This is a genomic window from Flavobacterium algoris (assembly GCF_048158525.1).
Taxonomy (GTDB): domain Bacteria; phylum Bacteroidota; class Bacteroidia; order Flavobacteriales; family Flavobacteriaceae; genus Flavobacterium; species Flavobacterium algoris.
This window is the reverse complement of sequence record NZ_JBLNKT010000028.1, coordinates 1-48,706: the sequence shown is the minus strand read 5'-3', so window position 1 is coordinate 48,706 and position 48,706 is coordinate 1. Positions and strand designations below refer to the sequence as shown.

The following is a 48,706-nucleotide window of genomic DNA, read 5'->3' as shown; positions in this document are numbered from 1 at the left end:
TTCTACCAACATCCGATTTATATTCTAATTCACAATTCAAAGAACTTATAACTTCTAAAACTCTAAAATAATTTTTTACTATATTTGACATAGATATTGGTTGTTTGGCGACTTCAATATACTGAATTTCAGTATCTTGACCAATATCTAATCAATTTATTTTGCTTTAAATAATTACACCCAACGGGTTAATTAAATATTTTCTTTATAAAGCATACTTGCAGCTCCCAGCAAGGCCGCTATTTCATTATCCGTAGAAACAAAAACAGTAACTTCACTACCTGCATTTTTTATTTTTTCTTTAAAAGCTGACAAGAAATAAGCACTTGCATTTGCAATTTTACCTCCAATTATGAAACTATCCGCTTCAAATTTTTTAAACCACGGAATTACAATCTCCGCTAAATTCTCTCCCATTTCCTCGAATACTTTTATAGCCATAACATCTCCTGTATTAGCCAGATTAAAAAGCTCAAGTCCATTCTTAATATTCATTCCGCTTACATCATGATAACGATATAAAAGTCCTCGCACCGAGACATAATCTTCAGCAATACCTTCTTTAAATGGAACATTGTATAACTCGCCATCTGCAGGCACTTGAGTTCCTGAATCTATTGCTCTGCCATTATCTATAAAAGAAGCGCCAAGGCCAGTACCAAGGGTCACCCCCATTAGTCTTTTTGAACTATTCTTTGCATTTTTAAAAAATTCTCCTTTACCAAAACAATTGGCATCATTATCGAAAAGAATAGGTAAATCATCAGACAAATTAAGTCTTTCTCGAATTAATTCACGAATGTTTAAACTATAAAAGTGTTCGTATTTAGCTTGTCCTTTTATCCAACAAATACCATTTGTATAATCAAATGGGCCCGGCATACATATCGCTAATCCTTCTAACTTTTCTACTCTTGAATTCTTCCATGAAGTACGAATGGCTTTCTCCCAAATATCCAAAACCCCAACCGCAGGCAAATTAGAATCAAAAGACTCTTTATGTACTGAAAAATCAATTACTTTCATCTCATTAATAGCTATAACTGCCGCAGTAATGTGAGTTCCTCCAACATCTAACCCTAATGCATATTCTTTATTCATTTATTTTTTTCTTGTGTTTACTATTTGTTTAAAAAGTTACGCAGCCCTTTTTAATACATTACCTCTGACCTATTCTACTATAATTTCATCTGCAAATAACCATCCTGACTTTCCCGCACCACTATGCCCTGGAGGACAGAGATTATTTTTAGCGGTTACTCTTATGTATTTTACTTTTTGTTGCATAAATGTTGCGTTAAAATCATATAACGCTGTTTTCTGATTAATGTCTATTGGATTGCTCACCGTTTTTATTTCAGTGAAAACAGTTCCATCATTTGACACTTCAAATTTCACGGATTGAGGCAGAAAAATCCAACTACCGTAATTTTGCAGACAGCCCAATGAAATACTTTTAATTATTTTTGGTTCACCCAAATCAACTGTTGCAATCATATCTTTTCCACTGAATCCATGCCAATATTTACTGGGAGCATTTCCTCCTCTAACTCCATCAGTCAAAGAATTTGGGCCATCCGCTAAATAATATTCACTTACAGGGTAGGTATATTGTACTGCACTTCCAACGGCTTTGTGCATCACAAAATTTTGTTTTACAGCTTGAACTCCTTTTATCTGACCATCTACAACAGTAGATGCTTTTAGTACAAAAGAAGATTTTACAGCAATAGGTTGTTCGTATTTTTCGCTTTGCAAAGTAGGTTCTGAACCATCAGTCGTATACCGAATTTCTCCGTTCAGCGCTTCCGAATAGAGATTCACAAGCAATTGCCCGTTTTGAGAAGAAGGTTTAATATTTACCGTAAAATTCCCTGGAGAATAATGCAGCCCTTTTTGTCCGTATCCTTTAAAGTGATATTGCAATCGTTCGTTAAAGTTATCCCAGTTTTTATTTTCTTTTGGAGACCATAAAACTTCTGCCAAAGCTGCCATACGAGGCAATACCATGTATTCCAGATGCTCTGTAGTAGTGATAAATTCCGTCCAGACGTTACCCTGAGCACCTAACACATATTGCTCTTCCTCCGTATTTAACTCTTTTGGAATAGGCTCATAATCGTATACTTTTTTTACCGTATTGAAACCGCCAATAGCAAAAGGTTCTCCCTCTGGCCCTGACTGATAATGGTCAAAATAACATGGAGAACCCGGAGTCATCACTACATTATGTTTCATTTTGGCAGCTTCGATTCCACCGGCTTCACCACGCCAGCTCATCACAGCTGCCTCAGGAGCAAGTCCACCTTCTAATATTTCATCCCAACCAATCATTTTTCTTTGTTTGCTGATGATAAATTTTTCCATTCTTTTCATGAAATAACTCTGCAACTCATTTTCATCTTTCAGTCCTTCCGCTTTCATTCTTGCCTGACAACGGGGACATTTTTTCCAAGGTGCTTTGTCAACCTCATCACCACCTAAATGAATATAAGTAGAAGGAAAAAGTGCTATAACTTCAGTTAATACATCCTGCAAGAAAGAGAATACTTCATCATTACCGGCACAATAATTAGATGACATATTGGTATAATCCCCACCTGTTAAGGGTAGTTGTGGTTGTTGCGTACAACTCAATTGCGGATAAGAAGCAATAGCAGAAGCTACATGACCCGGCATTTCGATTTCAGGTACAATCGTTATGTTTCGTTCTGAGGCGTATTTTACAATGTCTTTAATCTGTTCTTGTGTATAAAATCCGCCGTAAGTTGGCTTTTCTCCTTCTTTAGCCTGAGGTCTTTCCCTCCAGTTCAAATTGGTATGATCCACTCTCCAAGCACCAATTTCAGTAAGTTTTGGATATTTTTTTATTTCAATTCTCCAGCCTTGGTCATCAACAAGATGCCAGTGAAACACATTCATTTTATAAGAGGCCATAAGATCAATATATTCCTTTATTACATCAGGACCAAAGAAATGACGGCTCACATCCAGATGCATTCCTCTCCATTTAAAACGAGGATAATCATTCACTTGCATAACCGGCACTTCCAAAGCTGCATTAGTACGTATAGCCGGCAGGGTTTGGAATACCGATTGCATACCGTAAAAAACACCTTTCGGACTGCTTGCTTTAATTACAATAGCAGTTGGCGATACATTTAACTGATATCCTTCATCTAGAATGTCTTTATCAATTACAAGCTCAATTTTTTTTGCTGCCGCTTTATTTAATTTTAAAGAAAATCCTGAAATCTTTTTGATATAGGAAACAAAAAAATGAGCAGTTGATTTAAGCTCTTTTTGTGATTTTTTGTATTTAATAGCCGTATTTCCATCAATTGTAAAGTAGCCATTCCCCATTTTAAGATCAACAGGTTTTGGAATAATGGAAGGCTGTTGTTGTGCATTTATTGCAACTGAAATTACTAAAAGAATTAGTAAAACTATTTTTTTAAACACCATAATATTTCTTATTTTAAGAGTGAATACTACTTTTATAGATTAAAATTTAGCAGTTTTTATTTGGTATATCGCATCTAACATGCCATTGCGGGAAGTATCTAAAACCAGTTCCCAAAACATAATACCGCCCAGTTTCTTTTGTATTGCATAGTCCGTTTTTGCCTTAACTGAAGAAACATCATCGCCAGTAGCAAATAATTTTTCTTTTTCATTATACCAGTAAGACGCTTTTGCTTTTTTGTCCCAAAAATAGCTCCATCCTTTAGCTTCTGTAAATGAGGTAGAATATTCTCTAAAATTCACCCCATTAGTTGGTATCCCAGATTGATATAAACCATTATTAACAGCTGATACTTCTTTCCAAACACGGGTATAAAAAGCTGCTCCAATGACTAGTTTCCTGGCTGGTATTCCTAATTTTAATAAGTAGCTTACCGCTTTATCTGTAGATTCTTCATCCTTTTTCGTACTAAACAATGGCGTATGATGTCCTGTGACTTTTGAATAACCGTTGACTAAATCATAACTCATAATGTTTACTCGATCCACCAATGGCATTATTTTTTTCCACTCCACGGATTGGTCCAAATATTTTTGGAATCCTCCAGCCGCAAAGCTCAATTCATTCTTATTTCCTAAAGTTTGACGAAGAATTTTTATAAGTTCCGTAAAATTATTTTTGTCGGCTTCTTGGTACAAATGACCCGGATATCCTTCAATAGTAGGGTATTCCCAATCCAAATCTAATCCATCACATTTAAAATAAGTATTGACTTCCTTTACCGATTTTGCAAAAACTGCTCTTCCTTTTTCAGTTGAAAAAACATCCGAACAAGGAGCGCAACCTCCCCAACCTCCTAAAGACAGCATAATTTTGAGTTGTGGATTTTTAGCTTTTAAGGATACCAAATATTTAATGGTGATAGAATCCTTAGCGGTGTCGACATTTAATTTACCATCCTTCAAATGACAAAAACTATAGATGATATGCGTCAGTTTATTGACCTCAAATTCATTTATTAGTTTATCATCACCCGTATAATAAGCAATTACAGCTAATTTTTCATTGCTTTGAGCAGTTATACCGTTAGTAATAAGAAGTAACAAAAAAAGGAATTTTATACTTTTCATTTTTACATTATTTATTGATTTCGAACATACATTATTGATTTTCAAATTGTAATTGCTATTGATATGTCTATATCTGCATAAAAAATAGACCCGCAGATTTTAAAGTAAAAATATGGAGATATACTTTTCAAATTATTTATTTTAAAAGCTAATGCCATTACAATTGATATGCTTAAATATTTTTATCTTTTAAAATTTGAGGATATTTGATACTTGTATGAACAATCAATTCGCCAAACAATGTATTCGCCCAGGCAAACCATTTACGCGTAAATTTTGTGACATCGTCTTTATGAAAAGACTCATGCATAAACCCCGTATCTGCATTTGTTTTTATCAAATTGCTAATACACTTTCTTATTTCGTTTTCATCTACACTGGTAATTGCTCTTAAAATTATACTCATCGGCCAGATGGTATCAGCGCCAGTGTGGGGACCTCCAACACCTTCTCCAGCTTTTCCTTTATAGAAAAACGGATTGTTTTCTGAAAGCACTACTTTTCGAGTATTAAGATATAAAGCATTATTAGGTTGAATGGCTCCTAAATAAGGTAATGACAATAAGGAAGGAACATTAGCATCATCCATCATGTGAAAACTTCCATATCCATTTACTTCAAAAGCGATGATTTTTCCAAATTTTGGATGCTCAATAATTCCGTTTTCTTTTAATCCTTTCTGAACCTGTTCCTGTAATTCTTTTGCTTTAGCGACCAAATCAATATCTTTAATTTCTGGCAAAGAGAAAATCTCCATTAAATAACCCAGTACTTCAATGGCAAACATATTACTTGGAATTAAATATCCAAACAAAGTACTGTCATCACTTGGTCTGAAAGTAGAAACGATTAATCCGCAAGGTTTTACCGGATATCCATAACCACTTAAAGGAACTCCGTCAGTTGCCCAAGCTGTTTCGCGCTGAAAACTGTAAGGCCCTTTATCATGCATTCGTTGTTGTTCTTTGAACGTTTGCAATACTAAAAGCATCGCTTCTTTCCATTTTTTATCAAACAAGCTAGTATCTCCAGTTTGTTTCCAATACCCATGCGCCAATCGTATTGGATAACACAAACTGTCTATCTCCCATTTGCGTTCATGAATTCCGGGTTTCATTTTGGTCAAGTCATTTTTCCACTCACTTACTTTCGTAAAATCTTTATAAAAAGCATTCGCATACGGATCGAGCAAAATACATTTCGTTTGGCGGTTGATTACTCCTTTTACCAACTCTCCAAGTTTAGCGTCTTCTTTTACAAAAGGAAGATAAGGCCAAATTTGGGCGGTACTATCCCGTAACCACATTGCATCAATATCTCCAGTAATTACATACGTATCCGGTTTACCATTGATGATTTCAAAATCGACTGTAGTGTCCAATGTATTAGGAAAACAGTTTTCGAACAACCAAGCCAGTTCAGGGTTTGCTATTTGTTTCTTGATGCGTACAATAGCGGCTTCTACTGCTGTACTGGTGAATTTTCTCTCGGCCAATGGAGGACGTTTGCTAACAAAATCCTTCATTGGAAAATTAAAAATATTGGACTCAGAAGCAAAAACTTTCGATTGAAGTGCTAATAATCCTGCGGATAAAATTCCTGTGTTTTTTATAAATTTTCTACGTGTTTGCATCGTATTATTTTGAAGTTGAATAAGAATATGGATAACTACTCACTGAAGTTCCTCTTTCTACGTTCGGTGTACTAATCATGTCAAAATTCAACTCGGCACCTTTCAACATATCAAAATGATTGATATAGTTCTTTGTGTAGGTTTCATTATTCCATTTTAACTCCTGAACATATTTATTGTCACCCGAATTATTTGGTGCATTTATAATTAACTGCTTGCCATTTTCTAATTCTAAAGTTGTTTTTTTGAACAAAGGTGCTCCAAGAACATATTCCTCTGTAGCAGGACAAACGGGATAAAAACCCAAAGCTGAGAAAATATACCAAGCCGAAGTTTGTCCGTTATCTTCATCACCACAATAACCATCTGCCGTTGGTTTATACAAACGATTCATTACTTCTCTAGACCAATATTGTGTTTTCCAAGGCTGACCAGCATAATTATACAAATAAATCATATGTTGAATAGGCTGATTCCCATGTGCATATTGTCCCATATTCATAATTTGCATTTCCCGAATTTCATGAATAACCGAACCATAATAACTGTCGTCAAAAACGGGAGGCATGGTAAAAATAGCGTCCAATTTAGTAGTGAATGCTTTTTCGCCGCCCATTAAATCAACCAAGCCTTGCACATCATGAAACACACTCCAGCTGTAATGCCAACTATTTCCCTCAGTAAAAGCATCACCCCATTTAAAAGGATTGAAATCCGCAGGAAAACTGCCGTCTTTATTTCTTCCGCTCATCAACTTGATGGAAGGATTAAAAACGTTTTTATAATTCATCATTCTTTTTTCGAACAAATTAATTTCTGCTTTTGGACGATTTAAGGCTTTTGCCAATTTCCAAATAGCAAAATCATCATACGCATATTCTAATGTTCGTGCTGCATTTTCATTAATCTTTACATCATAAGGAACATAACCCAACGTATTGTAATACTTCACTCCTATTCTTCCTACTGCATCCATCGGTCCTTCATTATTGGCTCCGTGTACTAATGCTTCGTACAACTTATTAATATCATATCCTCGCAATCCTTTTATATAAGCATCAGAAACTACGGAAGCCGAATTATTCCCCACCATCACATTTCTAAATCCAGGACTGGACCATTCCGGTAAAAAGCCACCCTCTTTATAATCATTAATCAAACCTTCCTGCATTTCTTTATTTATGGAAGGATAAACTAAATTAAGTAATGGATACAACGCTCGAAAAGTATCCCAAAAACCAGTTCCAGCGTACATATAACCTGGCACTATTTTTCCATTATAAGGGCTGTAATGAACAATTTTACCTTTCGAATCTATTTCATATTGCTTTTGGGGAAAACAGGCCGTGCGGTACAAACAAGAATAAAAAGTTTTGAATTGTTCGTCACTTCCGCCTTCCACTTTTACTTTATCTAAAACTTTATTCCATTCTTCTTTTGATTCTGCAACAGTTTTTTCAAAAGAAGCATTCCCTAATTCCGTTTTCAAATTCAACTCAGCTTGTTCTACACTTATAAATGAAGAAGCAACTCTGACATTGATTTTCTCCCCTTTTTTAGTTTTAAAAGTCACCACAGCACCGGCATGATTCGCTGAACTTTCCAATTTATCTTTTTCCAAAACAGTGTCTTTCCAAGTATAATTCGATGAAAAAGACTTATCGAATAGTAGCACAAAATAGTTTTTGAAATTAGCCGGAACGCCACCGCTATTACGAGTTGTGTATCCAATAATTTTATTTTCGGAAGGGATAATTTTAATATAAGAACCTTTATCGAAAGCATCAATTACGATGGAAGATTGCTCATTTTCCGGGAATGTAATTTGAAAGTGCGCTGCTCTTTCGGTTGTTGTTATTTCAGTCGTCACATTATAATCGGCGAGATATACGCTGTAATAATATGGTTTCACGGTTTCGGCTTTATGACTGAACCAACTAGCTCTTTCGTCTTCTTTAAAAACTAATTTACCTGTAACAGGCATAATGGAAAACTGCCCGTAATCATTCATCCAAGGCGAAGGCTGATGGGTTTGTTTAAATCCTCGAATCTTATCGGCAGTATACGTATACGCCCATCCATCACCCATTTTACCAGTTTGTGGCGTCCAAAAATTCATTCCCCAAGGTCTGCAAATTGCGGGATAGGTATTCCCATTAGAAAGATTGGATGAAGATTGTGTTCCCATTAAAGGGTTTACATATTCTACTGGATCTAAAGTTTTAACCTGCGCATTTGCAACAACACTAAGTAACATTAAACCAAAAATCAAACTCTTTATTTTCATAATTTTAAATATAAAATGATTCTTAAAAACCTCAGCCATTATCTACTATAACTGATCATTAAAAACTGACTACTGAACATTCCTACATTGGTCTGTCTTCTTTTTTTACACCCCAAGTAGTTGACGGTTTACTTCCCATATACAATTTTAATTCTCCTCCTTTTGTAATCATTTCGTGAGTGATATAGGATTTGGTATAGGGCTTTCCATTGTATTCTGCTTTTTGAATATACATATTGGTACGGCTATTATCTATTGCTGTTAATTTGAAAGAAATACCGCCCTTATAATTTATTGTAGCATTATTTACCAAAGGACTTCCCAAAACATAAACCCCATTAGCTGGATTATCGGAGTAAAACCCCATTGCGGAGAAAACATACCAAGCTGACATTTGTCCTAAATCTTCGTTCCCACATAATCCATCGGGTTTTGTGGAATAAAATTTATCATCAATTTCCCGAATCAATTTTGCCGTTTTCCAAGGTTGTCCTGCATAGGCATACAAATAGGGAATATGATGATTGGGTTCATTCCCTTGTGCATATTGTCCAATCAAACCACTGATATCCGGAGAAGCTTCTTCGCCTTCTACTTTGTCAGTTATTAAAAACAGAGCATCTAACTTGGCTAAAAATTTATCTTCATTTCCAAACAAATCTATTAAACCATGAGGATCTTGAGGCACTAACCAAGTGTATTGCCAAGCATTTCCTTCTACATAATCGTCCTTGCGATGTGCAGATGAAAGTGGATTGAAAGGCGTTCTCCAATTACCATTGGCTAATTTCCCTCTCATGAACGTGGTTTCTTTATCAAAATAAAATTTATACAAATTGGCTCTCTTTGAAAAATAAGCAAAATCCTCCGTCTTGTTCAAAGCTTTTGCCATTTGCGCCACACACCAATCATCTATGGCATATTCCAAAGCATTCCCAACGGTTTCTAACATCGTATCGGCAGGAATGTATTGCAGTTTTTGAACGTAATCCATTCCGTCACGGGTTTGCATCGCCGTTTTCTTGATTGCTTCGTAGGCAAGAGCGGTATCATAATCTCGATATCCTTTTAGATAAGCATCGACAATAACAGCAATCGAATGATTTCCATTCATGGTATTGGTTTCGTTACCCATCAAATGCCAAACCGGTAATCTCCCTTGTTGTTGATAAATTGCCAAGAATGATTTCACAATATCATTAATTTTATCAGGTTGTGTAATCGTGTACAAAGGATGCAAAGCACGATACGTATCCCAAAGTGAAAAAGTGGTATAATTAGTGAAATTTACTTTTTCATATACCTTTTTGTCTGTTCCTCTGTAATCGCCATTGGCATCATTAAAAATAGAAGGCGCAAACATTGTATGATACAATGAAGTGTAAAAAACTTTCATCGTTTTTTCATTGGCCTTGATCTGAATTTTATTGAGCGCTGCATTCCATTTTGAATTGGCTTGTTTCACCGTTTTTGCAAAATCCCAATTTGGAATCTCCGCTTTTATATTTGCGGAAGCATTCTCATAACTTACCGGAGAAAGACCCACTTTGACTAAAACCTGTTTGTTTTTTAAAGTTGCAAAATCAATAACTGCTTTCATTCGAACACCTTCTCCCTCATTCCCTTTTACAATAGCAATGCTATCATATAGAGATATATTTGCAATAGGTTGCGAGAATTCAATAGCGAAATATACCCGTTGATCGGTAGCCCATCCTGCAGAATTTCGGTAACCCACAATGGTGGTTTTATTTATTTTTTTGATAAAAGTCTTCACAGGTTTGTCCCATCCAATACCATCGGCAAGGTCTAAAAGAACATGAGAATTATTCGCAGCATTAAAAGTATATTTATGAAACCCAACTCTTTCAGTAGCGGTTAATTCTGCTTTTATTTTGTATTTATCCAGCAAAACACTGTAATATCCTGGCTTGCTTATTTCATTTTTATGCAAAAAATAAGAGCCATAACCGGTAACCATATCTTCTTTTGTTCCTTTGGTAAGTGGCACTTTACCCGATACTGGCAATAACAGAATATCGTTTAAATCTCCAATTCCTGTACCGCTCAAATGGGTATGTGTAAATCCTAATATTGTATTACTCGCATAATTATAACCGCTACACCAATCCCAGCCTTCAAAAACATTTACCGGCCCTAACTGAACGGCTCCAAAAGGAACATTGGCTCCCACAAAAACATGTCCATGTCCAGCTGATCCTATGAATGGATTAACATATTGCGTGTAATCTAAATGCTGCTTTCCAGTTTTTACTTGTGAAACTGCCGGCTCTGTAAATAATATATTGAACGCAACTATACCTGAAAAGGCTATTTTACTAAATTTTGCAAACATTATTCTTTATTTTATTAATTGACTTCGTTAAAATTAACTCATTTCTAACGGATAAAAGTTCCTCCGCTACAATTCTATTTGTTTTTATTTATATCGATTAATTACATCATATAATGATGTAACTGTTATAATTGGCTTTGTTATTTTTCCTTCAAACGAAATTTTCATTTCTTCTCCAGCTTTCAAATCCATATAATTAGTGCTTAGTTTTCCTTTGTATCCCTTAATCTCTACATAGACATATTTGGCTGGTTTCAGGGCTTTAATGATTATTTCATTTCCTTTAATTCTCCAACTGATTTTAGGATTTTCCAATTTCAAATCTATAGGTCGAGTCAGGTCAATCTCAGGGGTCTTGTCATCCCGATACGCTTCCCGCATGGCATACCAAGCTGCTTTGGGTTGTCGGTTATAATAATCGGTGACACTCCAACTCGCCACAGGCCAACAATCATTCAATTGCCAAACTACAGTTCCCATATTATAAGGCGCTTTGGAACGATGAATCCCAATAATATTCTTTAGCGAATAATATTGCAAACACTGGGTGAGATAGGTATAATCGGCCACTTTCATGTTTTTCACTTTGGTGGAATCAATAAAATAGCGATTCAAATAGGAGTTTAACTTCGTAAACCCTTTTCCTGCTTTTTGATGCGCTTTTAATACATCCGAAAATAAATAACGGTCTTCAGGTGACGTAAATTTTTCTATTGAAGAATAATTCGGCATGGCTTGCATTCCGTATTCACTAACAAATCGTCCTGTTTTATTTTTAACCACCTCAATATCTTCCAATCCCCACCAAGTTCCCCAATAATGGCTGTCCCCTTCTGTAATACTTTGTTTTTTACCCCAACCAAATAATGGTGAACTGCTGATATACGGTCTTTTATTATCTACCTCTTTTACCCATTTTGGAATACTGTCCTGAAACAATCGAACATAATCTTTCCACAAACGAATAGAATCCTGCTTCGGCATATTCATCGCCTTTTGCCATCCCCAGTTTTTAAATGCCTCATCAGATTCGTTATTACCGCACCATAAAACAATACTTGGATGATGACGCAAACGCTTCACTTGGTATTGCACTTCTTCTTTTACATTATCAAAAAAAGCTTTATCTCCAGGAACCATCGTTCCAGCAAACATGAAATCCTGCCAAACGTTGATTCCATATTTATCACATAAATCATAAAAATAATCGTCTTCATAAATTCCGCCACCCCAAACACGAAGCATATTCATATTGGCATCTTTTGCCATTGAAATTACTTTTTCATATTCTTTTTTGGTAACTCTCGAAAGAAAAGCATCCGATGGAATATAATTGGCTCCTTTCATATAAACCGGCTTGCCATCAATTTTAAAATAAAATGATTTTCCAAGACTGTCGGGTTGTTGTACCAATTCTATTTTACGGTTTAGAACATAAGGCTTCTCTGGTGTTTTTTCATCGTAAGTTTCCAATCGCACTGCTTTCCAAATGCCACATGTAGTAAATTTAGGTCCCCAATCCCATCCAAAATGATATTGGGCTTTACGAACATACGCACGAGGATTGTCCGGAATTACAAAAGGCAAATCTTTTTTGGCAAGGGAATCAACAACGTTTTGTGCCGATTGAAATACAACTACCAAATCATTATTACCTGATTTTATTATTTTTTTCACGTCTACCCGCCATTGACGAAACATATTATCAGCTTTTAAGATTAATTGTTTATTCAAATAAACCGTTGCATACGTATCTAGTCCATCAAAAACCAGTTCTGCATTTTTTTTATTTAACGTTGCTGAATTTACCTGAAATGAAGTTTTATACTCCCATTTCTTTTTTTCAATCCATTGCAGTTTTTTTTCATTATCACGATAAAAAGGATCTGGAATGAGTTTGTTATTTAGCAAATCAGTATGCACTTCTCCCGGAACTGTAGCGGCATTCCATTTTACCGTTTTCTCCTGACGAAATTGCCAGCCATTTTTTAGAACTATGGAACTATTTTGAGCATTCGCCACAAAGAACAGATTTGTAAAACAAAAAATTACAAACCAACAAAAGTCTTTTTTACATTTCATTATGGCTGATTATTTGGTTATTGTGTTGCTTTTTATCTTTCATAAAAGTAAAATTTCTGTTATTTGATTCCAATATTTTTATGACAATGTATTTCCCAATTTGCTCCCCTTGCAAAACTCCATTATCAATAGCGTCCCTAAAATGAATACCTCCGTACAACCTTGAAATAGCTGCTTCTTGTGATGCCTGTAAAAAGGATTTAAATTTTCTTTCAGGCAAACCAAATTCTGTTTCAGTTGCATCTGTAAAGGAAAAATTATCTCCGAAGATTTTAGTAAGCACCGTTGCCGCCGCCGTAGATATTACACTATGTCCTGATGTATATTCCGGAAAAGGTGGTGTTTGTAACAATGGTTTCCATTTATTGTCAATCCATTTATTAATTGCCGTTTCTGGTCTTACCCTATTCGTTTTGTATTTTCCATCCCAACAGGAAATAAATGCATCGGTTAATGTAATAGCGACAGTTGCATGAATAAAAATAGTTTGTTCTAAACTTGTTTCCTTTTTTAAACAGGCATTCCCCGTAATACCAATCCAATGTCCGCCTGGAGATATTTTTTTTAACCCAAATTCTACATGTCCAATCTGTTGTAAAGCAAAAGGATTACAATCCCAAAAACTGGCTATTGCTTTTTGTTTTTTGGTCAATTTGTTTACAATGGAATAAACCTCATCCATTTGTTTATAGAAAGGAGATGTTTTCACAGTATCGAATACAATGGGAGCTATGGGTTTAAATTGTTGGGCAGAATCCAATAAAAAAGGTCGTATTTGGTTCCAGTTTGGTTCCTGTGCTTGCATATATCCCGGTCCGGTTGGCTGCCAATGTCCGTCACCACTTAATGGCGTATATTTTTTAAAGCTGCTTAATTTTCGAAAATTATCAGTTCTTATATACGGTGTGATTTGAGCTATTGTAAGTTGCACCAGCTGTGAAGTACGCTCCGTTTGTTCTTTAGAAATTCCTTTTTTTATAGCTACCCGCATTAAAGAATCCCCTTCGGTTGAAAACTTATATCCCGATGGTAACAGTTTTTCTGCCATTTTATAAACGGCATACACGGATGCCAAAGAAGCGTCACTTTTTGTGATAAGTGTATCGGCAACCTGTACTTTTGGGAAACCATTGAGCAATTTCGAAAAAGATTGCTCCGGCATTTGAAATAACGACATTACTTCATTCGACGCAAGCGTTACATAAGCATAGTATCTGGCTGCTGCCACTGGTGATGTAACATCATTAACCATGACATCGGTTACTTTTTTTAAAGCTGAAACATAATCCTTTGAAGAAAATATTTCAGAATTCTGGGAAAAACAGGTAGTTCCCAGAAAAAGTACAAACGCGATAAAAATATATTTTCTCATATTGGATATATTAATATTTGTAAACCGCAGGAAGCTGATTGTTGATAGAAAATAAGACCTTTTTTTCACCCTTAGATTCTATAGAAATAATATCCTTTACGCAGCCCTTCACATTCAACCCAGAACTTAGTTGAGGCATATAAGTAAAATTTCCTTTTCCGTCTCCTGTCAATAAAACACCATAATTAGCATCTATTTTTCCAATTTTTATTCTCGTTTTCTCTATATTTCCCCCTAATAGAATGTCATTTTTACCGTCATGATTATAATCTGCGATGGCAATAGCATAAACAGGAGCATAATTTGCCTGCATGGGTAAACTGTGTGGAATGAAAGTACCATTCTTATTTTCGAACCAACTTGTTTCAAAAGAATCCGCTTTCAGAACTTTTGCCCATTGCAATTGCTCTGGTGATAAAACTTCATTGATAGTTGCTTCTGAATAGGAATCATAAGTAGGAAAGCGTTGTCGGAGGCTCACCATCTGATCTGTCAATTCATCTCTACTCGCCACAGGAAAAGATTTGCCCTGAATGTATTGACATAAAAAGGGATCTATAGAACCATTTTTATCAAAATCACCATAATAAAGTGTTGCAGGTTCCGTATTGCTAACCTTGATTTGACTGTTGGTACCCCAATTTGCAGCGACCAAATCTAAATCGCCATCACCATCTAAATCGGCTGAAGCCAATCGGTTCCACCAACCAGATAAAGCAGTGGGGAAATATTTTTGAGTGGCATCGATAAGCTGACCATTTTTGTTTTCGAAACAAGATATTTTCATCCATTCCCCACAAACAACCAAGTCCGGTTTTCCATCTTTATTTACATCCATCCATATGGCATCAGTAATCATCCCTAACCGTTGCAATCCAGGTGCTACTGTTGCAATAGCATTCGTAAACTTCCCTTTTCCATCATTCAATAATAAAAAACTCTCGGGTGCTTCAGGATATTTTCCCGAAATAATACGGCTACCTATAAATAAGTCAGGATCGCCATCACCATCTACATCCGCTAGTTTCACACAAGAACCATTACTTGTTTCTATTGGTAAAGCGCCCTGACTTTTTACAAAAGTACCGTTGTCATTTATATAAATTCGGTCTTGTAAAGCCGCGTCATTTTCATCAAATGCATAACCACCGCTTACGACATACAAATCCATATCTCCATCCATATCGGCATCAAAAAATAATGCATCTACATCCTCAGAAAGGCTGTCTCCTTCAAATGCCTTTTGGGGGGAACGAATAAAACTTCCATTTTGCTGTTGCAATAATAACTGCCCTGCCTGATTTTTAGCTCCGCCAATGAAAATATCTTCCAGCCCGTCTTTGTTCACATCTGCTTTGGCAATATGTGGTCCGCTATACGAAAGCATATTGGTCATTAAAGGCTGTGTTTTAAAATCATTCGTTTCCTCTTCAGTATGTCTGTAAGGAACAGAAACATCTGCTAAAGAAAATACAGTTGAAGTACTAGTTGGAGCAGAATAAATACGATTTGGATTAGTATATGTAACATGTATCGTTTGATTTACGGTGTTATTTTTAAGCGTCTCCAATTTGCCATTCGGCCAATAAACAGCAATCGAATCAATTGTCGCAGAAGGCAAACCAATATGCAAGGGTTCTAGCATTGCACTTTGAAAACCATGTATCGGATAATTTTCCTGTGTTACGATTCCTTTTGGGGTATACACTTTTACTTTTGCTCCCAAAGCATTTCTATTTTGCCCCGGCATTTGTAATGCTACGTTAATATAATTCCCCGTATTATTCATTTCAACAGCATTATTGCGATAAATTGCTGCCACATCATTCATCCGATTTATTACCAAATCAAGATCTCCGTCATTATCAAGATCCGCGTAAACTGATCCCTGAGAAAAATTTTCATTTTCGAGTCCCCAATCCATGGAGCAATCTTTAAACTGAAGATTTCCTTTGTTTTCAAAAATATAATTGTGAAGTGGTGTAGACTGGATTCCTTTCAGCATTTGAAACATTCTTTCTCCAGATTCTCCGCGTAAATATTTCAATCGTTCATTCGCATAAAATTTTGCAAAATCGCGATTTATCATGTCTCTTCCATATCCATTGGAAACAAAAAGATCTTTATTACCATCATTATTAAAATCAGCAAACAAAGCTGACCAACTCCAATCCGTATTAGAAATTCCGCTTAATTGTCCCGTTTCGCTAAAAGTGTTATTCCCATTATTTACCTGTAACATATTACGCATTAACTGGTGGTAAAACCCATTTTGTAAGGTGTTGTTATAAAGCTCATAATTATCTGGAGCGTATAATAATTTCTGCCTTTTATTATCTGCCGGCAACATGTCCAGCGTATAAATATCTGGCCATCCATCATTATTAATGTCCGCAATATCTGCTCCCATAGAAAAATTAGAAATATGTCCCATTTGCTCTTTTAAACGATCCGTAAAAGTTCCATCTCCATTATTGATATAGAGATAATCTTCTTCCACATAATCATTGGACACATATAAATCTGGCCATCCATCATTATTAATATCACTGACAATAACTGAAAGCCCATATCCCAGTGGATTGGAAATAATACCAGCTTCTAGAGTTACATCTGTGAAATGATTGTTATCATTCCGATAAAGTCGATCACCTGCATCAGGGTCTACCATCTTTTTGACAAAAGCAGCATCAAAATTCCGTAATTCTTTAATATTGTGATTTAGTACAAAAAGATCCAAATCACCATCACGGTCATAATCAAAAAAAGCAGCTTGGGTAGAATAGCCGGAATCAGCAACTCCCATTTCTACAGCTTTATCTGTAAATGTAATTTCACCGTTGACAGAGGGAGAAGGCCCATTATTGATAAACAACTGGTTCCTTCTCTTTTCAGGTTCGGTATCGCCGGAATAACTAACATACAAGTCCAGCCAACCATCCCCATTAACATCTGCCACACTTACACCTGTTTTCCATCCTTTATGCCCGTCTACTCCAGCACTTTTTGTATTATCTTCAAATTTAAAGTCTCCTTTATTCAAATATAATTTGTTGGGCTGGGTATTAGCGGTAAAATACAGATCTATTAATCCATCATTATTAAAATCGCCGGCAGCTATACCACCGCCATTGTAAAAATATTCATAGGTTATAATGTTAAGTTCCGGTGTTTCTTTTAAAAGGTTATTGAACGTAATTCCAGTTTTTTCAGCAGGGAGCAAAGAAAACAATTTTGTCTGCTGCGAAAAAACAGGTAAAAAGAACAGTAAACCAATCCCAATAGGTAACAAAAACTTTTTCATACTTTCTTGTTGTTATTAATACCGATAGCTTAATTTAAAATAAGTCGGGTAGGTTTTACTACCCGACTCAGATTAAGTTTTATCTAAACTATTCCTTTAAAATCAAGGCTTATCCCACCAAACTCTAGTAGTGAATTCATCCGTACCTTGTTGTGTAATAGCAGTATTATAATTAGCAGTATTATTAACACGTTCCGTTTCATCATAAATTAAGCGTCTTGGCATTGTTCCTCCAGTTAAATTACCTGGAAAATTTACAGGTGTTATAATTGGATAACCTGTTCTTCTAATCTCGGCAAATGCTTCTAATCCATTGAAGAATAATGCAATCCATTTTTGTGTTCCTATCTGATTTAATTTAGCGGCAGTTGTACCCAAAGTCATAAAAGGATTTGCAACTAAATAAGCAGTAACTTCAATATTACTTACAGGAGCGACGGCATTTCCATATACAGTAAGCATTTGCATGGCAGCAGTTACTCCATTGTTGTAATAGGTTTGTGCATTTCCTGAATCCCATCCTCTTACAGCTGCTTCAGCTAATAAAAATTGTACTTCGGCATAGCTCATAATAATATCTGGGGCATCTTGACGCAATATAGTCAAGGTATTAGGATCAGAATACGCTTTAATTCCTGCCGCAGTCCAGCTTGGATGCGTAGTGATTGTTCCTGAAGTATAGCCATTAGGTAATCCTTTTTGACTAGCAGGTGTATTATCACTCGTGCTTTCTATACGAGCATAGATACGCAAACGCGGATCACTGGTGTTTTGCAATTGATCAATAAATGTCTTACCAAGTTTTGTACTACCATTTCCTTCTTGTAAATCTTCACGTAAAAAAGGAGTTGTATAAGGATTTCTGTTTACGCCGTCAGGTCCAGTAGCATGATTTAAAATTACATTATCAGCATTGGATTGAAAAACGCCCCCAGCTATTGCTTTACCAACCCAAAGTTGTGCTTTTGCAGGATCTACTTTAGAAAGACGCATTCCCAATCTAAGCATTAGAGAGTAAGAAAACTTTTTCCATTTAGCAACATCTCCCGAATAAAACAAATCTGAAGAAGTAAAAAAGGGTTTGCTTGCATCTAAAGCTTGAGCTGATTCATCTAATTCTTTTAAAAGATCGTTATAAATATCTTGTTGCTTATCGTATTTAGGTTTCAGAATTACATTAGTATATCCTTTACCTGCATCAAAATAAGGAACATCTCCGTACAAATCAGTCAAACGATGAAATAAATATGCTTTAATGATTCTAACAGCACTTCTCTTATTCGCATTTTCTGGAGTATCCGGAATGGTTGCTAATAATTGTGATGTTTCTTTTATTCCGTTGCTATAAGTTGATCCAAAAAAAGCTCCAGACCACTCGGTTGAATAGGAATATTTATCACCAGAATAGGCAAATGAACCTAAATGTTGAACCATAGCACTCGCATAAATCAAGTTTGCTCTATGATTTTCATAATCTTGTCCATTCATGTACACTTCTGATAAAGAAAAAACGGAATTTACATCAGGGGTTACATAGGCATTAGGGTTTTTATTTAAATCTTCAAACCCATTGTCGCAGGAAGTAAGCACTAGAATACATCCTAAACCAGCGCTTAAATACTTTATTAAATTATTTTTCATCTTCGTATGTTTTTTTATTAAAACTTAACATTCAGGTTTAACCCAAAGCTTCTGGTTACAGGCACTCCACCTCTTTCAAGTCCTTGTTCATTACCATTTTGATAATTTGATTCAGGATCAACATTAGGAACCTTACTATAAAGACTAAGTAAGTTACGAGCTACGAAAGAAATATTTACCCCTTCGATATGTGATTTTCCAAGGAAACTTTTTGGAAAGTCATAACCTAGCGATACCGATCTCAACTTGATAAAATCAGAAGAATAAACAAAATTAGCTGTTTGTCCACGTGCCCATGCTCTCCAGTAATCCTGTGCATTTGCAGTTACATTTACCGGAGCTCCATTTACATCTACACCATTAACCGGAATTCCATCTTCTCTTCCTTCCAATGTTCCTTTGTGCAATCCTAAACGATATCCTAAGTAGTTACTGGATGAAAATACATCACCACCAAATTTAGCGTCAATCAATACTGATAATCTGAAATTTTTATAAGAGAAATCATTGGTAAAGCCCATACTATATGGAGCTACACCTTTACCTGCAGTTACTAATTCACCTCTGCGTAAAGTACCATCAGCATTGTATACCAAAGCTCCACTTGCATTTCTTTCATAATTATATGCTTTTATAATCCCAAACGGTTGCCCTTCTTCTAAAACAATAAAAGCATTACCATCTCTATTATCAGCCAAAGTTTTAGACTTAAGTTCATCCGAAAGTTTTACTACTTTACTTTGGTTATACCCCATATTAAAACCAGTATTCCATGTAAAATGCTCTGTTTTAAAAGGGATTCCGCTTATTTGTAGTTCTACCCCTTTATTAGAAATTTCACCTACATTTATTTTTGTTGAATTATAACCTGATGAAATAGAAACGTTTGCATCAGCAATATCATTAGTGGTTGTTTTGCTATAGTAAGTCACATCTAAGCTCAATCTGTTTTTAAAGAAAGAGTTTTCTGTACCAAATTCTATAGTTCTTACATTATATGGTTGTAAATTTCCATTAGGTATAGTATTTCCATTTGTTCCAACCAATGGTTGTCCAAAATAACCTTGCCCTACTGGATTGTATGTTAAAACTAAAGCATAGGCATCTGGCAAAGCACCTCCTACATTACCCCAACCACCTCTGAATTTACCGTAGCTCCACCAATCTGGCAATTTGACAGCATCCGAATAAATAAAACTGGTACTAACCGAAGGATAAAAGGTGTGATTGTTTTTTGGACTCAAAGTAGAAAACCAATCTTCACGTCCAGTAAAGCTTACAAAAAACAAGTTTTTATAACTCAAATCGGCAGAACCAAACAAGGAGTTCACTTCACTTTCTGCAAAATTTTCATTAGAAGATTTATTTTTCAGGTTGCCATAAAAATATTGAAAAGGCACAATAAATTCACTACCGCTAAGGTTGATTCCTTTGCTGCGATTATGCTGACGGTTTGCTCCCACAAAAGCATTGACTTCAAATTTATCCAAAAAGGTATTTTTATATCCAAGGATTCCCTCAGCATTATACTCATATCTGGTTTGTTGAATAACATTCATTCCTCCATTTGGATTATAAGCTATACCTGTAGGCTCGATATCAGTATATTCATAATTAATATGGTCAATCCCTAATTTACCCTTTGCATAAAGATTTTGATTGAAGTTGTAAGTAATACTGGAAGAACCAATAAATCGGTTTCTACGATCAAAATTCTTAACATAATTTGTAGCGAAATATGGCGTTTGAGAATAAATATTACCCCCAAAATGATTCGCTTCAAATCCATTTGCATCTACCCCTGGTTGCAACCATCTAACATCTGTATTGGTCGCCAATTGATAAACGGATAGATTCGCATTCTTTGGTGAATCCGAAAGAAAAGGTCTGTTATTTGCTCCTTCAATAACATATTGCGCATTGGTCTCCAAAGTAATTTTGTCATTTGGAGTTGCATTCAACGATAAAGTGAAATTTTTTCTATTGAAACCTGCACTAGGCAAAATGGCTTTATTCTCAACATTTCCTAATGAAAATCGATAATTGATTTTATCATCTCCACCAGTTAATGCAATAGTATTCGAATTAGTCGTACCATTGTTATAGAAGTTTTTCATGTTATCCTTTTGAGCACTATAAGGATGCATCAAACCATCGATAGAAAGCACCTGAGAACCATCTAATTTTGCTCCCCAAGAATAATTATATAAATCCTGAGCATCGGCTAAATTAGCTGGTTTTTGCCCTCTGTCTCCTGAACCATATACATATTGCCAATCGGTAGTTTTAAATACTTTTTCAAAAGTGTAGTTTGAGGTATATTCTACTCCTATTCCGTGTCCTGATTTCCCTCTTTTAGTGGTAATTAGGATAACCCCATTCGATCCTCTATATCCGTATAATGCAGAAGCAGCACTTCCTTTCATAACAGATACTGAAGCAATATCATCTGGGTTAAAAGAAGATAAACCATCTCCTTTGTCAGCTCCACCCCAACGTCCAGCGTTACCTTGTTGCGTATTGTCTATTGGAATTCCATCCACAACATACAAAGGTTGATTAGAACCGGATGCTGATGTAGCACCACGAATTACTACTCTACTGGAACCTGCTGGTCCTGTCGCAGTTCCGGAAACGTTTACTCCAGCCACTCGACCTTGCAAAGCATTTCCTAAATTGATTTCTTTTGCTTTAGATAAATCATCCCCTTTTACCTGACCAACGGCATAACCTAGTACTCGTTTTTGTTTTTTTACTCCTAAGGAAGTAACAACTACTTCTCCAAGCTCTTGTGTGCTTAAAGCCAGTATAACAGTAATATTGTTTTCATTTTCAGTAACATCTACTGATTTAGAACTAAATCCTATAGAAGATACAGTCAGAGTAGTTTTACCTGAAGGCACCATGACCGCAAAGTGCCCGTCAGAATCTGTTATTGTACTAATGGATTTCCCTTTTACCTTTACGGTTGCAGAAACAATACCCTTGTTTCCTGCATCTGCGACTACGCCTGTTATGGATCGATTTTGTGCTATTGCGCCAAAGCAGCTGAGCATAACCAATCCTAACACTGCTAAAATTCGTTTCATAAGCAATTTGTTTTAGTTTGTTTTTGGTTTTGTTTTAAAAAATTAATAAAAAAATAAGAACTCAATTTCAAAATAAGACTGAAATAAATTCTCCAATCCTACTCTAATTTCCTGCACTTTAAATACTATAAATCGATGGTTTAAATCGATTCAATAATTAGAAGAAAAAACATTTGTTATATTTTCAATATTTCAAAATAGCTTCCTATTCTTATTAAACAAGGATCGAATCGAGTAACTATATCGATTTCGTAAATAAAAAAAGCGTGCAGATTCACTGCCTTTTAAAACTATCCTGTCTTTTAATCAAAAGCGAATAGAGCAATTATCGACTTTATGATTAAAAAACATACTGAATTCACAACTACTATTCTTTCCTCTTTATCATTCAAAAACCGAATAGAGCAATTATCGATTTTATAATTAACAAAAAAATGTAGCATTTTAAACTCCTAAATAATTATTCCAATTCCTTATAAAATTGCTTGAAACAACTATTCCAACTTAATAATTAAAATGAAAATCAGCTACATTTTCATTTTCTAAATCACTTACCCTTCGAGTAAAGTTTTAATTAATTTTGCTAAATCGATTTAGCAAAATGATAAAAAAAAACGAACTTTTCATTTTTTGCAATAAAATGAATAGCCCTAATCTAAATTATACAGATTCCCTTATGAGAAGCTTCCCTTTTTGAAGTACCTTCTCTATTACAAAATCCCTACCGTCTATCATTTGATCCATAAGCAATTCTACAGCTTTTACAGCTATAGCATCAATAGGTTGCTCAATAACAGATATTGATGGTGTATGTAATCTAAAACTATAATGATCATCAAAACTAATAACAGATAAATCCTTTGGTATTTCTAAATCCATTTTACGAAAAGCCTGTAATCCGGCAAGTCCCATATAGTTAGCTGAAAAAAGAACAGCATCAATTCCAGTATTTTTTTCAAAAAAATGAACTATAGCTGCAATTTTAGCATCTTCATTACTATGATATTCTAAATGAAGAATAAGGGATTCTTGGTAGAGTCCTGCCTCTTTCATCGCATCAACATAGCCCTTTTCCCTCAATTGCATCTGAATCATTCCTGATGTGTTATTTACAAAAGCAATACTACGACGCCCTTTCTTTATAAGAAATTGTGTAGCGGAATAAGATTCTTCATAATTATCCATAACAACATGACTAACATTTTGCCCTGGAAAATACCTGTCAATCAATACCACAGGCTTTTTTAATTTAATCAGGTGATCGATACTTTTTTCCAATTTTTCCGTTGGAGTAATAATAAAACCATCCACATTAGCCTGAAGAAGGCTTTGTATCAGCTCATCAGAACGATCATCATCATTACCGGTACTGCAATAAAAAACTCTATAACCCAGTTTTTTTGCCTCATCCTCAATTACCCTTGCCAAATCAGAAAAAAATTGATTCGAAATATCCTCCACAATAAGACCAATCGATCTTGTCTTTCCTGTACGAAGACTACTCGCAATCATATTAGGCCTGTAATGCAACTTTTCAGCAACTTCCTGTACTTTTTTAATAACAGCCTTGCTAATGTTCATTTTCTCACCCTTATCGTTAAGGACAAAAGATACGGTAGAGATGGAAACCTTAGCTTCCAGGGCAATATCTTTAATGGTGATTTTTTTCATTTAGCGTGTTAATTTTATATCAAACTGTTATTAATTATGTGACAAATATATATAAAAATAGTTACAAAATCGTTTTAGTAAATATTTTTATAAAAGAATTATTTTTATAAAGTTAATAAACCAGTAAATACGCAGTATTTAAGGATATCTACAGAGATATCCCTATATCTGAATAATAAATAAATTTGCATTAAAATTAGACTCACAACAAATTTCAATCTGATAAAAAACAACTTCACTCAATAAGAATAACTACTTATGAAATAAATACCTCTAAAAGGGAAGCTTTTCCTTGGAGAACAAATGCATTCATAGCAGCTGGAATTAAAACTGTATCCCCTCTTTTATATTGCAATTTTGAATTGTTATATTCAATTTCAAATGTTCCTTCCACACACATATATACCGTAAAGCTTTTCCCAGATTTAGAAACGGTAATTGCCCCATCTAACGGAATGAAATTAGTTGTGAAATAAGGACAGTCTACAACAGTATTGGATTCGTTTACCTTTTTAGTATATTCTTTTTGAGTCTCTACCACATTGTAGTTAATCGCATCCAAAGCCAAATCAACATGTAGTTCCCTAGTATTACCACTAGCATCAATTCGCTCAAAATCATACAATCGATACGTAATATCAGAAGTTTGCTGAATTTCGGCAACAACTAATCCCGCACCAATAGCGTGAACCGTTCCTGTTTCCAAAAAGAAAACATCAACAGACTTTACTTTTACATCATCCAGAATAGAAAGTACCGTTTTATTTTTTAGATTTTCTAAATAATCGCTGGCATTCGATTTTTCTTTAAAGCCAACAATTATTCGAGCATCATCATCAGCTTGCATAATGTACCACATCTCCGTTTTTCCAAAAGAATTGTGACGCTTTTTGGCCAACTCATCATTAGGATGAACTTGTATGGACAAATCTTCACGGGCATCCAAATATTTAAAAAGCAACGGAAACTGCTTTCCAAACTGAGCATGAACCTCTGTTCCTAAAATCTCATTAGGACATTCATTGATAATATCAGTCAACGATTTCCCTTTCCAATCTCCATTAGCAATGACACTCACATCACCTTCTACAGTGGATAACTCCCAGCTTTCACCCGTTATTTTTGATTTAATTGGCTTATGAAGTACCGTTTTCAGTTTTTCACCGCCCCAAATTCTTTCTTTTAAAATAGGATAAAATTGTAATGGATAAAATTTCATTTTGCTTTTTTATATGATTATCATTTTATAATTCTAGTTAAATCAATTTTGCTAAATCGATTTAGCAAATATATAAAAATAGTTGTAAATCAAAGAAACTGAATTCGAAATTAAACATCATCAAAAAATAAATCATTTTAAGACTCCATTTATTTCTTAAGAATTCACAATAACAAAAAAACCCAAAGTAGCTACTTCGGGTTTTCTTCTATTAAAATAATACGTTTATAATCGGTAAATAAATGATTCATTACCATTTAATAATAGCGCTTCCCCAAGTAAATCCGCTACCAAAAGCAGCCAAAACTACTGTATCTCCTGATTTTATTTTTCCTTTTTCCCAAGCTTCTGTCAAAGCAATTGGAATAGAAGCGGCAGTTGTATTACCGTATTTTTGAATATTATTATACACTTGTTCATCCGTAAGATTGAATTTCTTTTGGATAAATTGGGAAATTCTCAAATTCGCCTGATGCGGAATTAACATATCAATATCTGAAACCTGCAAGTTATTTGCTTGCAAACCTTCATTTATTACTTCGCTGAAACGAACAACTGCATTTTTAAACACAAATTGCCCATTCATATAAGGAAAATAACTTTCATCATCCGGATCATTATCGGCTAAAATATCAGTAACCCAGCGTCCTCCCATTCCTGGTGCTTTCACAATTAGCTCTTCGGCGTGTTGCCCCTCTGAATGCAAATGCGTGGATAAAATTCCTTTAGTCAAATCTTCTTCTCTGCTCAAAACAGCTGCTCCTGCTCCATCTCCAAAAATTACAGAAACACCTCTGCCTCGAGTCGTCATATCCAATCCGGTTGAATGGACTTCAGAACCAATTACCAAAACATTTTTATACATTCCCGTTTTGATGTATTGATCAGCAACTGACAACGCATAAATAAAACCGGAACATTGATTTCTAACATCCAATGCACCTACAGTTCTAAGACCTAAATCACGTTGAACTAAAACTCCTGGTCCAGGAAAATAGTAATCAGGACTTAATGTGGCAAAAACTATAAAATCAATAGCTGACTTTGCAACACCGGAACGCTCAATCGCAATTTCAGCCGCTTTCACTCCCATCGAAGTCGTCGTATCTTCCCCACGTATAATGTGTCTTCTTTCCTGAATACCCGTACGCTCCTGAATCCATTCATCATTCGTATCTATAATTTTAGATAAATCATCATTGGTAACTATATTGGAAGGAACGTAAAATCCTAATCCTGCTATTTTCGAATGGTACATATGTTTTGTTATTTTATTAAAATCAAGGCTGTAAATTTAAATATACTCTAAAATATTAGACCACAAATTACTACTTTTTTGGTAATATGCAATTATTTTTTCAGGAGCTATTTCCTGCTATACGCTGTATCTTTTATTCTCGTAAAAAAACGAGAATAAAAGGATGCCGCTTCCATCAGGGCTAGGGCATTTTATTAAAAAGTTACGTTTTTTTAAAATGTAACAATTCGGAGAAAATTTAGACAAATAATTATACTTTGAAATCAATTAAAACCATCTTTATACATGAAATTAAAAATAACCTTATTATTTCTGGGTCTTAGTTTAGCCGGTTTCGCACAAGAAAATCTAACCTATCAAAAACCATCCAAATCAATTTTGGATTTAGCCGATTATCAAAGAGCACCCTCTGTATCTATGGATACCAAAAAAGAATACATGCTTTTGTCCTATAGAAATACCTATAAAACGTTAGACGATTTAAACCAGGAAGAATTGCGTTTAGGCGGTTTAAGAATCAATCCCATAACCAATATTTCAAGTACAGTTACTTACATTACCAATCTAAAATTGCGTAAAATACAAGGTCAAAATGAAATACAGGTTACTGGTTTACCAACAAATCCTCGCATCAGTAATATATCATGGTCACCTAACGACAAGAAGATTTTATTCTCCAATACAATTAATACAGGTGTTGAACTTTGGCTTTTGGATGTAGCTTCCGCTAAAGCAACAAAATTAACCGAAGCAACTGTAAATGCTAATCTTGGAAATCCATTTAGCTGGTTCAGTGATAACGAAACCATTTTGGTAAAAATGCTACCAAAAAACAGAGCTGCACTTTTGGACTCCAAAAAAGACTTACCAACAGGCCCAATTATTTCTAATGCTGACGGTTCAAAATCACAAAACAGAACCTATCCGGATATGTTGAAAAACAAAAATGACGAAATCAATTTTGAAAACATAATCACTTCTGAATTGTACAAAGTAAACCTCAATGGTACAACGACTTTATTCAAAAATGCTGATATGTATGGCGGAGAAAGTTTCTCTCCAGATGGTAATTATCTAATGCTAACTACCATTCAAAAACCATTTTCATACATTGTTCCGCTAGGTCGTTTCCCATTGAAAACAGTTGTTTATGATAAAAATGGTGTTCCGGTAAAAACGGTAAATGAAGTGCCATTAAATGAAATCATGCCAAAAGGTTTCATGGCGGTTCGAAAAGGAAAAAGAGAAATGGCTTGGAGAAATGACAAACCAGCAACATTATCATATATTGTAGCACTGGACGAAGGGGATCAGGCTAACAAATTGGCGTTCAGAGACGAAGTATTCCTTTGGGAAGCACCTTTTAGTACTGAAGCGACTTCTTTAATAAAAACACCTCAACGCTATAGTAATATAATTTGGGGTAATGATACAGTTGCCATCGTTTCAGATGAATGGTACGATACTCGCAACACAAAAACCTACTTAATAAATCCATCTGATTTAAATCAAAAACCAATAGTAATTTCGGATAGAAACTCTCAAGACATTTATGCCGATCCAGGAACCTTTGAAACTAAGAAAAACCAATACAATAAATATGTTTTAGCTATAGAAAACGGGAATGCTTTCCGCATAGGTGATGGCTATACTAAAGAGGGACAGTTTCCATTTATCGATGAATTTAATCTAAAAACATTACAATCAAAACGATTGTATACTTCGCTTTACAAAGACAAAAAAGAAGATTTACTGGAGATTGAAGATTTCAAAAAAGGAAAAGTTTTGGTTCAGATTCAGTCTAAAAGTGTATATCCAAATTATTACTTTAGAAACATCAAACAAAAAAATAGCCTGACTCCAATTACCGCTTTCAAAAACCCATTTGAAAGCATTAAAAATGTAAGTAAAGAAGTCATCAAATACAAACGAAAAGATGGTGTGGAATTATCTGGTACTTTATATTTACCCGCAGGATATGATAAAGTAAAAAAAGAGAAATTACCTTTATTGATTTGGGCTTATCCAGCTGAATTCAAGGACAAAAGCAGTGCGGGACAAAGCAATCAAAACCCAAATGAATTTACATTCCCTTATTATGGTTCCTTTGTATATTGGGTAACCAAAGGATATGTTGTACTCGATGATGCTTCGTTTCCTATTATTGGAGAAGGAACCACAGAACCCAATGACAATTTCATTCCGCAATTAGTTGATGATGCCGAAGCAGCAATCAACGCAGTAGATGCTTTGGGTTATATCAACAAGAAAAAAGTGGCTATTGGAGGACATTCGTATGGTGCTTTCATGGTAGCTAATTTACTGACCCATTCTAATCTTTTTGCCTGTGGAATTGCCCGAAGCGGTGCATACAACAGAACATTAACTCCGTTTGGTTTTCAAAGTGAGCAACGCAATTATTGGGAAGTTCCTGAAGTGTACAACACAATGTCTCCTTTTATGAATGCCGAAAAAATGAAAACACCAATACTTTTAGTTCATGGTGAAGCAGATAACAATCCTGGGACTTTTACATTGCAAACCGAGCGTTATTTTCAGGCTTTAAAGGGATTAGGAGCACCGGCAAGAATGGTAATTTTACCAAAAGAAGCACATAGTTATGTAGCAAAAGAAAATATTTTGCATTTGCTTTGGGAACAAGACCAGTTTTTAGAAAAATATTTAAAAAATTAATTTTGATCCTAAAATAAAAAAACCGTCTCGATGTATTGAGACGGTTTTTTTAACCTTGAATTAAATTTAATATTGCCTTTTTTTTAATAAAAACAAAAAACCATCTAAAAGTATTAGATGGTTTTATTAAAGAGCCGGCGGAGGGACTCGAACCCACGACCTGCTGATTACAAATCAGCTGCTCTAGCCAACTGAGCTACGCTGGCGACTCATTACGGGTGCAAATATAAGTCTGAATTTCTATTTTCCAAAACAAATTCAAACTTTTTTTTGCTTTTTTTTCACTACAATTCGTTGATTTTAGCAATCAATTGATTAGCAGTTTGTTCCAATTCAACATTGATTTGTTTGAAGTGAGCTTTTTTATCTTCTACCTTTTTTGCGTTCACTTTAGTGATTAATGCGTCAAAAGCAGCGATAGCTTCGTCAATTAAATCATTAGTTTCTGTTGTTGGTTTTCCTGTTGTAGAAATTTCGAACAAGTAAACTGCTTCAATAATATCTCCTAAAACGTAGTTGATGTCTTTCTTTAAATTCTTAACGTTTGCCATTTTTATTTTTTTAAAATTTGAATTTTAATTTGCGTCTGCAAAAGTACACATAATCTTTCTATTACCGACTATGAAATGTAAATTTCTAAAATTGAAGCTTTTCCATTGAGAATGAATGTATTCATCATAACAGGAATCAAAATAGTATCTCCTTTTTTATATTGTAATTTTGAATTGTCATACTCAATTTCAAATGTTCCTTCCACACACATATCTACAGTAAACGTTTTTCCGGATTTAGATACAGTAATTTCATCTAGCGGAATAAAATTAGTCGTAAAATAAGGACAGCCATAAAATAGAAAAACGTTTGTAATACAATTTTGCAATCTATGATACTAATCTTTTAATGGTTTCAAGTGCTTTAAGCATGTGCCTAGTAGCCAATACACTATCAAAAACCATTTGAATAATTCCATTTTTATCAACTACATAGGTCACTCTTCCAGGAAGTAACCCAAACATTCGAGAGTGAACACCAAAAAGTTTTTTGATTTTTTTATCAGGGTCTGACAAAAGAAGAAAAGGCAATTTATAATGTTTGGTAAATTCTTGATGGGAAACTACACTATCGTTGCTGACACCGATTACTTCAGCTCCCAAATTCTTGAAATCTTCGTATTGATCTCTAAAGCTACAGGCTTGGGCAGTACAGCCCGGGGTATTATCTTTTGGATAAAAGTATATGACAAGAGGCTTTAATCCAACTACTTTTTTGCTATCAAAATCTTTGCCGTTGGTATCTTTTGCTTCAAAATTTGGGATTTTATCTCCCACTTTTAAGTCCATTATTCCCCTTTATAGGTTACAAAATTACGAGGTGTTTCATAAAGAACAACTTCCAATTCAAATTCTGGTTTGATTTTTTTTCTGATTTTATTCCAAATAACTACTACAATATTTTCGGCAGTAGGATTTAAATCTTGAAACTCTGCAACATCAAGATTAAGATTTTTATGATCAAACTGATCTTCAACTTCTTCTTTAATGATTTCGCTCAAGAATTTCACATCAATGACAAATCCAGTTTCAGGATCAATTTTTCCGGTTACACTAACAGTCAATTCATAATTGTGTCCGTGATAATTAGGGTTATTACATTTGCCAAAAACTGCATTATTTTGTTCGAAAGTCCAGTCTTTTCTATACAATCTATGTGCTGCATTAAAATGGGCTTTTCGTGAAATAGTAACTTTCATATTAGTTTAGGGTATTTATCTTCAGCTACGCTCAGAATTACAATTAAATTTTAATCTATTTCAGATACCGTAATCTGAAATTTTACAACTGCAAGCTTATACTTTATGTTCTTCCAGAAAGTGATAAAACTCGTCGAAAATTATTTTAAACCAAACGGTATATAGTTCAGGATTAATTTCCATGTCAACTCTTACATCTTCAATAGTCATCCATTTCCAATCTTCAACTTCCTCTCTATTTATTTCTGGATTATCATTATAATATCCTATCATAACATGATCTAATTCATGCTCGGTCAATCCATTGTCAAAAGGGGCTTTGTATATAAAATGAAAAAGCTCTTTGAGTTCTGTTTTAAAACCCATTTCTTCAAATAATCTGCGACTTCCAGCTTTAATATTGGACTCTCCTTCTCGTTGATGACTGCAGCAGGTATTCGTCCATAACAAAGGAGAATGGTATTTTTGATAGGCACGCTGCTGTAACATCAATTCGTTTTTATTGTTTAAAATAAAAACAGAAAACGCACGATGTAAAACTGCTTTTTCATGTGCTTCTAACTTAGGCATCAGCCCTATTTGCTCATCATTTTCGTTAACTAATATTACGTTTTCTTCTTTCATGGGTATTTTTAGCATTACAAAAATACAAAAAAGAAAATTATCGAATAGGGCTTTAACGTTCTGTTTCGATTTGTTGAAGCGGAATTACTTTGGAGTAATCCAAATAAAACACAAAGTCATCGATTTAAATATTCTTTTGTATTTTTATATTCAAATACAAATATCATAATGCACAACATCACAATCCGAAAAGCACATCCTAACGATTTAAAGAAACTTCTTGAATTTGAACAAGGAATTATTACTGCCGAACGTCCTTTTGACCCCACTTTAAAAAAAGGAAAAATCCATTATTATGATATTGAGAAAATGATTTCGGCATCTCATATTGAAGTATTGGTAGCCGAAAGCGATTCGGAAATAATTGGTTCCGGATATGCACGATTAGAAGCCGCGAAGCCTTATTTGAATCATGAAACCTATGCCTATTTAGGATTCATGTACACGGATCCCAATCACAGAGGGAAAGGGGTGAATTCCAGAATTATCGAAGCACTCAAAGATTGGTGTCGTTCTAAGGATATATTCGAACTCCAATTAGACGTATACAATGATAATGCTCCAGCAATTAAAGCCTATGAAAAAGTAGGATTCAAAAAACACTTGATAAATATGAGAATGGGTTTGTAGCATTACACTTTTATTAATTACAAATCCAAAAGTGATTTTTTTTCGTAAATAACAATAGTTAAAACTTACTTAAATCGCTATTAATTTGTAAAGTAGGCGACATATAATGATTCGAAACCGCTTTACATTTGTAGTATAAAAATAAAATATATGAAATCGCCATGATTCAAAAATCACAATTAATAACGGAGAATGGCGATACCATATTCCTATAAAAAACAAATATTATCTACATATGAAAACAACAACCCGTTTTTTAAGCGCAATATTTTTACTGCCACTATTCATGTTTACAGCCTGTGGACAAAATACAAACAAACAAAACAATAGTAAAAAAGCTACTAGTATGGAAAATCCTATCAACAAACCCGGAAATCCGTATTATTCAAATACCGATACAACAAAACTAAACCTTACGGATGCCGAATGGAAAAAGGTATTACCCGAAGATGTTTATGAAGTAATGCGACATGCCGATACCGAAAGACCGTTTACAGGAAAATACTGGAATACGGATGAAAAAGGAACCTATTATTGTGCTGCTTGTGGCAATAAATTATTTCGTTCCGGCGCAAAATTTGCCAGCAGTTGTGGTTGGCCCAGTTTTTTTGAACAAGACAATAAAAACAGTGTCGTTTATAAAACCGACAATTCCCTTGGAATGGAAAGAATTGAAGCCCTTTGTGGCAGATGTGGTGGTCATTTAGGGCATCTTTTTGATGATGGACCTGCACCAACCGGAAAAAGATACTGCATGAATTCAATAGCACTTGACTTTATCCCTGATACTAAATAATATGAAATCGCCATGATTCAAAATCACAAACAATAGTCAAGAATGGCGATACCATATTCCATTAAAAAACAAATAATATCTACGTATGAAAAATCTATTTTTGATTTGTTTACTGACATCATTAAGCATGTTGGGACAAAATAACAGTACCGGAAAAGCCCCAAAACAATCCAATTTCGAAACCATCACTTTAGCGGGTGGTTGTTACTGGTGTGTAGAAGCCGTTTATGAGAATCTGAACGGAGTAAAATCAGCAATATCTGGGTTTGCAGGCGGTAAGATGATGAATCCGTCATATGAAGATGTTTCTACCGGAAGAACAGGCTATGCCGAAGCGGTACAAATTACCTACGATAAAAACGTAACAAATTTGGACGAAATTTTCAAAGTCTTTTTTACCGTTCATGACCCTACTACCTTAAACCGTCAAGGCGCTGATGCCGGAACACAATACCGTTCTGCTATTTTCTATAAAAATGAAGAACAAAAAACAGCGGCACAAGCGATTATTAATGCCTTGAAAAAAGCTAAAGTATATGACAGCCCTATAGTAACAACATTGGAACCGCTGACCAAGTTTTACAAAGCTGAAGATTACCATCAAAATTATTATGCAAATAATAAAAGTCAACCATATTGTCAAATGGTGATTCAACCCAAAATAGAAAAATTTGAAAAGCTATTTAAAGATCGATTGAAAAAGAAAAAATAGAAATTATGACAAAACCGTCTCTTTATGAAGAGGCGGTTTTTTTTAACACGCTATCTCGTCCTGAAACAGATTGGCAAAAAAAACAGCGGAAATTGAATTAATTAGATTGATTTTTAACAAAGTGACAGAATGAGATTTCAAATTAATTGTTTAGTCTTCATAAAGAGGATAAAGTATAATCATATAGCTATGCTAAAAAAATTATAATTCACGTTCTTTACATACATTAATGAGCACATAAAACTTAAAAAATGAAAGCACTTACTTTTTCAACATTTGGTAATTCAGATGTTTTAGAATATATTGAAATCCCAACTCCAATATTAAAAGAAGAGGAAATATTGGTCGAAATGCGTGCCATCGGTTTAAATTTTGCTGATGTGTACAGACGAAAAGGAAATTATCATCTAAAAGGAAACCCTCCTTTTATTGCAGGCTATGAAGGTTCGGGAGTGGTTGTAGATACAAACAATAACCCTGATTTTAAAATTGGAGACCGAATTGCATTTGCCGATGTACCTTTTGCAAATGCTGAGTTTGTGGCTGTTCCCGTTTCGAACGTGATACCATTACCAGAATCCATTTCTTTTGAAACAGCTGCGACAATATTGTTACAAGGATTAACAGCACATTATTTAGCCACAGACAGTCACAAAACTAAAATTGGAGAAACGGTACTTATCCATGCTTCGGCTGGAGGAGTTGGACAATTTTTGACACAAATCAGTAAATTACTAGGAGCCAAAGTAATTGGTTTGACCTCATCAAAAGAAAAAGCGGAGATTGCGCTACAAAATGGTGCTGATAAAGTATTCTTATATTCCGAAGATTGGAAATCACAGGTTTTATCTTTTTGTCCAAACGGAGTAGATGTAGTTTATGACAGTATCGGCAGTACTCTAAGTGATAGTTTTGAAGTGACTAAAAATTGTGGACAAGTAGTCTTTTTTGGTATGGCAGGCGGTGATCCAGATTTTATCAATCCAAGAATGCTAATGGACACATCCAAAACACTTACTGGTGGTGATCTATGGAGTTATTTAACTTCTAAAGAAGAGCGCATCAAAAGAGCGCATCAATTATTTGATTGGATTAATAGCAATCAAATTACTATTGCCGAACCAACTGTTTTCAAACTTTCAGAAGGAAAGCAAGCACATGATTATCTGGAAAGTAGAAAAAGTACGGGGAAGATTATATTGATTCCTTAACACATTTTCTCAAGTCAAGCGCAGTTGAAACCCAATTCTTAATCGCAACTGGAATCAATAAAACGCCTTTACTATCTTTTTAGAAAGAAAAAAATACTTATAAAACCCCGATCCATTCGGGGTTTTTATTTGTTCAAAATTGCCCCAATCATCAACGCACATTTCTCGCCATCAATTGCTGCAGAAATAATTCCGCCGGCATAACCCGCTCCTTCTCCACAAGGATACAACCCTTTTATTTGCACATGTTCATAAGTCAATGGGTCTCTAGGAATACGCACTGGTGATGAAGTACGGCTTTCTGGCGCATGAAGTACGGCTTCATTAGTCAAATAACCGCGCATGGATTTCCCAAATTCAGAGAACCCTTCTCGCAATATCTGTGTTAAAAATCCAGGAAAAACCTGCCCCATTTCTATTGAAGTCGTTCCGGGAACATAAGACGTTTTCGGAATATCCGATGAAACTTTATTTTGGGTAAAATCAATCATGCGTTGTGCAGGAACTTTTTGGGTTCCCCCCGCCAAATGCCAAGCTTTTTGTTCAATGCTTTTTTGAAATTCCATTCCGGCCAAAGGACCAAATTTAGCAAAAGGTTTGAAATCTTCGAGTTTTAATTCGATTACAATTCCAGAATTAGCAGTAGCCTGATCACGTTTAGACGGAGACCAACCATTCGTAACCACTTCACCCGGACTCGTCGCACAAGGCGCAATCACACCACCGGGACACATACAAAACGAATACATTCCCCTACCTCCTACTTGTTTTACAATAGAATAAGGTGCTGGAGGTAAATGTTCGCCACGATAATCGCAACTGTATTGAATGCTATCAATTAAGGATTGTGGATGCTCAGCTCTTACGCCCAAGGCAAAAGATTTGGCTTCAATAAAAATTTCCTTTCTGTCTAATAATTCAAAAATATCACGGGCAGAATGCCCTGTGGCCAAAATGAGTTTATTGGCAAGAATCGTATCTCCTTTTTGGGTAACGATACCTTGCACTTCATTGTTTTTTACTAAAATATCGGTCAATCGGGTTTCAAACAAAACCTGTCCACCGCATTCGATGATTTTGTCCCGAATATCTTGAATAATTTGAGGTAATTTATTGGTTCCAATATGCGGATGCGCTTCAATCAAAATATCTTCCGAAGCTCCAAAAGCGACAAATAACTCCAGAATTCTCGTTACATCACCACGTTTTTTAGAACGCGTGTATAATTTCCCATCTGAATAGGTTCCTGCACCACCTTCGCCAAAACAATAATTAGAATCTTCATTGACAAGATGATCTAGATTGATGGCTTTCAAATCCCTACGTCTGCCACGTACATCTTTTCCTCGCTCAATAACTATGGGTTTTAAACCCAACTCTATCAATTGCAATGCGGCAAAAAGTCCAGCGGGTCCGGCACCAACAACAAGTACTTCGGGAGCTGAAGAAATATTTTTATAATCGGGAAGTTGGATTTTATGCTCTTGAAAAGGTTCTCCTTTCAAATAAATAGCCACTTTTAAATTGATTTTTATCGTTTTTTGACGCGCATCAATCGAACGTTTTAAAATAGAAACATGCTGAATTTCATTTGCAGAAACTTTAATTTGTTTCGACAAATGGTCTTTTAGCAACGATTCATTCGCAGCGATTTCCGGTGTTACTTGTAATAATAGTTCTTGAGGCATTTTATCTTATTTAATCATTGTTTTGTTGATTCGTTTATTCGAAAAACAAAAACAAAGTACAAAAATAGTATTTTGAAGTGGAATTAGTGATTCAATAAAGAATCCATTTTCAATTTTTCAAATTAGCTCATTTTCAAATTAGACTTTGTAACTTTGCCGCTTCACAAGAATTGAGCTGCTAACTGATTAAACTGTTAACCCGTTAAACAAGTAACCCCGACAAAATGTCTAGAAAAATAAAACTGATTTGGGATTTCCGTGGACCTGCTGCTGCAAAAACGGCGGAGCATCACGAAATTCATTTGAAAGAATATATCGCTATTGAAAAATTTGACTTAAATATCACCGGTTTTGAGATTCATGGCGAAATGCAAGCCATTGCTTTTATGGTAGTAACCGATGAAAACATGATTCAGGTAAGAGATGCTTTGAAACCGCATCGAGGAGAACTTTTTTAGTTTGCAGTGATCAGTATTCGGATAGCAGAAATTACTGATTACTGATTACTGCAAACTGATTACTTTCTAATTTGCTACTTCGCTGATAAACTTAATCCGCATCAGTCGCAATTCATCAATATCATAATCGCCTTCAAATTCTTTGAGTGCGGCTTCAATATTATCGGATTCGGATTCCATAAAATAATCATGAATTTCTTCTTGTTGATCATCATCAAGCATATCATCAATCCAATATTTTATGTTTAGCTTGGTTCCAGAATAAACAATTTGTTCCATTTCTTTGATTAAATCATCCATCTTTAACCCTTTTGCGGAAGCAATGTCATCAAGAGATAATTTTCTGTCGATATTTTGAATGATATAGAGTTTATTTACTGAATTGACTCCAGTGGATTTAACCACTAAATCTTCTGGACGAATAATATCGTTATCTTCTACATATCTACTAATTAACTCGAGAAATGCCGCACCGTATTTCTTGGCTTTTCCTTCTCCAACACCGTGAATATTAATCAATTCTTCTTGGGAAACCGGATATTTCAAAGCCATATCTTCGAGCGATGGATCTTGAAAAACCACAAAGGGAGGGACACCTAATTTCTTGGCAACTTTTTTACGTAAATCCCGTAACATGCCCATCAATAATTCATCGGCAGTTCCTGTAGATTTTGCCGCTGTCACAATAGCTTCATCTTCAGATTCATTATATTCATGATCTTCAGACATCATAAAGGATTCGCGGTTTTTAATAAAATGCAATCCTTTCTCGGTAATTTTTACGATTCCGTAGGTTTCTATATCTTTAGACAAAAGCCCGGCAACTAAAACTTGCCGCAATAAGGCCATCCAATATTTCTCATCATGATCTGAACCACATCCAAAAAAAGACTGTGTATCCGTTCGATGTGCTTTGATAACAGCATTCACGCGGCCAATTAACGTAAAAACAACTTCTTTTGATTTGTACAAATGTTTCGTATCACGCACCACTTCCAAAAGCTTCACCACTTGATCTATGGCTTCCACTTTTGTTTTCGGATTTCTGACATTATCATCCATATCAGCACCTTCACCATTAACATCATCAAATTCCTCTCCGAAATAATGAAGCAGAAATTTCCTTCTGGACATCGAAGTTTCAGCATAAGCCACCACTTCTTGTAATAACGCAAAACCTATTTCCTGTTCAGCAACAGGTTTGCCCGACATGAATTTCTCTAATTTTTCAACATCTTTATAGGAATAATAGGCCAGACAATGACCTTCGCCACCGTCACGACCTGCGCGACCCGTTTCCTGATAGTAGCTTTCCAATGATTTAGGGATATCGTGGTGAATAACAAAACGAACATCCGGCTTGTCTATTCCCATTCCAAAAGCAATTGTAGCCACCACTACATCAACATCTTCCATAAGAAACATATCCTGATGTTTCGCTCGGGTTTTAGCATCCAATCCGGCATGATAAGGAACGGCACTTATTCCGTTTACTTGTAAAACTTCGGCTATAGCCTCCACTTTTTTACGGCTTAAGCAATAAATAATTCCTGATTTGCCTTTATGCTGTTTGATAAATCGGATAATATCCGATTCAATATTTTTAGTTTTGGTACGTACTTCATAATATAAATTAGGTCTGTTGAACGATGCTTTAAAAGTGGTAGCATCTGTCATATCTAAATTTTTCAGAATATCTTCCTGTACTTTTGGCGTAGCCGTAGCGGTCAACCCAATGATAGGCATATCGCCTAATTGCTTAATAATGTGTTTTAAGTTTCTGTATTCAGGTCTAAAATCGTGTCCCCACTCGGAGATGCAATGCGCTTCATCAATAGCCACAAATGAAATGGGTACCGTTTGAAGAAACGCGACATATTCTTCTTTTGTCAAGGATTCCGGGGCAACATATAATAATTTAGTTAAACCGGAAGTAATATCCTTTTTAACTTGAGCAATTTCTGTTTTGGTAAGAGAAGAGTTTAAAACGTGGGCAACCCCATTTTCAGAAGATAAACTTCGAATGGCATCAACTTGATTTTTCATCAAAGCAATTAAAGGAGAAACTACGATTGCAGTTCCCTCTTGAAACAAAGCAGGTAATTGGTAACAGAGTGATTTTCCTCCTCCTGTGGGCATAATCACAAATGTGTTTTGCTTATCAAGGAGACTTTTAATGACTTGTTCTTGTAATCCTTTAAATTGGCTGAAGCCAAAATATTTTTTTAATTCTTTGTGGATATCAATTTCGTTTGAATTCATTCTTGATTATGTGGTATTTTGTATAAATTTGCATCACATAAAGATACAAAATTCTTTTAAACATACAAATTTTAACCATTCTGTTTTGATAACAAAAGAAAATATATTGGCTAGCGCCAAAAAAACTATTTTATCTGAAAGTGAAGCAATTGCCAAACTAACTGAATATCTTGATGAAAACTTCATCGAAGCTACTCGAAGTATCTACAATTCCAAAGGGAGATTAGTGGTCACAGGTATTGGAAAAAGCGCCATTATTGCCCAAAAAATGGTAGCCACTTTTAATTCTACCGGAACACCCTCTTTATTTCTTCATGCCTCAGAAGCAATTCATGGCGATTTAGGAATGATTCAAAACGAAGATATAATTATCTGCATTTCAAAAAGCGGCAATAGCCCGGAAATAAAAGTTTTAGTACCACTTTTAAAACGTTTTGGCAATACCTTGATTGCAATCACAGGAAACATGACCTCTTTTCTTGCTAAGGGCTCTGATTTTGTTTTGAACACTACTGTAAATGCAGAGGCTTGTCCTAACAATCTGGCTCCTACTAATAGCACAACAGCACAATTAGTCATGGGCGATGCGATTGCGGTTTGCCTTATGGAAATGCGCGATTTCAAACCAGAAGATTTTGCGGTATACCATCCTGGTGGTGCTTTAGGTAAAAAATTATTGTTGCGCGTGAAAGACATGTTAGAACATACTTTGAAACCAATGGTCACTCCTGATGCATCTATAAAGAAAGTAATTTTCGAAATTTCAGAGAAACGACTTGGTGTAACTGCCGTTGTGGATCAAAATAAAGTAATTGGAATCATTACTGACGGCGACATTCGAAGAATGCTAAATGACCGTGATTCATTTACTGATTTGACCGCCAAAGACATTATGACTAAAAACCCAAAACTAATAGCATCTACGGCAATGGTTGCTGATGCATTGAATATTCTCGAAGACTTTTCCATTACACAATTAGTGGTGGTAGACAATGGCGAGTACAAAGGCGTATTACATTTACACGATATTTTAAAAGAAGGAATAGTATAATGGCAAAGAAAGACTTAAACGAAATGTCGTTTTTAGATCATCTTGAAGAATTAAGATGGTTATTGGTTCGAAGTACAATGGCAGTAATAATAATGGCCTTTCTTACGTATTTCATAAGTGATTACCTATTTGACATTATCATATTTGGACCTACAAGACCAACCTTTATAACCTATACTTTTTTTTGTGATTTATCGCACGCTTTAGGTTTTGCAGATAGTATTTGCATCACTGAAATGCCTTTTATCATTCAAAATACGGAAATGGAAGGTCAGGTAAATATGTTTGTCTGGATGTGTCTTTTGGCCGGTTTCATCTTAAGTTTTCCTTATATTTTATTTGAAATATGGAAATTTATAAGTCCTGCTTTGTATGAAAAAGAAAGAAAAAATGCTAAAATATTTATATTCATTTCATCACTACTTTTCTTTTTAGGGGTTTTATTTGGCTATTATGTAGTGATTCCAATGTCAGTCAATTTCTTGGCTACATTTACGGTAAGTGATATTGTAAAGAACCAATTTACTTTGGATTCCTATTTAGGCATGGTAAAAACATCAGTATTAGCAAGTGGAATATTTTTTGAAATGCCAATAATCATCTATTTCTTAACAAAACTAGGTCTGGTAACACCCACATTTTTAAGAAAATACTGGAAATATGCCGTAATCATAATACTTATTGTTGCCGCGATTGTTACCCCGCCTGATGTGGTTAGCCAAACCATTGTTGCTATCCCTATGTTATTAATCTACGAATTAAGCATCTTAATTTCAAAACTAGTAGTAAGAAATCAAAAAAAAGCAAATGGCTGATATAATACAAGAATTCAACGAATACCGTTCTAAAATGAACGAAAAATTATTGGCTGACAATAACAAAATTGTAAAGCGTATTTTCAATTTGGACACCAATGCGTATGCCGCAGGAGCCTTAGATGTTAAAACAAAAGAGTTACTGGGATTAGTGGCTTCGGCAGTTTTACGTTGTGATGATTGCGTAAAATATCATTTGGAAACCTGCTACAAAGAAGGTGTGACCAAAGAAGAAATGATGGAAGCAATGGGAATTGCTACGCTTGTTGGTGGAACTATTGTTGTACCTCATTTGCGCAGAGCATACGAATTCTGGGAAGCATTGGAAGAAAACGCTGTGAAATAATTGTTAAGAAGCAAAATCGTTTAATTGTTTATTCGTTTATTTGAACGATTAAACAGTTAAACTATCAAACGATTAAACTAAAAAAAATGAAATTAAGAGCCGAAAATCTTATAAAAACCTATAAAGGTCGTAGTGTTGTAAAAGGCATTTCGGTAGAAGTAAATCAAGGCGAAATCGTAGGGCTTTTGGGGCCTAATGGTGCCGGAAAAACGACTTCGTTTTATATGATTGTAGGATTGGTTAAACCAAATTCAGGCAATATATTTCTGGATGATTTAAATATCACCGATTATCCTATGTACAAAAGAGCACAACAAGGAATTGGTTATTTAGCGCAAGAAGCTTCCGTTTTTAGAAAACTAAGTATCGAAGACAATATACTGAGCGTCCTTCAATTAACAAAACTATCCAAAGCCGAACAAGAAGCTAAAATGGAAAGTTTAATTGAGGAATTTAGCTTAGAACACATTCGAACCAATCGCGGTGATTTACTTTCTGGTGGAGAACGCCGCCGTACTGAAATTGCACGTTGTCTTGCTACCGACCCAAAATTCATATTACTGGATGAACCTTTTGCTGGTGTCGATCCGGTTGCAGTTGAGGACATTCAAAGAATTGTCGCGCAATTAAAAAATAAAAATATTGGTATTCTTATCACCGACCATAATGTTCAGGAAACGCTGGCAATCACTGACAAAACCTACCTTATGTTTGAAGGTGGAATCCTAAAAGCTGGTATTCCGGAAGAATTAGTGGAAGATGAAATGGTACGAAGAGTGTATTTGGGTCAAAATTTCGAGTTGAGAAAGAAGAAATTGGAGTTTTAAAAAAGTATTCAGTTAACAGATAGCAGATGACAGATATTGAGAAACAATCATTTTCAGAAACTTACATCGCAAAAAATCTATATCTTTGTTTTTATGTATTTAATAACCCAAAATAAAGAAATAATCAAAAAATTATGTGAAACACATAATGTTGAAAAATTATATCTTTTTGGCTCAGCTACTACAACAAAATTTAATGAAGAAAGTGATATAGATTTTTTAGTGAAATTTAAATCTTTTGATCTTAAACTATACTTTATAAATTATATTGATCTTAAAAATAAACTCAAAAATTTACTGCACAGAGAAATTGATTTAGTGGAAGAGCAAACTTTAAAAAACCCCTATTTAATTAGTTCCATTGAAGAAAATAAAGAATTAATTTATGGATAAAAAAATCCTAAAATGGCTTTATGATGTTAAAGTATCAATTGATGAGATAAACAGTTATTTTATTGACGAAAGAATGGATTTTTTTGAATACAGAAAAAACTTAATGCGAAAAAGAGCTGTAGAAAGAAATCTTGAAATAATTGGAGAAGCCATAAATAGAATATTAAAAACTGATAATTCTTATACTTCAAAAATTACTGATGCTACTGCAATTGTTTGATTAAGAAACCAAGTTATTCATGCTTATGATAACATATCAGATGAAACTATTTGGGCAATAATCACCAATCATTTACCAAAGTTAAAAATCGAATCGATAAATTATTAAAAGGCAACTAAAAGCCTTAAATTGGCAACATTTCTTAATCTGAAGCCTAATTACTGTAAACTGAACACTGTAAACTAAAAACTGATCACTTTCCTACAGAGCTACACCAAATTTTTGAGGATTTAAAATCATGTAATTAATTAGTTTTCCATCCTCATTACTTTCGTTTAATAATTCGTTATAAATACTTTCATTTATATAGTTGCATTTAAGTGAAAACTCCAGCCAAACTTGAGTTTCTGAATTTTCAGCATCAGAATCGGTTAATTTGCTATGAAAATTTTTGGGATAGATTCTTTTTCTATAAGATTCTGAGATATTAGCTGGTACACTTCTTGAAGAACGCCTAATTTGATCCGTTAAAGAATACATTTCTTCTTTTGGAAATAGTTTTGTTATTTCAAAAATTTTCATGGCTAATGAAAATGATTTCTGATACGCTAATAAATCTTGGAATTTCATATTTATATCATTTAAAGTTGATTATTGAACACTAAAAACTGATCACTGAATACTGATCACCAAATACTGATTACTAAATACTGATCACTAAAATACTACTCCACAGTAATATACTGCAACTGCTGCAAATCACCATTGTAAATATTGACATCAACATTTCCTTTTATTCCTGGTACGGAAGCTTTCTCTGTAAATTGCCAGAACAACCAATCATCATCCATTTCTTCCCTGTAAAAATTATAATTGGCAATCCAAAAAAGATAATTACTGAATTCATCTTTCAAAAAATCATCATAATATTTCTCCCCTGTATAGATAATCGGTTTTACGCCATAATGCAATTCAATTGCTTTCAACCATCGTTTCAGTCCAGTTTTCAGGCTATCGAGAGACTGATTTTTTGGTAGTTTTTCAATATCCAATATAGGCGGTAAATCCCCTTTTTGAAGTCTCACTGTTTTTATGAAAAGCGCTGCCTGCTCAAGTGAATTTTCGTTAGGGCGGTAATAATGATAAGCGCCCCGAATCATTTTATTGTCTTTGGCGCCAAGCCAATTCCGATTGTACTGACGATCTTTCCGATCCTTTCCTACTGTGGCTCGAATAAATACAAAATGTAAGGGATATTTTTTTTCTAAAGTATCCACATAAGACCAGCTGATTTTTCCCTGATATTCAGAAACGTCTAAACCGATGCTTTTTTCTTCGTTTTTTTCTAAAACCTGAAAATTTCGAACATCGGAAATACGCTTACCCTCGGCTGCTTTGCTGAGTATTTTATTCGATTTAAAACTAAAATAATAAGCTAAACCATTCCGATAATGATACCCAACCCCAAGAACAAACAAGATAAAAAAAGTAACAACAGAAAAACGCACGAGCTTCCCAGAGAAAATTGAGATTTTCTTTTTGGGTTTACGAATTCTTGTCGTTTGTCGTCGGACCAGCTTTTTTCTCATTCAAAAAACTACTTTTTCAAAACTTTATTATTCACTACAGAAAGCAAAATATAAAAAATAATAAGCAAAGGAATTCCTAAATACTGAAAGAAAACCAAAAGCAAAAGCGACAGTAATAAAAAGATAATCTGAAGTGCATTGTCTTTGAAGCTAAACTTTTTAATTTTTAATGAAAATAATGGAATTTCAGCGTTCAACATATAAGCACTTAATAAAGTTACAACCAATAAAACCCATTGATTCGTCAAAATTTCGAGAAGAAATAGAGAATCAGAGTATTTTAAAACTAAAGGCAAACTCAAAACAAACAAAGCATTAGCAGGCGTTGGCAAACCTATGAAGGAATCCGTTTGACGCGTGTCAATATTAAAATTAGCCAAGCGATAGCAAGAACCCAAAGTGATAATAAAACCTAAATAAGGAAAAATTTGCATATAACTCTCTGACATAGTTGTCGAAGTGTTAATCAGCATCTGATACATCACTAAACCGGGAACAACACCGCTGGTAACCATATCTGCTAAAGAATCCAACTGCAAACCTAACGGACTGGAAACTTTAAATAATCGGGCAAAAAAACCATCAAAAAAATCTAAAAATATACCAAGGCATACAAAATAAAAAGCCATTTCAAAATTACGATGAAATGCAAAAACCAAAGCAATACAGCCACAAAAAAGGTTGAGTAATGTAATGAGATTCGGGATATGCTTTTTAATATTCATAGTGCTAAAGTTTAGTGATTCAAAGTTGGCAAATTTAGCATAATAAGTGACGAAGAAGTACGTTTTTTAATAGAGATTTTTCAACAACTGTTTCTTGTTTATATATATTTATCCAAAGGAAGAAATAACCTCAGTAAAAAATTATATTTTTGATAAAAATTAAACAGACTTTCGGTTTGTAAAAATAATACTATTGAAAAAAGGCTTCGTATTGCTTTTGCTTTTGGTTTGTACCGTAAATCACAGTCAGGCCGTCAGGAAATACTCGAATGAGTTTATGAATATCGGCGTGGATGCGGCAGCTTTAGGCATGTCAAATACCGTAGTGGCTTCTACAAGCGATGTCAATTCAGGGTATTGGAATCCTGCAGGACTTATTCATCTGGAAGACCATCAGGTATCCCTGATGCATGCCAACTATTTTGCCAATATTGCACAATATGATTATGCCGCTTATGCCAGTCCTATAGATGACCGCAGCGCTTGGGGGATTTCTTTAATTCGTTTTGGTGTGGATGACATTTTAAATACTACTGAATTAATAGACAGTCAGGGCAACATTGACTACAACCGAATCAGTCTTTTTTCTACTGCCGATTATGGTTTTACTTTTTCGTATGCCAGAAAGCTTCCTGTTCCCGGATTTCAGTATGGCGTAAATGCCAAAGTAATCCGTCGCATTATCGGAAAATTTGCCAGTTCTTGGGGATTTGGCTTTGATGTTGGATTGCAATTCGAAAAAAATGACTGGCAATTTGGGCTCATCGTCCGTGACATAACCACTACCTATAACGTATGGAATATTGATGAAGCCGAGTATAAAAAAATTGCCAATGCCATTCCTGGAGAAAATCAGGAATTACCTGAAAGCACAGAGATTACCGCTCCAAAAGCACAACTGGGAATAGCAAAAAAGTTTATCATTCATTACGATTACAGTATTATGGCTGCAGCCAATATGAATATGCGGTTTGCCAAAACCAACGACGCTTTTTCAACTGATTTTATAAGTATTGATCCTGCCGTAGGACTCGAATTTGGTTATACCGATTTGGTCTTCCTACGTGCTGGCGTTGGGAATTTCCAAAAGGTACAACAACTGGACAGCACAGAAAAAGTAGGATTCCAACCCAATATTGGATTGGGCTTTAAATACAAAGGCATTCAAATTGATTATGCACTAACCGATTTAGGCAATCAAAGTACCGCGCTGTATTCGAATATTTTTTCAGTGAAAGTAGATTTAGGTTTGTTTCGAAATTAATTATATTTATTTAATCATCAAGTCAATGAATTTCTCTTTATTAAAAAAAATTTCTTTTTTCATCATATTATTTACTACCATAAACCAAAGTTTTGGTCAAAACCTTTTGTTGTCAAAAGAGGCGAAAGTGAGCGTACTTACTTGCGGAACGGGAAACGAATCGTATTCTTTGTTTGGACATACTGCTATTCGCATCAATGACCCCTACAACAACATTGACGTAGTGTATAACTATGGAGCTTTCGACTTCAACACGCCTAATTTTGTTTTGAAATTCATAAAAGGAGACTTACAGTATTTTGCAGTAGCGCATCCCTATGCTGATTTCATCAATGAATACAATTATGAAAAAAGATCAGTTTACGAACAGGAATTGAATATTCCGGAGAATCTCAAACAAAAATTATTTGATAACCTGAATACTTCCTTAGCTTCAGGAGACAGCCATTATACGTATAAATTTATTGATAAAAACTGTACGTCAATGGTCGTTGACATTATAAACAAAACACTGGACACTGTCGCAATTGTAAAGAATGCAGATACTGATATCACCTATAGAACTATATTGTATCCGTATTTTGACAATCACTTTTATGAAAAATTAGGAACCAGTATTATATTTGGCAAAAAAGTAGATGGCTTGGGTACCCAGATTTTTTTACCTTTTGAATTACAAAAAAGCCTGAAAAAAGTTTCTTTCCAGAACCATCCGCTTGCTCCCGAAAACAAAACCATAATCGAATTCGATGAAGAAATTCCTGGGTCTTGGTGGAACAATTGGTACACTTATGTAATACTCCTTGGATTTATTGCACTAATAAATAAGAAAAGCATCAATCTATTTTACCTCACTATGATGGCTCTATTAGGATTATTCTTCGTATTTGTGGGATTTTATTCATACCACTTAGAATTAGGATACAATTATAATGTTTTGCTATTTAATCCTACTTTATTGGGATTGCTTTATTTTTACGCAACAAAAAACAAAAAAGGAATTTACAATCTGGCTATATTCAACATCTTTTCGTTGCTTATCTACTTAGCCATTCTAGTCAACAAAGCACATTTATTAATTGTACTCCCTTTGGTAATTACAAGTATGATAATTTTAGTAAAACTGGCAATTCAGAATAAAAAACGCATTCCAATAATTATTTAGGAGGAAGCAGCAATGTTATTTTTTCTGTCTCTAAAACCTAAATGTTATTTATATCCGTAATTCCACTCCTCAATTCCCCTCTTGAGAGGGGTTAGGGGTGTGTTTTTCATACTCATAAATATAAAACTCAATAGCCCGCATAACACTCTCCATATCTTTCAAGACCTGTTCATCACTAAATCGCAAAATGTTAATCCCAAACTCATTCATTCGCTTTTCTTTTATACCATCTTTATTATATACTTCTAAAAATTGATGGGAATACCCATCTACTTCTATCCCTAACATTAATTCATAACAGAAAAAATCTAAAATAAAATTATCTATCGGTTTTTGACGATGAAAATCATAACCGTACATCTGTTTCCCTTTTAATTTTAACCAAAGGAAAATTTCTGTTTCTGTCGAATTATTGCGAAGCTGTCGGGCAAATTTTTTGAGTTTTGGATTGTAGGGTATGATTTTTTTTTTAGGCATACAAGATTCTGTCACTGTTTTAATAATGTTAAAAATAAGATTTTTTGATTATATTTTTATACCGTTTAAATAAACACACACCCCTAGCCCCTCTCAAGAGGGGAACACGACCCCGTAATCATTCAGTTTTTATTTTCAAAAGACTAAAAAAACCTAAAGTCCATTCACAACTATAATCCCACTCCTCGATCCCCCCCTTGATAGTCCCGAGTAATCGGGATACGGTATGTTCTTCATAATGTCTTTTTTCAAAACGCAGTATTAAAGATCTGAAATATTATTTATATTCGTAATTGCACTTCTCAATTCCCCTCTTGAGAGGGGCAAGGGGTTCCATAATAATTTATTTTTAATAAACCTAAAGTCCATTCACAACTATAATACCACTCCCCAATTCCCTCCTTGATAGTCCCAAGTATTCGGGATAGGATATGTTCTTCATAATGGATATGCTAATAAAAACTGCACATTAAGTTAAGCTACATTTTTGTAATTAATTTGATTGTTAAATTCTTCAATTGTTGCATAATTCAATGCTGAATGTCTTCTTTTTCGATTGTA

At 34.7% G+C, this 48,706-nt stretch carries 38 protein-coding genes, 1 tRNA gene and 2 pseudogenes; 14 read left to right on the top strand and 27 right to left on the bottom strand.

The genetic code is table 11. The features are described 5' to 3' along the window. From ACM55I_RS16345 to ACM55I_RS13250, 15 genes and pseudogenes are all read right to left on the bottom strand, one after another. Positions 1-91 (bottom strand): annotated as a pseudogene (locus ACM55I_RS16345) (IS982 family transposase); the annotation flags it as partial. A 101-nt stretch (positions 92-192) separates the two neighbouring features. Beyond that, complete coding sequence (locus ACM55I_RS13315) at positions 193-1,101, bottom strand: ROK family protein (RefSeq protein WP_416847329.1); 909 nt, start codon at positions 1,099-1,101, stop codon at positions 193-195. Between the two features lie 69 nt (positions 1,102-1,170). Next, complete coding sequence (locus ACM55I_RS13310) at positions 1,171-3,465, bottom strand: glycoside hydrolase family 20 protein (RefSeq protein ID WP_416847327.1); 2,295 nt, start codon at positions 3,463-3,465, stop codon at positions 1,171-1,173. Between the two features lie 39 nt (positions 3,466-3,504). Then, entirely contained in the window at positions 3,505-4,596 is a 1,092-nt protein-coding gene (locus ACM55I_RS13305; protein ID WP_416847325.1) for a glycoside hydrolase family 18 protein, read from the bottom strand. Positions 4,597-4,768: 172 nt separating this feature from the next. Continuing rightward, a complete protein-coding gene (locus ACM55I_RS13300; protein ID WP_416847323.1) occupies positions 4,769-6,229 on the bottom strand; it encodes a glycoside hydrolase family 125 protein in 1,461 nt (486 codons plus the stop codon). Between the two features lie 4 nt (positions 6,230-6,233). Beyond that, on the bottom strand, positions 6,234-8,516 hold the full coding sequence (locus ACM55I_RS13295; protein WP_416847321.1) for a GH92 family glycosyl hydrolase: 2,283 nt from the start codon (positions 8,514-8,516) through the stop codon (positions 6,234-6,236). Positions 8,517-8,598: 82 nt separating this feature from the next. Further along, positions 8,599-10,872 carry a GH92 family glycosyl hydrolase gene (locus ACM55I_RS13290; RefSeq protein ID WP_416847319.1) on the bottom strand — a complete coding sequence of 758 codons (2,274 nt, stop codon included), beginning with the start codon at positions 10,870-10,872 and terminating at the stop codon, positions 8,599-8,601. Between the two features lie 84 nt (positions 10,873-10,956). Further along, positions 10,957-12,894, bottom strand: coding sequence for a beta-mannosidase (locus tag ACM55I_RS13285; RefSeq protein ID WP_416847318.1), 1,938 nt, complete (start codon positions 12,892-12,894; stop codon positions 10,957-10,959). A 49-nt stretch (positions 12,895-12,943) separates the two neighbouring features. Further along, a complete protein-coding gene (locus ACM55I_RS13280; RefSeq protein ID WP_416847316.1) occupies positions 12,944-14,326 on the bottom strand; it encodes a vanadium-dependent haloperoxidase in 1,383 nt (460 codons plus the stop codon). Positions 14,327-14,336: 10 nt separating this feature from the next. Then, positions 14,337-17,630 carry a VCBS repeat-containing protein gene (locus tag ACM55I_RS13275; protein ID WP_416847315.1) on the bottom strand — a complete coding sequence of 1,098 codons (3,294 nt, stop codon included), beginning with the start codon at positions 17,628-17,630 and terminating at the stop codon, positions 14,337-14,339. Positions 17,631-17,732: 102 nt separating this feature from the next. Next, entirely contained in the window at positions 17,733-19,271 is a 1,539-nt protein-coding gene (locus ACM55I_RS13270) for a SusD/RagB family nutrient-binding outer membrane lipoprotein (protein ID WP_416847314.1), read from the bottom strand. Between the two features lie 17 nt (positions 19,272-19,288). Beyond that, positions 19,289-22,360, bottom strand: coding sequence for a SusC/RagA family TonB-linked outer membrane protein (locus ACM55I_RS13265; protein WP_416847313.1), 3,072 nt, complete (start codon positions 22,358-22,360; stop codon positions 19,289-19,291). 660 nt (positions 22,361-23,020) lie between these two features. Continuing rightward, a complete protein-coding gene (locus ACM55I_RS13260; RefSeq protein WP_416847312.1) occupies positions 23,021-24,031 on the bottom strand; it encodes a LacI family DNA-binding transcriptional regulator in 1,011 nt (336 codons plus the stop codon). Between the two features lie 256 nt (positions 24,032-24,287). After that, on the bottom strand, positions 24,288-25,250 hold the full coding sequence (locus tag ACM55I_RS13255) for a type I phosphomannose isomerase catalytic subunit (protein WP_416847311.1): 963 nt from the start codon (positions 25,248-25,250) through the stop codon (positions 24,288-24,290). A 250-nt stretch (positions 25,251-25,500) separates the two neighbouring features. Then, the gene (locus ACM55I_RS13250; protein ID WP_416847310.1) at positions 25,501-26,508 is read right to left on the bottom strand and encodes a 3-oxoacyl-ACP synthase III family protein; all 1,008 of its coding nucleotides are present in this window, start codon (positions 26,506-26,508) and stop codon (positions 25,501-25,503) included. Positions 26,509-26,793: 285 nt separating this feature from the next. Here ACM55I_RS13250 and ACM55I_RS13245 point away from each other — a divergent pair, with 285 nt between their 5' ends. Next, the gene (locus ACM55I_RS13245; RefSeq protein WP_416847309.1) at positions 26,794-29,202 is read left to right on the top strand and encodes a S9 family peptidase; all 2,409 of its coding nucleotides are present in this window, start codon (positions 26,794-26,796) and stop codon (positions 29,200-29,202) included. Between the two features lie 132 nt (positions 29,203-29,334). Here the strand turns inward: ACM55I_RS13245 and ACM55I_RS13240 are convergent. The 6 genes from ACM55I_RS13240 to idi form a co-directional block, all read right to left on the bottom strand. Further along, positions 29,335-29,408, bottom strand: a tRNA-Thr gene (locus tag ACM55I_RS13240). Between the two features lie 78 nt (positions 29,409-29,486). Beyond that, positions 29,487-29,753 (bottom strand): hypothetical protein, encoded by a 267-nt coding sequence (locus ACM55I_RS13235; protein WP_029286506.1) that lies wholly within the window; start codon positions 29,751-29,753, stop codon positions 29,487-29,489. Between the two features lie 68 nt (positions 29,754-29,821). Further along, on the bottom strand, positions 29,822-30,082 hold the full coding sequence (locus ACM55I_RS13230) for a hypothetical protein (RefSeq protein ID WP_416847308.1): 261 nt from the start codon (positions 30,080-30,082) through the stop codon (positions 29,822-29,824). Position 30,083: 1 nt separating this feature from the next. Next, complete coding sequence (locus ACM55I_RS13225) at positions 30,084-30,542, bottom strand: peroxiredoxin (protein ID WP_416847307.1); 459 nt, start codon at positions 30,540-30,542, stop codon at positions 30,084-30,086. Beyond that, positions 30,542-30,952, bottom strand: coding sequence for a 6-pyruvoyl trahydropterin synthase family protein (locus ACM55I_RS13220; protein WP_416847306.1), 411 nt, complete (start codon positions 30,950-30,952; stop codon positions 30,542-30,544). Before ACM55I_RS13220 ends, ACM55I_RS13225 begins: the two co-directional genes overlap by 1 nt. Positions 30,953-31,048: 96 nt before the next feature. Continuing rightward, positions 31,049-31,576, bottom strand: a complete 528-nt coding sequence (gene idi / locus ACM55I_RS13215; RefSeq protein ID WP_416847305.1) for an isopentenyl-diphosphate Delta-isomerase — start codon at positions 31,574-31,576, stop codon at positions 31,049-31,051. A 168-nt stretch (positions 31,577-31,744) separates the two neighbouring features. Between idi and ACM55I_RS13210 the strand changes: the two genes are divergently transcribed. The 4 genes from ACM55I_RS13210 to ACM55I_RS13195 all read left to right on the top strand — a co-directional run bounded on the left by ACM55I_RS13210 (position 31,745) and on the right by ACM55I_RS13195 (position 34,925). Continuing rightward, a complete protein-coding gene (locus tag ACM55I_RS13210; RefSeq protein ID WP_416847304.1) occupies positions 31,745-32,206 on the top strand; it encodes a GNAT family N-acetyltransferase in 462 nt (153 codons plus the stop codon). Between the two features lie 235 nt (positions 32,207-32,441). Then, complete coding sequence (gene msrB, locus ACM55I_RS13205) at positions 32,442-33,002, top strand: peptide-methionine (R)-S-oxide reductase MsrB (RefSeq protein WP_416847303.1); 561 nt, start codon at positions 32,442-32,444, stop codon at positions 33,000-33,002. Between the two features lie 85 nt (positions 33,003-33,087). Further along, positions 33,088-33,714, top strand: coding sequence for a peptide-methionine (S)-S-oxide reductase MsrA (msrA, locus tag ACM55I_RS13200; RefSeq protein ID WP_416847302.1), 627 nt, complete (start codon positions 33,088-33,090; stop codon positions 33,712-33,714). Between the two features lie 251 nt (positions 33,715-33,965). Next, positions 33,966-34,925: a quinone oxidoreductase family protein gene (locus tag ACM55I_RS13195; protein WP_416847300.1), complete on the top strand. Its 960-nt coding sequence runs from the start codon at positions 33,966-33,968 to the stop codon at positions 34,923-34,925. Positions 34,926-35,050: 125 nt separating this feature from the next. Here the strand turns inward: ACM55I_RS13195 and ACM55I_RS13190 are convergent, their stop codons facing one another. After that, positions 35,051-36,613 carry an NAD(P)/FAD-dependent oxidoreductase gene (locus ACM55I_RS13190; protein ID WP_416847298.1) on the bottom strand — a complete coding sequence of 521 codons (1,563 nt, stop codon included), beginning with the start codon at positions 36,611-36,613 and terminating at the stop codon, positions 35,051-35,053. Between the two features lie 224 nt (positions 36,614-36,837). Between ACM55I_RS13190 and ACM55I_RS13185 the strand changes: the two genes are divergently transcribed. Then, on the top strand, positions 36,838-37,071 hold the full coding sequence (locus ACM55I_RS13185) for a hypothetical protein (RefSeq protein ID WP_416847297.1): 234 nt from the start codon (positions 36,838-36,840) through the stop codon (positions 37,069-37,071). A gap of 66 nt (positions 37,072-37,137) precedes the next feature. Here the strand turns inward: ACM55I_RS13185 and recQ are convergent, their stop codons facing one another. Beyond that, positions 37,138-39,333, bottom strand: a complete 2,196-nt coding sequence (gene recQ, locus ACM55I_RS13180; protein ID WP_416847296.1) for a DNA helicase RecQ — start codon at positions 39,331-39,333, stop codon at positions 37,138-37,140. Between the two features lie 85 nt (positions 39,334-39,418). Here recQ and ACM55I_RS13175 point away from each other — a divergent pair, with 85 nt between their 5' ends. From ACM55I_RS13175 to ACM55I_RS13150, 6 genes and pseudogenes are all read left to right on the top strand, one after another. Continuing rightward, entirely contained in the window at positions 39,419-40,384 is a 966-nt protein-coding gene (locus ACM55I_RS13175) for a KpsF/GutQ family sugar-phosphate isomerase (protein WP_416847295.1), read from the top strand. After that, positions 40,384-41,199 carry a twin-arginine translocase subunit TatC gene (gene tatC / locus ACM55I_RS13170; protein ID WP_416836319.1) on the top strand — a complete coding sequence of 272 codons (816 nt, stop codon included), beginning with the start codon at positions 40,384-40,386 and terminating at the stop codon, positions 41,197-41,199. The genes ACM55I_RS13175 and tatC overlap by 1 nt, the downstream gene beginning before the upstream one ends. After that, the gene (locus ACM55I_RS13165) at positions 41,192-41,545 is read left to right on the top strand and encodes a carboxymuconolactone decarboxylase family protein (protein WP_416847294.1); all 354 of its coding nucleotides are present in this window, start codon (positions 41,192-41,194) and stop codon (positions 41,543-41,545) included. The genes tatC and ACM55I_RS13165 overlap by 8 nt, the downstream gene beginning before the upstream one ends. Before the next feature lie 86 nt (positions 41,546-41,631). Further along, on the top strand, positions 41,632-42,372 hold the full coding sequence (gene lptB, locus ACM55I_RS13160) for an LPS export ABC transporter ATP-binding protein (RefSeq protein WP_035667905.1): 741 nt from the start codon (positions 41,632-41,634) through the stop codon (positions 42,370-42,372). A gap of 93 nt (positions 42,373-42,465) precedes the next feature. Next, a complete protein-coding gene (locus ACM55I_RS13155) occupies positions 42,466-42,765 on the top strand; it encodes a nucleotidyltransferase family protein (RefSeq protein WP_416836321.1) in 300 nt (99 codons plus the stop codon). Continuing rightward, positions 42,758-43,093: pseudogene (locus tag ACM55I_RS13150) on the top strand (HepT-like ribonuclease domain-containing protein). Before ACM55I_RS13155 ends, ACM55I_RS13150 begins: the two are co-directional and overlap by 8 nt. A gap of 93 nt (positions 43,094-43,186) precedes the next feature. Here the strand turns inward: ACM55I_RS13150 and ACM55I_RS13145 are convergent. The 3 genes from ACM55I_RS13145 to ACM55I_RS13135 form a co-directional block, all read right to left on the bottom strand. Beyond that, a complete protein-coding gene (locus ACM55I_RS13145; protein ID WP_416847293.1) occupies positions 43,187-43,555 on the bottom strand; it encodes a four helix bundle protein in 369 nt (122 codons plus the stop codon). A gap of 95 nt (positions 43,556-43,650) precedes the next feature. Beyond that, positions 43,651-44,514, bottom strand: a complete 864-nt coding sequence (locus ACM55I_RS13140; RefSeq protein ID WP_416847291.1) for a glycoside hydrolase family 25 protein — start codon at positions 44,512-44,514, stop codon at positions 43,651-43,653. An 8-nt stretch (positions 44,515-44,522) separates the two neighbouring features. Further along, a complete protein-coding gene (locus ACM55I_RS13135) occupies positions 44,523-45,239 on the bottom strand; it encodes a CDP-alcohol phosphatidyltransferase family protein (RefSeq protein ID WP_416847289.1) in 717 nt (238 codons plus the stop codon). A 193-nt stretch (positions 45,240-45,432) separates the two neighbouring features. Between ACM55I_RS13135 and ACM55I_RS13130 the strand changes: the two genes are divergently transcribed. Continuing rightward, on the top strand, positions 45,433-46,503 hold the full coding sequence (locus ACM55I_RS13130) for a putative type IX sorting system protein PorV2 (RefSeq protein ID WP_465245412.1): 1,071 nt from the start codon (positions 45,433-45,435) through the stop codon (positions 46,501-46,503). A gap of 25 nt (positions 46,504-46,528) precedes the next feature. Continuing rightward, positions 46,529-47,668, top strand: a complete 1,140-nt coding sequence (locus tag ACM55I_RS13125; RefSeq protein WP_416847288.1) for a lipoprotein N-acyltransferase Lnb domain-containing protein — start codon at positions 46,529-46,531, stop codon at positions 47,666-47,668. A 69-nt stretch (positions 47,669-47,737) separates the two neighbouring features. Here ACM55I_RS13125 and ACM55I_RS13120 read toward each other — a convergent pair whose 3' ends face one another. Beyond that, on the bottom strand, positions 47,738-48,145 hold the full coding sequence (locus ACM55I_RS13120) for an endonuclease domain-containing protein (protein ID WP_416847287.1): 408 nt from the start codon (positions 48,143-48,145) through the stop codon (positions 47,738-47,740). Positions 48,146-48,706 lie beyond the last annotated feature (561 nt).

Excerpts from the sequence above, each read along its gene's own strand:
- ACM55I_RS13135 (WP_416847289.1), bottom strand. The coding sequence starts at position 45,239 with ATGAATATTAAAAAGCATATCCCGAATCTCATTACATTACTCAACCTT.
- recQ (WP_416847296.1), bottom strand. The coding sequence starts at position 39,333 with ATGAATTCAAACGAAATTGATATCCACAAAGAATTAAAAAAATATTTT.
- ACM55I_RS13245 (WP_416847309.1), top strand. The coding sequence starts at position 26,794 with ATGAAATTAAAAATAACCTTATTATTTCTGGGTCTTAGTTTAGCCGGT.
- ACM55I_RS13120 (WP_416847287.1), bottom strand. The coding sequence starts at position 48,145 with ATGCCTAAAAAAAAAATCATACCCTACAATCCAAAACTCAAAAAATTT.
- msrA (WP_416847302.1), top strand. The coding sequence starts at position 33,088 with ATGAAAAATCTATTTTTGATTTGTTTACTGACATCATTAAGCATGTTG.
- ACM55I_RS13195 (WP_416847300.1), top strand. The coding sequence starts at position 33,966 with ATGAAAGCACTTACTTTTTCAACATTTGGTAATTCAGATGTTTTAGAA.
- ACM55I_RS13260 (WP_416847312.1), bottom strand. The coding sequence starts at position 24,031 with ATGAAAAAAATCACCATTAAAGATATTGCCCTGGAAGCTAAGGTTTCC.
- ACM55I_RS13210 (WP_416847304.1), top strand. The coding sequence starts at position 31,745 with ATGCACAACATCACAATCCGAAAAGCACATCCTAACGATTTAAAGAAA.
- ACM55I_RS13270 (WP_416847314.1), bottom strand. The coding sequence starts at position 19,271 with ATGAAAAATAATTTAATAAAGTATTTAAGCGCTGGTTTAGGATGTATT.
- msrB (WP_416847303.1), top strand. The coding sequence starts at position 32,442 with ATGAAAACAACAACCCGTTTTTTAAGCGCAATATTTTTACTGCCACTA.
- ACM55I_RS13295 (WP_416847321.1), bottom strand. The coding sequence starts at position 8,516 with ATGAAAATAAAGAGTTTGATTTTTGGTTTAATGTTACTTAGTGTTGTT.
- ACM55I_RS13280 (WP_416847316.1), bottom strand. The coding sequence starts at position 14,326 with ATGAGAAAATATATTTTTATCGCGTTTGTACTTTTTCTGGGAACTACC.
- ACM55I_RS13140 (WP_416847291.1), bottom strand. The coding sequence starts at position 44,514 with ATGAGAAAAAAGCTGGTCCGACGACAAACGACAAGAATTCGTAAACCC.
- ACM55I_RS13145 (WP_416847293.1), bottom strand. The coding sequence starts at position 43,555 with ATGAAATTCCAAGATTTATTAGCGTATCAGAAATCATTTTCATTAGCC.
- ACM55I_RS13235 (WP_029286506.1), bottom strand. The coding sequence starts at position 29,753 with ATGGCAAACGTTAAGAATTTAAAGAAAGACATCAACTACGTTTTAGGA.
- ACM55I_RS13190 (WP_416847298.1), bottom strand. The coding sequence starts at position 36,613 with ATGCCTCAAGAACTATTATTACAAGTAACACCGGAAATCGCTGCGAAT.
- ACM55I_RS13220 (WP_416847306.1), bottom strand. The coding sequence starts at position 30,952 with ATGAAAGTTACTATTTCACGAAAAGCCCATTTTAATGCAGCACATAGA.
- idi (WP_416847305.1), bottom strand. The coding sequence starts at position 31,576 with ATGAAAGAAGAAAACGTAATATTAGTTAACGAAAATGATGAGCAAATA.
- ACM55I_RS13225 (WP_416847307.1), bottom strand. The coding sequence starts at position 30,542 with ATGGACTTAAAAGTGGGAGATAAAATCCCAAATTTTGAAGCAAAAGAT.
- tatC (WP_416836319.1), top strand. The coding sequence starts at position 40,384 with ATGGCAAAGAAAGACTTAAACGAAATGTCGTTTTTAGATCATCTTGAA.
- ACM55I_RS13310 (WP_416847327.1), bottom strand. The coding sequence starts at position 3,465 with ATGGTGTTTAAAAAAATAGTTTTACTAATTCTTTTAGTAATTTCAGTT.
- lptB (WP_035667905.1), top strand. The coding sequence starts at position 41,632 with ATGAAATTAAGAGCCGAAAATCTTATAAAAACCTATAAAGGTCGTAGT.
- ACM55I_RS13185 (WP_416847297.1), top strand. The coding sequence starts at position 36,838 with ATGTCTAGAAAAATAAAACTGATTTGGGATTTCCGTGGACCTGCTGCT.
- ACM55I_RS13125 (WP_416847288.1), top strand. The coding sequence starts at position 46,529 with ATGAATTTCTCTTTATTAAAAAAAATTTCTTTTTTCATCATATTATTT.
- ACM55I_RS13315 (WP_416847329.1), bottom strand. The coding sequence starts at position 1,101 with ATGAATAAAGAATATGCATTAGGGTTAGATGTTGGAGGAACTCACATT.
- ACM55I_RS13265 (WP_416847313.1), bottom strand. The coding sequence starts at position 22,360 with ATGAAACGAATTTTAGCAGTGTTAGGATTGGTTATGCTCAGCTGCTTT.
- ACM55I_RS13275 (WP_416847315.1), bottom strand. The coding sequence starts at position 17,630 with ATGAAAAAGTTTTTGTTACCTATTGGGATTGGTTTACTGTTCTTTTTA.
- ACM55I_RS13290 (WP_416847319.1), bottom strand. The coding sequence starts at position 10,872 with ATGTTTGCAAAATTTAGTAAAATAGCCTTTTCAGGTATAGTTGCGTTC.
- ACM55I_RS13165 (WP_416847294.1), top strand. The coding sequence starts at position 41,192 with ATGGCTGATATAATACAAGAATTCAACGAATACCGTTCTAAAATGAAC.
- ACM55I_RS13250 (WP_416847310.1), bottom strand. The coding sequence starts at position 26,508 with ATGTACCATTCGAAAATAGCAGGATTAGGATTTTACGTTCCTTCCAAT.
- ACM55I_RS13155 (WP_416836321.1), top strand. The coding sequence starts at position 42,466 with ATGTATTTAATAACCCAAAATAAAGAAATAATCAAAAAATTATGTGAA.
- ACM55I_RS13305 (WP_416847325.1), bottom strand. The coding sequence starts at position 4,596 with ATGAAAAGTATAAAATTCCTTTTTTTGTTACTTCTTATTACTAACGGT.
- ACM55I_RS13255 (WP_416847311.1), bottom strand. The coding sequence starts at position 25,250 with ATGAAATTTTATCCATTACAATTTTATCCTATTTTAAAAGAAAGAATT.
- ACM55I_RS13300 (WP_416847323.1), bottom strand. The coding sequence starts at position 6,229 with ATGCAAACACGTAGAAAATTTATAAAAAACACAGGAATTTTATCCGCA.